50 protein-coding genes, 1 tRNA gene and 7 pseudogenes (2 of these 58 only partly in view) are annotated in these 57,671 nt (G+C 49.9%); 41 read left to right on the top strand and 17 right to left on the bottom strand.

Annotated features, from left to right (window positions below):
* The 10 genes and pseudogenes from HV477_RS14905 to HV477_RS14860 form a co-directional block, all read left to right on the top strand.
* Window positions 1–494: pseudogene (locus HV477_RS14905) on the top strand (integrase core domain-containing protein); its annotated part reaches 77 nt to the left of the window's first position; the annotation flags it as partial.
* A gap of 624 nt (window positions 495–1,118) precedes the next feature.
* The gene (locus tag HV477_RS14900; protein WP_079899331.1) at window positions 1,119–1,613 is read left to right on the top strand and encodes a hypothetical protein; all 495 of its coding nucleotides are present in this window, start codon (window positions 1,119–1,121) and stop codon (window positions 1,611–1,613) included.
* 132 nt (window positions 1,614–1,745) lie between these two features.
* Entirely contained in the window at window positions 1,746–2,243 is a 498-nt protein-coding gene (locus HV477_RS14895) for a Saf-pilin pilus formation protein SafA (RefSeq protein ID WP_175065152.1), read from the top strand.
* Between the two features lie 74 nt (window positions 2,244–2,317).
* On the top strand, window positions 2,318–3,058 hold the full coding sequence (safB, locus tag HV477_RS14890; RefSeq protein WP_175065151.1) for a pili assembly chaperone SafB: 741 nt from the start codon (window positions 2,318–2,320) through the stop codon (window positions 3,056–3,058).
* 23 nt (window positions 3,059–3,081) lie between these two features.
* On the top strand, window positions 3,082–5,592 hold the full coding sequence (locus tag HV477_RS14885; protein ID WP_114063893.1) for a fimbrial biogenesis outer membrane usher protein: 2,511 nt from the start codon (window positions 3,082–3,084) through the stop codon (window positions 5,590–5,592).
* Between the two features lie 21 nt (window positions 5,593–5,613).
* The gene (gene afaD, locus HV477_RS14880; protein ID WP_079899335.1) at window positions 5,614–6,084 is read left to right on the top strand and encodes an AfaD family invasin; all 471 of its coding nucleotides are present in this window, start codon (window positions 5,614–5,616) and stop codon (window positions 6,082–6,084) included.
* Window positions 6,085–6,489: 405 nt separating this feature from the next.
* Window positions 6,490–7,311, top strand: a complete 822-nt coding sequence (locus HV477_RS14875) for a polysaccharide deacetylase family protein (RefSeq protein WP_023209688.1) — start codon at window positions 6,490–6,492, stop codon at window positions 7,309–7,311.
* Window positions 7,312–7,393: 82 nt separating this feature from the next.
* Window positions 7,394–7,631, top strand: a pseudogene (locus tag HV477_RS14870) (PerC family transcriptional regulator); the annotation flags it as partial.
* A gap of 496 nt (window positions 7,632–8,127) precedes the next feature.
* On the top strand, window positions 8,128–9,075 hold the full coding sequence (locus HV477_RS14865; RefSeq protein ID WP_000970302.1) for a LysR family transcriptional regulator: 948 nt from the start codon (window positions 8,128–8,130) through the stop codon (window positions 9,073–9,075).
* A 119-nt stretch (window positions 9,076–9,194) separates the two neighbouring features.
* Window positions 9,195–9,410, top strand: a complete 216-nt coding sequence (locus HV477_RS14860; protein ID WP_001622792.1) for a hypothetical protein — start codon at window positions 9,195–9,197, stop codon at window positions 9,408–9,410.
* Between the two features lie 3 nt (window positions 9,411–9,413).
* On the opposite strand, the gene pagN is transcribed toward HV477_RS14860, so the two are convergent.
* From pagN to fadE, 4 genes are all read right to left on the bottom strand, one after another.
* Entirely contained in the window at window positions 9,414–10,133 is a 720-nt protein-coding gene (pagN, locus tag HV477_RS14855; protein ID WP_000787603.1) for an adhesin/invasin protein PagN, read from the bottom strand.
* A gap of 330 nt (window positions 10,134–10,463) precedes the next feature.
* A complete protein-coding gene (locus HV477_RS14850; protein ID WP_000788200.1) occupies window positions 10,464–10,871 on the bottom strand; it encodes a Spy/CpxP family protein refolding chaperone in 408 nt (135 codons plus the stop codon).
* Between the two features lie 370 nt (window positions 10,872–11,241).
* Window positions 11,242–12,009, bottom strand: a complete 768-nt coding sequence (locus tag HV477_RS14845) for an amidohydrolase (RefSeq protein ID WP_000015789.1) — start codon at window positions 12,007–12,009, stop codon at window positions 11,242–11,244.
* Between the two features lie 108 nt (window positions 12,010–12,117).
* On the bottom strand, window positions 12,118–14,562 hold the full coding sequence (fadE, locus tag HV477_RS14840; RefSeq protein WP_000973041.1) for an acyl-CoA dehydrogenase FadE: 2,445 nt from the start codon (window positions 14,560–14,562) through the stop codon (window positions 12,118–12,120).
* A 239-nt stretch (window positions 14,563–14,801) separates the two neighbouring features.
* Here fadE and lpcA point away from each other — a divergent pair, with 239 nt between their 5' ends.
* Both lpcA and HV477_RS14830 read left to right on the top strand, forming a co-directional pair.
* A complete protein-coding gene (gene lpcA, locus HV477_RS14835; protein WP_000284051.1) occupies window positions 14,802–15,380 on the top strand; it encodes a D-sedoheptulose 7-phosphate isomerase in 579 nt (192 codons plus the stop codon).
* Window positions 15,381–15,592: 212 nt separating this feature from the next.
* The gene (locus tag HV477_RS14830; protein ID WP_000333387.1) at window positions 15,593–16,360 is read left to right on the top strand and encodes a class II glutamine amidotransferase; all 768 of its coding nucleotides are present in this window, start codon (window positions 15,593–15,595) and stop codon (window positions 16,358–16,360) included.
* On the opposite strand, the gene dpaA is transcribed toward HV477_RS14830, so the two are convergent.
* Window positions 16,331–17,071 carry a peptidoglycan meso-diaminopimelic acid protein amidase gene (gene dpaA / locus HV477_RS14825; protein ID WP_001225658.1) on the bottom strand — a complete coding sequence of 247 codons (741 nt, stop codon included), beginning with the start codon at window positions 17,069–17,071 and terminating at the stop codon, window positions 16,331–16,333. The two genes, HV477_RS14830 and dpaA, sit on opposite strands and share 30 nt — an antisense overlap.
* 249 nt (window positions 17,072–17,320) lie before the next feature.
* Here dpaA and dinB point away from each other — a divergent pair, with 249 nt between their 5' ends.
* From dinB to prfH, 3 genes are all read left to right on the top strand, one after another.
* Window positions 17,321–18,376, top strand: coding sequence for a DNA polymerase IV (dinB, locus tag HV477_RS14820; RefSeq protein ID WP_001226204.1), 1,056 nt, complete (start codon window positions 17,321–17,323; stop codon window positions 18,374–18,376).
* 218 nt (window positions 18,377–18,594) lie between these two features.
* Entirely contained in the window at window positions 18,595–19,734 is a 1,140-nt protein-coding gene (locus HV477_RS14815; protein WP_000528886.1) for an RNA ligase RtcB family protein, read from the top strand.
* Window positions 19,731–20,345 (top strand): peptide chain release factor H, encoded by a 615-nt coding sequence (gene prfH, locus HV477_RS14810; RefSeq protein ID WP_000602087.1) that lies wholly within the window; start codon window positions 19,731–19,733, stop codon window positions 20,343–20,345. The genes HV477_RS14815 and prfH overlap by 4 nt, the downstream gene beginning before the upstream one ends.
* A gap of 154 nt (window positions 20,346–20,499) precedes the next feature.
* Here prfH and pepD read toward each other — a convergent pair whose 3' ends face one another.
* Entirely contained in the window at window positions 20,500–21,957 is a 1,458-nt protein-coding gene (gene pepD, locus HV477_RS14805; RefSeq protein ID WP_079899087.1) for a cytosol nonspecific dipeptidase, read from the bottom strand.
* 248 nt (window positions 21,958–22,205) lie between these two features.
* Between pepD and gpt the strand changes: the two genes are divergently transcribed.
* From gpt to crl, 3 genes are all read left to right on the top strand, one after another.
* Window positions 22,206–22,664, top strand: coding sequence for a xanthine phosphoribosyltransferase (gene gpt, locus HV477_RS14800; protein WP_001292018.1), 459 nt, complete (start codon window positions 22,206–22,208; stop codon window positions 22,662–22,664).
* A gap of 88 nt (window positions 22,665–22,752) precedes the next feature.
* Entirely contained in the window at window positions 22,753–23,997 is a 1,245-nt protein-coding gene (gene frsA, locus HV477_RS14795; protein WP_000189586.1) for an esterase FrsA, read from the top strand.
* A gap of 57 nt (window positions 23,998–24,054) precedes the next feature.
* Complete coding sequence (gene crl, locus HV477_RS14790) at window positions 24,055–24,456, top strand: sigma factor-binding protein Crl (RefSeq protein ID WP_000174693.1); 402 nt, start codon at window positions 24,055–24,057, stop codon at window positions 24,454–24,456.
* Between the two features lie 50 nt (window positions 24,457–24,506).
* On the opposite strand, the gene phoE is transcribed toward crl, so the two are convergent.
* Window positions 24,507–25,559 (bottom strand): phosphoporin PhoE, encoded by a 1,053-nt coding sequence (gene phoE / locus HV477_RS14785; protein ID WP_001043667.1) that lies wholly within the window; start codon window positions 25,557–25,559, stop codon window positions 24,507–24,509.
* Between the two features lie 282 nt (window positions 25,560–25,841).
* On the opposite strand from phoE, the gene proB reads away from it, so the two are divergent.
* From proB to HV477_RS14765, 4 genes and pseudogenes are all read left to right on the top strand, one after another.
* Window positions 25,842–26,945 carry a glutamate 5-kinase gene (proB, locus tag HV477_RS14780; protein ID WP_001285275.1) on the top strand — a complete coding sequence of 368 codons (1,104 nt, stop codon included), beginning with the start codon at window positions 25,842–25,844 and terminating at the stop codon, window positions 26,943–26,945.
* A gap of 11 nt (window positions 26,946–26,956) precedes the next feature.
* The gene (gene proA, locus HV477_RS14775) at window positions 26,957–28,204 is read left to right on the top strand and encodes a glutamate-5-semialdehyde dehydrogenase (RefSeq protein WP_031605047.1); all 1,248 of its coding nucleotides are present in this window, start codon (window positions 26,957–26,959) and stop codon (window positions 28,202–28,204) included.
* Window positions 28,205–28,319: 115 nt separating this feature from the next.
* Window positions 28,320–28,395 (top strand) — tRNA-Thr (locus HV477_RS14770).
* Between the two features lie 163 nt (window positions 28,396–28,558).
* Window positions 28,559–28,813: pseudogene (locus HV477_RS14765) on the top strand (Arm DNA-binding domain-containing protein); the annotation flags it as partial.
* 17 nt (window positions 28,814–28,830) lie between these two features.
* Here the strand turns inward: HV477_RS14765 and HV477_RS14760 are convergent.
* A pseudogene (locus HV477_RS14760) lies at window positions 28,831–29,495 on the bottom strand (IS3 family transposase); the annotation flags it as partial.
* Window positions 29,496–29,604: 109 nt separating this feature from the next.
* On the opposite strand from HV477_RS14760, the pseudogene HV477_RS14755 reads away from it, so the two are divergent.
* From HV477_RS14755 to HV477_RS14715, 9 genes and pseudogenes are all read left to right on the top strand, one after another.
* A pseudogene (locus HV477_RS14755) lies at window positions 29,605–29,970 on the top strand (diol dehydratase reactivase ATPase-like domain-containing protein); the annotation flags it as partial.
* Window positions 29,971–30,046, top strand: a pseudogene (locus HV477_RS29040) (diol dehydratase reactivase ATPase-like domain-containing protein); the annotation flags it as partial. It abuts the pseudogene before it with no gap.
* A gap of 109 nt (window positions 30,047–30,155) precedes the next feature.
* Window positions 30,156–30,479: a DUF1889 family protein gene (locus tag HV477_RS14745; RefSeq protein ID WP_001573898.1), complete on the top strand. Its 324-nt coding sequence runs from the start codon at window positions 30,156–30,158 to the stop codon at window positions 30,477–30,479.
* A gap of 341 nt (window positions 30,480–30,820) precedes the next feature.
* A complete protein-coding gene (locus HV477_RS14740) occupies window positions 30,821–32,059 on the top strand; it encodes an MFS transporter (RefSeq protein ID WP_077910630.1) in 1,239 nt (412 codons plus the stop codon).
* 131 nt (window positions 32,060–32,190) lie between these two features.
* Window positions 32,191–33,612: a 3-isopropylmalate dehydratase large subunit gene (gene leuC / locus HV477_RS14735; RefSeq protein WP_001274854.1), complete on the top strand. Its 1,422-nt coding sequence runs from the start codon at window positions 32,191–32,193 to the stop codon at window positions 33,610–33,612.
* A 1-nt stretch (window position 33,613) separates the two neighbouring features.
* The gene (leuD, locus tag HV477_RS14730; RefSeq protein ID WP_000379343.1) at window positions 33,614–34,240 is read left to right on the top strand and encodes a 3-isopropylmalate dehydratase small subunit; all 627 of its coding nucleotides are present in this window, start codon (window positions 33,614–33,616) and stop codon (window positions 34,238–34,240) included.
* 14 nt (window positions 34,241–34,254) lie between these two features.
* Window positions 34,255–35,133, top strand: a complete 879-nt coding sequence (locus HV477_RS14725) for a fumarylacetoacetate hydrolase family protein (RefSeq protein WP_000780210.1) — start codon at window positions 34,255–34,257, stop codon at window positions 35,131–35,133.
* Window positions 35,133–36,047 (top strand): alpha/beta fold hydrolase, encoded by a 915-nt coding sequence (locus tag HV477_RS14720; protein ID WP_000105592.1) that lies wholly within the window; start codon window positions 35,133–35,135, stop codon window positions 36,045–36,047. Before HV477_RS14725 ends, HV477_RS14720 begins: the two co-directional genes overlap by 1 nt.
* A gap of 33 nt (window positions 36,048–36,080) precedes the next feature.
* The gene (locus tag HV477_RS14715) at window positions 36,081–37,046 is read left to right on the top strand and encodes a LysR family transcriptional regulator (protein ID WP_079899089.1); all 966 of its coding nucleotides are present in this window, start codon (window positions 36,081–36,083) and stop codon (window positions 37,044–37,046) included.
* On the opposite strand, the gene HV477_RS14710 is transcribed toward HV477_RS14715, so the two are convergent.
* From HV477_RS14710 to HV477_RS14685, 6 genes are all read right to left on the bottom strand, one after another.
* Window positions 36,991–37,263 (bottom strand): hypothetical protein, encoded by a 273-nt coding sequence (locus HV477_RS14710; protein WP_001675688.1) that lies wholly within the window; start codon window positions 37,261–37,263, stop codon window positions 36,991–36,993. The genes HV477_RS14715 and HV477_RS14710 overlap by 56 nt on opposite strands.
* Before the next feature lie 138 nt (window positions 37,264–37,401).
* Window positions 37,402–38,160: a fimbrial biogenesis chaperone StbE gene (gene stbE, locus HV477_RS14705; RefSeq protein WP_079899090.1), complete on the bottom strand. Its 759-nt coding sequence runs from the start codon at window positions 38,158–38,160 to the stop codon at window positions 37,402–37,404.
* On the bottom strand, window positions 38,126–39,451 hold the full coding sequence (gene stbD, locus HV477_RS14700) for a fimbrial usher protein StbD (protein WP_079899091.1): 1,326 nt from the start codon (window positions 39,449–39,451) through the stop codon (window positions 38,126–38,128). The genes stbE and stbD overlap by 35 nt, the downstream gene beginning before the upstream one ends.
* A 4-nt stretch (window positions 39,452–39,455) precedes the next feature.
* The gene (locus tag HV477_RS14695) at window positions 39,456–42,017 is read right to left on the bottom strand and encodes a fimbrial outer membrane usher protein (RefSeq protein ID WP_079899106.1); all 2,562 of its coding nucleotides are present in this window, start codon (window positions 42,015–42,017) and stop codon (window positions 39,456–39,458) included.
* Window positions 42,001–42,762: a fimbrial biogenesis chaperone StbB gene (gene stbB / locus HV477_RS14690; RefSeq protein WP_023259181.1), complete on the bottom strand. Its 762-nt coding sequence runs from the start codon at window positions 42,760–42,762 to the stop codon at window positions 42,001–42,003. Before stbB ends, HV477_RS14695 begins: the two co-directional genes overlap by 17 nt.
* Window positions 42,763–42,823: 61 nt before the next feature.
* Window positions 42,824–43,360, bottom strand: coding sequence for a fimbrial protein (locus HV477_RS14685; RefSeq protein WP_000062035.1), 537 nt, complete (start codon window positions 43,358–43,360; stop codon window positions 42,824–42,826).
* A 663-nt stretch (window positions 43,361–44,023) separates the two neighbouring features.
* Here HV477_RS14685 and HV477_RS14680 point away from each other — a divergent pair.
* From HV477_RS14680 to HV477_RS14640, 9 genes and pseudogenes are all read left to right on the top strand, one after another.
* Window positions 44,024–44,758 carry a membrane protein gene (locus HV477_RS14680; RefSeq protein ID WP_001005866.1) on the top strand — a complete coding sequence of 245 codons (735 nt, stop codon included), beginning with the start codon at window positions 44,024–44,026 and terminating at the stop codon, window positions 44,756–44,758.
* Window positions 44,731–45,031, top strand: a pseudogene (locus HV477_RS14675) (hypothetical protein). The gene HV477_RS14680 and the pseudogene HV477_RS14675 overlap by 28 nt, the downstream one beginning before the upstream one ends.
* 501 nt (window positions 45,032–45,532) lie before the next feature.
* Complete coding sequence (locus tag HV477_RS14670; protein WP_079899093.1) at window positions 45,533–47,107, top strand: EAL domain-containing protein; 1,575 nt, start codon at window positions 45,533–45,535, stop codon at window positions 47,105–47,107.
* A gap of 99 nt (window positions 47,108–47,206) precedes the next feature.
* On the top strand, window positions 47,207–47,950 hold the full coding sequence (locus tag HV477_RS14665) for a transcriptional regulator (protein ID WP_000081377.1): 744 nt from the start codon (window positions 47,207–47,209) through the stop codon (window positions 47,948–47,950).
* Window positions 47,923–48,411 carry a hypothetical protein gene (locus HV477_RS14660; RefSeq protein ID WP_000545415.1) on the top strand — a complete coding sequence of 163 codons (489 nt, stop codon included), beginning with the start codon at window positions 47,923–47,925 and terminating at the stop codon, window positions 48,409–48,411. The genes HV477_RS14665 and HV477_RS14660 overlap by 28 nt, the downstream gene beginning before the upstream one ends.
* Window positions 48,412–48,810: 399 nt before the next feature.
* Entirely contained in the window at window positions 48,811–49,335 is a 525-nt protein-coding gene (locus tag HV477_RS14655; protein WP_000830239.1) for an Ail/Lom family outer membrane beta-barrel protein, read from the top strand.
* Window positions 49,336–49,478: 143 nt separating this feature from the next.
* Window positions 49,479–50,120, top strand: a complete 642-nt coding sequence (locus tag HV477_RS14650; RefSeq protein WP_000610827.1) for a helix-turn-helix transcriptional regulator — start codon at window positions 49,479–49,481, stop codon at window positions 50,118–50,120.
* Between the two features lie 10 nt (window positions 50,121–50,130).
* Window positions 50,131–50,355 (top strand): membrane protein, encoded by a 225-nt coding sequence (locus HV477_RS14645; protein ID WP_000737127.1) that lies wholly within the window; start codon window positions 50,131–50,133, stop codon window positions 50,353–50,355.
* A 57-nt stretch (window positions 50,356–50,412) separates the two neighbouring features.
* Window positions 50,413–50,772, top strand: coding sequence for a DUF4156 domain-containing protein (locus HV477_RS14640; protein WP_000722975.1), 360 nt, complete (start codon window positions 50,413–50,415; stop codon window positions 50,770–50,772).
* Window positions 50,773–50,841: 69 nt separating this feature from the next.
* On the opposite strand, the gene mdsC is transcribed toward HV477_RS14640, so the two are convergent.
* The 3 genes from mdsC to mdsA are packed head-to-tail and all read right to left on the bottom strand — an operon-like array spanning window position 50,842 to window position 56,706.
* Window positions 50,842–52,299 carry a multidrug efflux transporter outer membrane subunit MdsC gene (mdsC, locus tag HV477_RS14635; protein WP_001575673.1) on the bottom strand — a complete coding sequence of 486 codons (1,458 nt, stop codon included), beginning with the start codon at window positions 52,297–52,299 and terminating at the stop codon, window positions 50,842–50,844.
* A gap of 16 nt (window positions 52,300–52,315) precedes the next feature.
* Entirely contained in the window at window positions 52,316–55,483 is a 3,168-nt protein-coding gene (mdsB, locus tag HV477_RS14630; protein ID WP_058115724.1) for a multidrug efflux RND transporter permease subunit MdsB, read from the bottom strand.
* Window positions 55,480–56,706, bottom strand: coding sequence for a multidrug efflux RND transporter periplasmic adaptor subunit MdsA (gene mdsA / locus HV477_RS14625; RefSeq protein WP_001254850.1), 1,227 nt, complete (start codon window positions 56,704–56,706; stop codon window positions 55,480–55,482). The genes mdsB and mdsA overlap by 4 nt, the downstream gene beginning before the upstream one ends.
* 276 nt (window positions 56,707–56,982) lie before the next feature.
* Here mdsA and golT point away from each other — a divergent pair, with 276 nt between their 5' ends.
* Window positions 56,983–57,671: the 5' portion of a gold/copper-translocating P-type ATPase GolT gene (gene golT / locus HV477_RS14620; protein ID WP_023259303.1), read on the top strand. Its footprint extends 1,600 nt past the window's final position; the window shows 689 of its 2,289 coding nt (coding positions 1–689); it begins with the start codon at window positions 56,983–56,985; its stop codon lies beyond the right edge, outside the window.

The raw sequence follows: 57,671 nt of genomic DNA, 5'->3' as shown, positions 1-57,671 counted from the left end.
TAAGGGTAAACAACGGCTGCCGGTACGCAATCCCTCGCCACTGGTCACGCCGGAAGCGCTGAACCAGAGCTGGTCTGTGGGCGTCGTTTTCGCACGTTCAATGTTGTTGATGACTGTAATCGTGAAGCGTTGTCGATTGAAATCGATCTGAATCTGCCAGCTCTGCGAGTGGTCCGTGTACTCGACAGGATTACAGCAACCGCGGTTATCTGGCCATGCTGCGTATGGATAAGGGACCGGAATTTATCTCGCTGGCACTGGCTGAATGGGCAAAGAAACATGCAGTAAAGCTGGCGTTTATCCAGCCGGGTAAGCCGAAGAAAAACGTTTTCATCGAGCGCTTTAACCGGGCATACCGTACAGAAATACTCAATTCTTATCTGTTCAGAACGCTGAATGAGGTGTGGGAAATTATGGATAAAGGGTTATCAGAATATAACTGCGAACGTCCACATGAATCGCGGAACAATATGATACCGAAGGAATACCGCTAACAACATTATCTGGCCGGAATCTTAAAAATGCATGGAACTAAAACGGGTCTATTTACAGGGGCACCTGCGATGAATTTCGCTGCACTGAAAAGCGATACCGGATGAGAGCTGCTTCAAATTAATGTGCCATGTTCACGGGGAGGTTGTGCGACGTTTGCATAATCCAGCAAGAACTGAAAGGAAGGGGAGAGCTTTTTCATGCCTGTATAATCAGTCTGGCCTGTGTCAGTCAGCTCTTAGTGTTGAGACTCTCGTTGGAGCGTTATAATTGCTTTTCCGTTTCGGAAAACAAGATTTTCCATTAAAGATCTTCCCTGCGAGGAAAAGTTAACTAATAATCTTACCGTCGAGTTAGGAGATGTATGTTTAAATATAAACAATGTTGCAACGATGCCTGATAATTATTCTCTCTTCGAAAATAAGTTTCCCACACCCAGTGTGGTGGGTGTCATTGTAATGTTATCACTTGAATGTAAATGGAGGGTATAATTATTTTTTGACTAGTATTCTATTCCACCCCGACAACACGATATTAACATCGATATTGGTTATGTCGGCAACAACGTTGTTTTTCTTAGATTAGGATATGTTGTAAATCTCGGGTAGTAAAGGGGATTTTTTTAAATGAAAAATGCGAAAAAATTAATTATCGCAAGCGTGTTGAGCATGATAACTGCTAGTTGTTATGCTGGTTCAATCGTGGTGGGCTCAGAGCAACAAAGTTCAGTGGATATTGGCTTTGTCTCTCCCCAGCAGTTGAGCGTAACATTTGCTCCAGTGGCGGGCTTAAAGGCTGGGGTGATTAAGTCTAATACGGAGATTGCGACTATTGCAGTTAGTTCTGTTGCTGCTAAACAATTCGCGATCGCAGCGGATTTTAAGGCAAAGAATGTCATGAATGGCGATACATGGACTTTATATGGTAAAAATACTGGCAAAGGAATCAAAGTGTACTTCTATGGTGAGACAACCTCACCAAAGGGGAATGTAAATTACAATGGGCATCAGTGGATCATATATGATATTAACGACAAACTTGGTGTTAAACTAGCTGGAGATCAGAATGTCCCAGCTGATGTCTTCCCAATGACTGTAAACATAGCGGCATATCAAGCTTAATAGTAAGCAACTTCTATTAAGTATTATTAAGGCTTAAAGCATTCCCAGCCACAGGCTTTTCTGTACGGTGAATTTTGGTATGACATTATTCATTCTTGATGTGCTGGGGGATTTTGAAAAGGTGGATTTCCGATGAAAAACGTAAAAGATTTAATTATCGCAAGCGCATTGAGCATTATGGCTGCTAGTTGTTATGCTGGCTCGCTCGTGCCGAATACAAGCACTGGCGTGTCGGCGGATGTAAACTTCAGCAATCCTGGACAACTACAAGCACAGCTTACTCCAGTGTCTGGCTTGGTGGCAGGGCCTCATAAGGGTGATGAGGCTATTGCTATGCTTTCGGTAAGCGGTTCGAGCAAACAATACGCGGTAACGGGAGATTATTCTAAACCTGAAGTAGTGGGCAACGACAGCGATGTGTGGACGGTAACTGGTAAAAGTGGTAATACCATTAAAGTTACCTTTGGGGGGGTAGCCTGTGCCAATAAAGGTTCATTAGTGGATGGTGCTTCGCATAAGTGGTGGGTATATGACATGACAGATAAAGTCGCTGTGAAATTGTCTGGATCACAAACGGTAAAGGCTGATACTTATCCAGTGACGCTACACATAGCGGAGTATCAAGCTTAATAGTAAACAACTTTTATTGCGCCTTATTAAGGCGCAATAAATATCAAGTCATACATTTTTTTATAACTTGTAATATGAAAATTATTAGTTTTGGTGTAATGGCGGCTGTTTTATTCGTCTCTAATTCTATAACTCCTCCAGTGTATGCCACTGAGCAGAAATTAAGTTTAAACACTAAATCATTCAGCGTGAAGCTGGGGGCTACACGGGTGATTTATCACTCTGGTACAGCTGGAGCCACGCTCTCGGTGAGCAACCCGCAGAATTACCCTATTTTGGTTCAGTCTTCAGTCAAAGCAGCAGACAAAAGTTCGCCTGCTCCCTTTTTGGTGATGCCGCCTCTATTTCGTTTAGAAGCGAACCAGCAGAGTCAACTGCGTATTGTCCGTACTGGTGGTGACATGCCAACGGATCGTGAGACTTTACAGTGGGTCTGTGTAAAGGCGCTACCACCCGAAAATGAACCGTCGGATACACAGGCTAAGGGCGCGACCCTTGACCTCAATTTGTCCATTAACGTCTGTGATAAGCTGATTTTCCGCCCGGATGCCGTGAAGGGGACGCCGGAAGATGTTGCAGGAAATTTAAGATGGGTGGAGACGGGCAACAAACTTAAGGTGGAGAACCCCACCCCGTTTTACATGAATTTAGCCTCCGTCACAGTAGGGGGAAAGCCCATTACAGGGCTTGAGTATATCCCCCCTTTTGCTGACAAAACACTAAATATGCCAGGTAGTGCCCATGGTGATATCGAGTGGAGAGTTATTACAGACTTTGGTGGTGAAAGTCATCCGTTCCACTACGTCCTTAAATAAATCCAGGGGCTTAGCGGCAGAATATGAAGTTCAAACAACCTGCCTTGCTACTGTTTATCGCGGGAGTGGTTCACTGCGCAAATGCGCACGCTTACACATTCGATGCATCAATGTTGGGCGATGCAGCGAAAGGGGTTGATATGTCGCTCTTTAACCAGGGGGTACAACAGCCAGGGACTTATCGAGTGGACGTAATGGTGAATGGTAAACGTGTCGACACCCGTGATGTGGTGTTCAAATTAGAAAAGGATGGGCAAGGAACGCCTTTTCTGGCTCCTTGTTTGACGGTCAGTCAGCTTTCACGCTACGGCATAAAAACGGAAGATTACCCTCAGTTGTGGAAAGCAGCAAAGCCCCCAGATGAGTGTGCGGATCTGACCGCCATTCCACAGGCTAAAGCGGTACTGGATATCAATAATCAGCAACTGCAACTGAGTATTCCGCAGTTGGCGTTGCGTCCGGAATTTAAGGGGATCGCTCCTGAAGATCTCTGGGATGATGGTATTCCGGCGTTTCTGATGAACTACAGTGCGAGGACAACGCAGACGGATTACAAAATGGATATGGAGAGGCGTGACAACTCTTCCTGGGTACAACTGCAACCGGGAATCAATATAGGTGCGTGGCGTGTCCGCAATGCGACCAGCTGGCAGCGGAGTGGTCAACTGTCGGGGAAGTGGCAGGCAGCATATACCTATGCTGAGCGTGGACTGTACTCACTAAAAAGTCGTCTGACTCTGGGGCAAAAGACTTCGCAGGGGGAGATATTTGATAGTGTGCCATTTACCGGTGTGATGTTGGCATCGGATGACAACATGGTGCCCTACAGTGAGCGGCAGTTTGCTCCGGTAGTGCGTGGGATTGCCCGCACGCAGGCTCGGGTGGAGGTCAAACAGAATGGTTACACCATTTACAACACCACTGTGGCGCCCGGACCGTTTGCACTGCGGGATCTGTCGGTAACAGACAGTAGTGGTGATCTGCATGTCACCGTGTGGGAGGCCGATGGCAGTACACAAATGTTTGTGGTGCCGTATCAGACCCCGGCGATAGCACTGCACCAGGGATATTTGAAGTACAGCCTGTTGGCGGGCCGATACCGATCGTCAGACTCTGCAACGGATAAGGCGCAGATGGCGCAGGCTACGTTGATGTATGGTCTGCCGTGGAATCTCACTGCATATGGCGGTATACAGAGTGCAACGCACTATCAAGCTGCATTGCTTGGTTTGGGGGGATCTCTCGGGCGGTGGGGGAGTTTATCTGTCGATGGAAGCGACACACACAGTCAGCGTCAGGGGGAAGCGGTACAGCAAGGAGCCTCCTGGCGACTGCGTTACAGCAACCAGCTGACTGCGACGGGGACAAATTTTTTTCTGACGAGATGGCAGTATGCCTCGCAGGGCTATAACACCCTATCCGATGTGCTCGACAGTTATCGACATGATGGCAACCGTCTATGGTCGTGGCGGGAAAATTTGCAGCCGAGCTCGCGTACCACCCTGATGTTGAGTCAGTCATGGGGGAGGCATTTGGGCAATCTGAGTTTAACCGGTTCCCGTACCGACTGGCGTAATCGCCCCGGTCATGATGACAGCTACGGACTGAGTTGGGGAACCTCTATCGGAGGGGGCTCGCTGTCATTGAACTGGAATCAAAACAGAACGCTGTGGCGCAATGGCGCGCACCGTAAAGAGAACATAACCAGCCTGTGGTTCAGTATGCCATTAAGCCGCTGGACGGGGAATAATGTAAGTGCTAGTTGGCAGATGACTTCACCATCACACGGTGGTCAGACGCAACAAGTGGGGGTCAACGGAGAGGCATTCAGTCAGCAACTGGATTGGGAGGTGCGTCAGAGTTACCGTGCCGATGCCCCGCCAGGTGGTGGTAATAACAGCGCATTGCACTTGGCATGGAATGGGGGTTACGGCCTGTTAGGTGGTGACTATAGCTACAGCCGGGCGATGCGCCAGATGGGAGTCAATATCGCGGGAGGTATAGTTATCCACCATCATGGTGTGACGCTGGGGCAACCTTTGCAAGGCTCAGTGGCGCTGGTTGAAGCGCCAGGGGCCTCGGGGGTGCCAGTTGGCGGCTGGCCTGGCGTTATGACGGATTTTCGTGGCGACACCACAGTGGGCAACCTGAGCGTCTATCAGGAGAATACAGTCAGCCTCGATCCGTCGCGACTACCGGATGACGCAGAGGTCACACAAACCGATGTGCGCGTGGTGCCAACCGAAGGGGCGGTGGTGGAAGCGAAGTTTCACACTCGCATCGGGGCCAGGGCACTGATGACGCTGAAACGGGAAGATGGTAGCGCCATTCCTTTCGGGGCGCAGGTTACAGTCAATGGACAGGATGGCAGTGCTGCTCTGGTGGATACTGATAGCCAGGTTTATCTCACTGGTTTGGCGGATAAGGGCGAACTGACGGTGAAATGGGGAGCACAGCAATGTCGGGTTAACTACCAGCTACCTGCCCACAAGGGAATCGCGGGCTTGTATCAAATGAGCGGTCTCTGCAGATAGCCGATTCTGAAGGAGAGAACAATGTGGATGAAAATACAGCGAATGAAAACGGTTATCTATAGCGTAACCTTACTGGTCGCTGCCAGTAGCTTGATGCTGATAGCGAACGCCGCAGAAAAACTTCAGACAACGCTACGTGTAGGGACTTACTTTCGGGCTGGGCACGTGCCAGATGGGATGGTGCTTGCGCAAGGCTGGGTGACTTATCACGGCAGTCACAGCGGGTTTCGGGTATGGAGCGATGAGCAAAAGGCGGGTAACACGCCTACCGTATTGCTGCTGAGCGGGCAACAGGATCCTCGCCATCACATTCAGGTTCGCCTGGAGGGCGAGGGATGGCAACCAGATACAGTGAATGGTCGTGGCGCCATTTTAAGAACCGCTGCAGATAACGCCAGTTTCAGTGTGGTCGTTGATGGTAATCAGGAAGTGCCAGCGGACACCTGGACGCTGGATTTTAAGGCCTGTGCATTGACACACGAGGAGGCGTAGACATCTGTTCCACTCATACTACCTGTATCAGTGAATAAGGCGAATACTGTATATCAGGTTCGAGGATGTATTGAAAATTTACTCAAGGCAAATATGGTTAGCAATCTTCATTGCAGAAAAATCAATTGCTGATTTATTTTAAAATCTGAAATTCATCTTTTTTGTAGGGAGAGGAATATTATGTTTCGTAAAATAATTTAACGGACACTGATGCCTTTATTATTTCTGTTTTGTGGATTTGTTTGATTCACTCTTTTGTGAGCGGGGCTTTATAAGCCCCTGGTATAAGGTTTATTTATCTGTCAGGTATTCATATGTGATATTTAAGATTTTATGTTTAGGGGGCTTTTTCTTGTCCCCTCAGGCGTAAAAATAATTTATTTTTTACATAAAGGAATAAAGCATATGTCTTATGCACGACATTTACCGGTATTAATGTATCACCATGTCAGTGATAAACCCGGACAGATAACCTTATCTCCCCGTACGTTCCGGGCGCAGATGAAATGGCTGGCTGAATCTGGCTGGAAAACCGTTACCGCTGCAGAGGTGGAAGCTTTTTATCATGGTGCAAGATTGCCTCGTAAAAGCGTCATGCTGACCTTTGATGGCGGCTGGCTGGATAACTGGTTGCAGGTTTTTCCGGTGCTGCAGGAGTTTAATCTGCATGCGCATCTCTTTCTTGTGACCAGTTTGATCAGTGACGGATCGGTCCGTATTCCTGCAGGCGAACCGGTGTACTCTCATGATGAGTGTCAGATGCTGGTTAAACAAGGCCGGGCTGATGAGGTCATGCTGCGCTGGTCAGAGGTTCGGGAGATGCACCTCAGTGGCCTTGTTGAGTTTCACTCGCACACGCACACCCACCGACGCTGGGACCAGAAACCTGTGTCCCGTAATCCGTCGGATTTGCTTCGTGTCGATATTCTTCTTAGTCGTAAGCGGATGAGGGAGATGCTGGGTTATTGCAGTCAGCATCTGTGCTGGCCTGAGGGCTGGTATTGTTCTGATTATATTCATGTGGCTGAAGAGCTGGGGTTCACATACCTGTATACCACAGAAAGGCGTATGAACAATCCAGTCATCGGTTCACAGCGTATTGGTCGTATCAACACAAAGGAGCGAAAGAATGTGGGCTGGCTGAAACGTCGTCTGTTTTATCACACCACGCCCGGATTTTCTTCGCTGCTGGCCCGGCATAAGGGGGCACGTCGGATAGCTGACTGAGCCGGAGACCAGGATGAAAGTGCTGCATACCGAATCCTCCCCCATCATCGGCGGGCAGGGGTTGTAGGCTATATCCCAAATGATGGTGCTGATTTTGAGCAGAAATAAGATAACACCGGAAGCCGTGATAGACCCGGTTGCGCAGAATCTGGAGGCAGCAGGTCACTGGCGCAGGGCTTCTACCCGCTGGCTTTTGGTTATGGGAGATTTTGAATGTACAGAGGCCCAGCGGGAGTGGTTGTTGTTGCGCCGGAATTATTGCCTTGCGCAGATATCTTCCCCTGGCGCCAGTAAAGCTGGATATCAGCGACGTGACGAAATGAGAGGAGCCTGCACATAGGTTTGTGTTTTGAGTAAGTGTCTTATTTAAACCGTCTGTTCTGTTTCCTCCGCTTTCACAAATAATATCGAGCCGGGTGGGGGGTACGCAAGTAAGAATAATCTGGCGATGTTTTGCTTGTTTCCACGGGATACTTTGTTAGGTGAACGATGCAATTAATGTGCTCCAGACTGCGTCACAGAAAAGGAGAATGCCTTTGCAGAACGGGTGCATGACAATGAACCACTTTATTATTGAGATCTGGTTCGGCGACAACCTTGACGATCGCTTCTGAGATAGGGTATTTACACTGAGTGGTAAACAGGTTCAATTAGTAACCGGAGATGGATGCAAAATCATGATCGATTCAGATGCTATTTTGCAGCCAATAGATTTTTTATTAAGATGATATCAAGGACATTGAGGCACACAATGACGCATCAGTAAGTCGTTGATAGCTCATTTGATATAAGAATTTCTTTTATCAACGGAAGATAATGATGGAACTGATCAATAATCGTGGTATGCGAGACTGGATGATATTTATTAAAGTGGCGGAAGTAGGGAATCTTTCCCGGGCTGCACGGGAATTAGATATTAGCATTTCTGCTGTCAGTAAATCGCTTAGCCGCCTTGAGAATTCTATTGAGGTTACTTTACTTCGGCGCGACTCACATCACTTAGAACTGACTGGAGCTGGTCAGACAGCCTATGCAAGCATGAAAAGGATAACATCTTCCTTTCAGTCCTTGCTGGATGAATTGCGAAATCCGGATAAAATTATCAGAGGGAGTATAAAATTTTCGGCTCCGGCTATTGTCTGTGAGTTTCTTGCCAATAAGTGGATATGGGAATTTACAGCTAGCTATCCGGATACAAAAATCTACCTGGATTCACGAGAGCGTAGCGATTTTTTTAGTAAATCCCTGGAGTTTGATGAGCTGGTTTTTAAAAGTGGCATAATCGAAAGTGAGGATCTCGTGTATCGAAAGATAAGCCCTTTAAAGTTGGTTCTTTGTGCGAGTCCGAAATATATCAGAAAATATGGCAGGATCTCACACCCTGGCGATTTGGAAAATCACATTATTGTGGGTCTTCACAACCATGGTCTTTCCGGACCTCTTACTCTTTTCCGTCAGGATGAATCATACACTATTAGTGGCGCTGTTAATGTTCATTTATCTTCCAATAATCTTTTGAGTGTTCTTAATTTGGTTTTAGAAGGAAAGGGTATCAACCTCATGACTCCGGCCTGGCTTGCCACCAAATACTTAAAAAATAATGAACTTGAAATTATACTTCCTGAATGGAGGGTTCCAGATCTCCCCATTTATCTTGTATGGCGTCATCGTCAGTATTATTCTCCTTTATTTCAACGCTTTCTGTCTTTTATTGAAGATAAATGGAATAATCGCCCACAAATTGATTTTCTGAATGATGATTAACCCGTTTGGAATGGTTTTGACACGTTCCTGACTTAAACCCACATGATGATGACTGAATTGAGGCATCGAGATATGCGACTGGTCAGCCAGTCGTCTTTTGACGATGCCCAATACAAAACATGATGCCGACTGACGGAAATGATAATACCCGGAAACAGGACGGGGCTGTTTTTGGGCAGCCGGAAGTTAAGCCCATACCAGAAACGTTGCAGTGTACTGAAAAATGGCGCCAGGTTGCACCTGTTCAACGATTTTCTGAAGGCGCAGGAGTATTCATTACTGATATCCTCCATTGCGCCTTCGGGAACCCACAGGACCAGCTATTTTACCAATAGTGTTTAAAAGGCGTAAGTAATGCCGAGCATGAAGTCATTGGAGGCAGCCTTTGTGTCTGCATCATAAGCGGTATGTTCATCACCAGCATAGTGATTTTTTGAAATGCTTACTTTGCCAGCATTAATGTATTTATAACTGGCGTCAATCATAATATTATCTGTTACAGCATATTTTGCACCGATACCTGCGCCCCAGGCAAAGTTATTTTTTGAAGCAGACAGAGTTTCATTAATACCAAAACCAACAGGAATGGTGTTATTACTTAGCTTCACATGAGCGAGGCCAACGCCTGCGCTGATATAGGGAGTAAATGCCGTACTATTGTGAAAATCATAATAGCCATTAACCATGTAAGTGGTCATTCGGACCTGATTTTTTACATTTATGTGTACTGGATCACCAAATGCAATAATATCCTGCCCGCCTTTAGCATCCGTCTCACCTCTGAAAGTGGTATCCAGTTCTAAACGTACTGGAAGCTGGAATGGATCATAAAAGTCATAACCGATAGCAACCCCGCCGCCAAAAACGCCTTTGGTACGGTCAGGTAACGTTGCATGACCATTAACTATCTCATCCTGGCTGAAGGTTGAGTTGATTCCATAGACATTGACTACGGATGTCCCCGCTTTCCCGGTGATATAGATCCCTTCTTTTGCTGATGCAGTAGCGGACCAGGCTACCACAAGGGGAATGATGCAGACTGCGAAAAAGTTTTTCATTTCAGAACCTGCCTTAATATTGGGCTAAAAGACAAGTTTCACGGTATAGGGTGTGATATAACGATTACATAAACGAAGCCCAAAAAACGGTCTATTGTAACGCTGGGTTTTCTGTAAGCGGGTAAAAAATGAGATGAAGATTTTAAATAACAATACGATAATCGTCGGTATGGAAATCCATCTCCTCGCCAAATTGCCCCACGTACGGTTTCACTTCTACGTTATGTAACGGGTAGTGTGAGATGGAGCGATGCTGTAAGAAAAAGATGAAGATGAATTTGTACCCGACCTGGATAAAGCCCGTTATCCCGGAATAACGGGCAAAAATATTTACTCAAGTGCCTGGGCGAGATCTTGTTGTACCTGTTGACGCTGTTCTGGTGTTAAGACTTTGCTTAAATCAAAATAATATTTAACCCGATAATAGCGAGCCTGTTGTTCTATGTTACTGAAGGCTGCAAGCTGCTGTTTTACGGCGGCGTCATCCCATTTACCGGATTTAATCACCTCTATCAGCGCACCGTCTTTAATTCCCTTCATAGAAATCTGACTGACGTCGGTTTCCAGTTGTTGGTGAAGTTTTTTGATCCGGGTAATCTGATCGTTTGTCAGCTTCAGATGCTGGACAATAGGATCCTGGGCGGGCAGGGGAGGATTGGGGACAGCGGTGGCGAAAGCGCCAAAAGAAACGCCCGCCAGAGTCGCTGCCAGTAAAGTTGTGCGTACAAAGTTTTTCATGAAGATATCCTGATAAGGGAGTGATTAACCGTTTTTATTACCCACGAATGGCGAGCAATTATCTTAGAGCCTATCCCATTAGGGCTATTTTACTTGCCATTTTGGACCTGGGCAGTGCTCGCCAAAACGCGTTAGCGTTTTGAACGCCGCTTGCGGCGGCCCGAAGGGCGAGCGTAGCGAGTCAAACCTCACGTACTACGTGTACGCTCCGGTTTTTGCGCGCTGTCCGTGTCCAAACTGGCTGCGCCAATAACGCCTGGTGGGATAGGCTCTTAGTCAGAATACGTTGCCTGCCACATTACGCCACGCGAATTTGTTTTACGGAGAGTTACGGAGTGAAACAATCCCGCCGCGGTGAGCGGCAGGTTGCTTACAAGGTGAATGGATCGGCATCGCGCCAGGCTGGAAATTTTTCGCGATAGTCCTGCAAGGCGACGAGAGAAAGATCGGCATCGATACGTGTCGCCTGGTGTGGTTCGGCGGTGGCGATAATGTCGCCCTGGGGATTAATGATCCGGCTATCGCCGCGATAATGTAACCCGTTACCATCGGTGCCAACCCGGTTGCAGCCTGCGACATAAGCCTGATTTTCAATAGCGCGCGCCGTCAGTAATGTTTGCCAGTGTAGCGAGCGCGGCGCGGGCCAGTTCGCTACATACAGCGCCAGATCGTAATCATTGCGGTTGCGCGACCATATCGGAAAGCGCAGATCGTAACAGATCAGCGGCAGAATGCGCCAACCGCGCCACTGCACGATGATGCGTTTATCGCCTGCGGCATAATGTTGATGTTCATCCGCCATACGAAACAGATGGCGCTTATCATAGAGATGAACCTTGCCTTCCGGTTCAACCAGTAAGAAGCGATTTACGGCGCCGCGCTCAGTTTGTAGCGCCGCGCTGCCGGCAATCAGAGCGTCAGTTTGTCGGGCTTTGGCCTGCATCCACGTAATCACGCTATCTTGCGAAAGTGAGTTATTAGCGGCCTCCATCGCAAAGCCGGTGGTAAACATTTCAGGCAGAACAATCACATCCCGGCCAGATACGAGCTCTAGCTGTCTGTCAAAATGACGCAGGTTTGCCGGGCCGTCCATCCAGACTAAAGGTTGTTGCAACAGAGTAATTTTCAAACCAGACACGATCGGAGCTCCTCATTGAACAGCGTCTTTACACTGTAGCATGAGCAATAATAAAAAAGCGGCAAGAAAAAGCCCCGCGAAAGCGGGGCAGGAAAGACGCGAGACTGATTATGCGGCTTCGACTTTACGCACTTTCTCCGGCAGCTTTACCGGTTTGGTCGCCAGCGCTTCAGGTTCAAAATCATCAACGTTGATACTGCGTAGGCGGCTCTCTTCCGCTTTCGCCAGAATGGCGGCTTCATCTTTATCTATAAGCCCTTTCGCCAGCGCATTGCGCGCCAGTTCATCCAGACGAGTAAACGGCAGATTTTTACCCAGTTCTTTGCAGATGCGCTGGTGGATAGGGTCGGCAGCGATGACATCACGCAGCGCTTCTTCCAGTAAACCGACCGGATTATGTTCGGCGGGTGTCAGATACTGGCCGCGCCCAATGCGTGAACGTGTGGCGTTCGGCACTTGCAGGATCTTCGCCACGGCGTGATCCAGCTTATCAGACGGCGCCAGATAATGACGGCCAGTCGGGAAGATCATCGCGGTGAGCAATCCGGCCACGACGCGGTTCGGGAAGTTCTGCAGCAGATCGTCCATCGCTTGTTCAGCACGATACAGCGCATCCTGTACGCCCCAGTGTACCAGCGGCAGGTCGGCTTCGTGGCGACCTTCGTCGTCGTAACGCTTCAGTACGGCTGAGGCCAGATAAAGCTGACTCAACACATCGCCCAGACGCGCGGAAATACGCTCGCGGCGTTTCAGGCTGCCGCCCAGTACCGCCATTGACACGTCGGACAGCAGCGCCAGGTTTGCGCTCAGTCGGTTCAGATGCTGGTAATAACGCTTCGTGGCGTCGCCGGTTGGCGTATGGCTCGTTAATCCGCGGGTCAGGCCAAGCCAGAAACTGCGGACGGTATTGCTGCCGACATGGCCGATATGTTTAAACAACAGCTTATCAAAGGCATTCACATCATTATTCTGCGCTGCGGCCATCTCTTCCAGTACATAAGGATGGCAGCGAATGGCGCCCTGACCAAAGATCATCATGCTACGGGTCAGGATATTCGCGCCTTCCACGGTGATCGCGATAGGCGCGCCCTGGTAAGCACGCGCCAGGAAGTTGCTCTCGCCCAGCATAATGCCTTTACCCCCAGTGATATCCATCGCGTCGATAATGGACTGCTGGCCGCGGTGGGTGCAGTGGTACTTCACGATAGCCGACAGTACCGCCGGTTTTTCACCCAGCATAATGCCGTAGGTGATTAACGATGCGGCGGCATCCATCACATAAGCGTTACCTGCAATACGCGCCAGCGGTTCTTCAATACCTTCCATCTTGCCGATAGAAATTTTGAACTGACGACGAATGTGAGCATAGGCGCCGGTTGCCAGCGCGACGGATTTCACCCCGCCAGTGGAGTTGGACGGCAGGGTAATACCGCGTCCTACCGACAAACATTCCACCAGCATACGCCAGCCCTGTCCGGCCATTTTGGGGCCGCCGATAATATAATCAATAGGCACGAAAATATCGTTACCGCGGGTTGGGCCATTCTGGAACGGAACGTTAAGCGGGAAGTGACGACGACCAATTTCCACACCCGGCGTTGAGGTGGGGATCAGGGCGCAGGTAATACCCAGCTCTTCTTCTCCGCCTAACAATCTATCCGGATCGGAAAGCTTAAACGCCAGGCCCAACACGGTAGCTATCGGCGCCAGCGTAATGTAACGCTTGTTCCAGGTCAGGCGCATACCCAGCACCTGCTGGCCCTGCCATTCGCCCATGCAAACCACGCCGGTATCCGGAATGGCGCCTGCATCAGAACCTGCTTCCGGGCTGGTCAGCGCAAAGCAGGGGATCTCCTGGCCGCGCGCCAGTCGCGGCAGATAGTGATTCTTCTGCTCTTCCGTACCATAGTGCTGCAACAACTCGCCAGGGCCGAGTGAGTTTGGAACGCCGACGGTGATAGCCAGAATTCCGGAGACGCCGGACAGTTTTTGCAGTACACGGGACTGCGCATAAGCGGAGAACTCCAGCCCGCCGTACTCTTTTTTAATGATCATCGCAAAAAAACGATGCTCTTTCAGATAAGCCCACAGTTCCGGCGGCAGATCCGCCAGTTCATGGGTAATCTGGAAATCGTTCGCCATCCGGCACGCTTCTTCTACCGGACCGTCGAGAAACGCTTGCTCTTCGGCAGTGAGTTGCGGTTGTGGATAGTTGTGCAGTTTTTTCCAGTCAGGCTTGCCCTGGAACAGATCGCCTTCCCACCAGGTTGTACCGGCATCAATCGCTTCTTTCTCAGTGCGCGACATCGGCGGCATGACCTTACGGAAGCCGCGGAACACCGGTGCGGAAATCATTGATTTTCGCATCGGTGTGAGGTTAAACGGCACGAGGATAATGGCCAGAGGAACCAACAGCCAGATGGACCACAGGCCAGCGACGCCAAGTGCGGCGGTCCAGGCGAGCAGAATCAGGCTGCTGAGAAATAAACTCACGCGGTGATAGAACAATGCGCCGAGCAGAACAACCGTAGCGATAATACTCAAAATCATCATAACGAAAAGCTCCCTTGCTTGTAGGAGGTCTGACCACTTGTGATGATTAGGTTGTAGTGGATGTAAAATCTTTTAGCAATGTGTTTACAAAATAATTACAACAAAGCTCACATTGTTGCCGTTTTTGGGGGCACGAAAAATCAAAAGCGTGAGGCGTTAATTCGGCTTATGCTTCTCGCCTGTACTGCTATCCGGTACACTGCATACTGTCATTTACATTCATGCTGAAGGATATCCTCATGTACCAGGATCTTATTCGTAACGAACTGAACGAAGCGGCGGAAACGCTGGCTAATTTTTTAAAAGATGACGCCAATATTCACGCCATTCAGCGCGCGGCGGTCCTGTTGGCTGACAGTTTTAAAGCGGGTGGTAAGGTACTTTCCTGCGGTAACGGCGGCTCCCATTGCGATGCGATGCACTTTGCTGAAGAGCTGACAGGTCGTTATCGTGAAAATCGTCCGGGCTACCCGGCAATTGCGATTTCTGATGTTAGCCATATATCCTGCGTCAGTAATGATTTTGGCTATGACTATATTTTCTCTCGTTACGTTGAGGCGGTAGGGCGCGAAGGCGATGTCCTGTTAGGGATCTCGACGTCGGGTAACTCTGGTAACGTGATTAAAGCGATTGCCGCGGCCCGTGAAAAAGGCATGAAAGTGATCACGTTGACCGGTAAAGACGGCGGCAAAATGGCGGGAACGGCGGATATTGAAATTCGCGTACCGCACTTCGGTTATGCCGATCGTATTCAGGAAATTCATATCAAAGTGATTCATATCCTGATTCAGTTGATCGAAAAAGAGATGGTTAAATAACTATACCCGTCATACTTCAAGCTGCAGGTGCGTTGGTTGCGCTCAGAAACCCCAGTCACATAGTTATCTATGTTCCTGGGGATTTCCTCCCTTACCGCCTTCCTGCAACTCGAATTATTTAGGGTATAGCATATTGTTTTCTTTGATATTTTGAGATTTGATTGGCTGTAAAAATTACGCCTTCCCGCTTAAGGCGTTTGTGGAGGTGATGTATGTGCGAACTGCTTGGGATGAGCGCCAATGTGCCGACGGATATCTGCTTTAGCTTCACCGGACTGGTGCAGCGTGGCGGCGGAACCGGGCCGCATAAAGACGGCTGGGGAATTACCTTTTACGAAGGAAAGGGCTGTCGCACGTTTAAAGATCCGCAACCGAGCTACCATTCGCCGATTGCGAAACTGGTACAGAATTACCCGATCAAGTCCTGCTCGGTTATCGCCCATATCCGTCAGGCTAATCGCGGTGAAGTGGCGCTGGAAAATACACACCCTTTTACCCGGGAATTATGGGGACGCAACTGGACTTATGCTCATAACGGTCAGCTCAACGGTTATAAGTCGCTGGAAACCGGTAATTTTCGTCCGGTGGGGGAAACCGACAGCGAAAAAGCGTTTTGCTGGCTATTGCATAAATTAACGCAGCGTTATCCCCGCACTCCGGGCAACATGACAGCGGTATTTAAATATATTGCGACACTGGCGACGGTATTACGTGAAAAAGGCGTTTTTAACATGCTGCTGTCAGATGGGCGATATGTGATGGCGTTTTGCTCAACCCATTTGCACTGGATCACTCGCCGGGCGCCGTTTGGCGTAGCCACGCTGGTGGATCAGGATATGGAAATTGATTTCAGCTCACAGACCACGCCAAATGACGTGGTTACCGTGATTGCTACCCAGCCGCTAACGGGGAATGAAACCTGGCAAAAGATTATGCCAGGCGAATGGGCGTTATTTTGCCTCGGAGAGCGTATAATTTGAGGCCAGCTGTGGCTGAACGACTTCGTGACTCAACGGTTTGCTCACGACGTAACGTCCATCAACGATAGAAACAGTTGGCGGCTTATGCGTCTGTTCAAAATAATCGTAGCCGGGTTTTAGCTGCGCCCAGAAATCTTTGTAATATGAATATTTATGACGCTGCATATTGGCGTCGGTCATCCGGAACGGATAAATACTCACCTGCACGCTCGGCTGACCAAAGACCAGCGCGGCGGTGACAAACTGGAAAATCTCATCAATGCCGCTATCGGTCATGGCATAGCAGCCGACGGAAACACAGGCGCCGTGAATCATCAGATATTTACCATCATAGCCATGCGCGCGATCGTAGGCATTGGGAAAACCAATGTTGATGGCCTTATAAAAACGGCTGTCTGGCTTGAGTTGATTACGCTGAACGCTGTAAAACCCTTCCGGACTTTTAAAATCGCCCTGACGGCGTTTCGGGCCTAACCCACCGGAATAGTTGCAAATTTTGTAGCTATCAAGCAACTGGTATTGCTCACCCATTTTGACGTAGAGATCAAGAGTGCGCTCTTCTTTAAAAATCTGAATATAGACCGGTGAGCCCATTAACTGCTGCTTATACTCTTTACTGACCGGCGTGACGGGGCTGCTGCTGCTCAGCAAACCGGCAAATGAGACGCACGGCATCAGAAGCATCGCAAGAAAAAATGCGATTTTACGCATACTGCTTGTTCCTTGATAAAACGGTTACACACGCCAGAACGGCAAAAGAGTCCCCAAATCGGAGTAATCTGGATTTGGAGCGCTCACATTAGCACCACGGCAGTTTTTCGCAAGTCCCCGTGTGTACGTTTACAATTTTCCCGCCGCTTTCGTCGTCATACCTTCGAATATGTCGCATTTTTAACGCGAATGTCTCTTTGCGCGCAATAAAACATACTGTACACTTAAACAGTATTGTGGGGGCGAGCGATGCGCAAAATCATACATGTTGATATGGACTGTTTTTTTGCTGCGGTAGAGATGCGTGATAATCCGGCGTTACGCGATATTCCCATTGCCATTGGCGGGAGTCGTGAGCGAAGAGGCGTTATCAGTACCGCCAACTATCCTGCGCGCCAGTTTGGCGTACGTAGCGCGATGCCGACCGCCATGGCGCTAAAGCTGTGCCCCCATCTCACCTTATTGCCCGGCCGCTTTGACGCCTATAAAGAGGCTTCGCGGCATGTACGTGACATCTTTTCCCGCTACACTTCACTGATTGAACCGCTCTCGCTGGATGAAGCCTGGCTGGATGTGACTGACAGCCCGCACTGTTATGGTTCGGCGACGCTGATCGCCAGGGAGATTCGTCAGACTATTTTCAATGAACTGCAACTCACCGCCTCCGCCGGCGTTGCGCCAGTGAAATTTCTGGCGAAGATTGCCTCCGATCTCAATAAACCGAACGGACAATATGTTATTACGCCAGCCGATGTACCCGGCTTTCTTAAAACGTTGCCGTTAGCCAAAATTCCAGGCGTGGGGAAAGTTTCCGCCGCCAAACTGGAAAATATGGGGTTAAGAACCTGCGGGGATATTCAACAGTGCGATCTGGCGATGCTTCTCAAACGCTTTGGTAAATTTGGCCGGGTATTATGGGAGCGTAGTCAGGGTATTGACGAGCGTGATGTTAACAGCGAAAGGCTGCGTAAATCGGTAGGCGTTGAGCGTACTCTGGCGGAGGATATTCATGAATGGTCGGACTGCGAGGCCATTATTGAACATTTATATCCGGAACTGGAGCGTCGTCTGGCTATAGTAAAGCCCGATTTACTGATTGCCCGACAGGGCGTTAAATTAAAATTTAATGATTTTCAGCAAACCACTCAGGAACATGTCTGGCCGCAATTAAATAAAGAAGACTTAATTACCACCGCCCGTAAAACCTGGGACGAGCGTCGCGGCGAGCGCGGCGTACGGCTGGTGGGGCTACACGTAACGCTGCTCGACCCTCAGTTGGAACGACAGTTGGTGTTAGGGTTATAAGTCAGGCTATTAAGATTTTATCACTATTACGATTGCGCCATCTAAATTTCAGTATTACTATACCCGCGTTTTCTCATTCTCAATAACTGCAAAGGAGGTTCATCATGACACTTTATTCTCTGAACGCACTTTGCAGACCTTTCCAGGATTAATTTTCTTTTATTGCCCTGGATTAGTCTGCCATTTCCTGATTTTTTAATTCATATATGGAATGGTATATGGGCAATTATATTCGTCCTTTATCAGATGTGGTATTTTCTATCGCATCGGATAACCTGTGGATCGAAGATTCCGCGATCCAACAATTATATACGACGGCTAAGTTAACCGGTATGAAACGCGTTATCGGGATGCCAGATCTGCATCCGGGGCGCGGCTATCCTATTGGTGCAGCCTTTTTCTCGCGTGGACGTTTTTATCCGGCGCTGGTCGGCAACGATATCGGCTGCGGCATGGCGTTATGGCAAACGGATATTTTAGGGCGTAAATATAACGCCGATAAACTGGAGAAGCGGCTGGCGTCGCTGCCTGACGTGGCGGACGCGCAGTGGCTGGAGGAGAATGTCCCCGCCGCAATGCAGCATCATTCGTGGCGCTCTGCGCTGGGTTCCATTGGCGGCGGCAATCATTTTGCCGAGCTGCAACAGGTCGATCGCATCGTCGATGCTGATTCGTTCGCTTTGTCGGGGTTGCAAAAAGCGCAGTTATTACTGTTGGTACACAGTGGTTCACGCGGTCTGGGGCAAGCTATCCTGCGTCGTCATGTGGAGGCGTTTTCGCATAACGGTTTGCCGGAAGATAGCGACGATGCGCGCCGCTACCTTGCAGAACATGACGATGCGCTGGCATTTGCCCGCAGTAATCGCGCGCTGATTGCCCGCCGGATACTGCAACAGCTCAAGGCTGAGGGCGAACCACGACTGGATGTGGCGCATAACTTCGTTGAACCCTGTACTGTCGCGGGTGAGGCGGGGTGGCTGCATCGTAAAGGCGCTACGCCAGATGGGCAGGGACTGGTGATTATCCCCGGCTCGCGCGGCGATTATAGCTGGCTGGTGAAACCCGTCGTCAGCGAGGAGAGCCTCTTCTCCCTGGCGCACGGTGCGGGGCGCAAATGGATGCGTACCGAGTGTAAAGACCGGTTATCGGCAAAATTTACCCCGCGACAGCTCTGCCGTACCGGGATGGGTAGCCGGGTGATTTGCCGCGATCGCCAGCTCATTTATGAAGAAGCGCCGCAGGCGTATAAATCCATCGATAGCGTTGTGGATTGTCTGGCAGACGCCGGACTGATTACGCCAGTTGCCTGCCTGCGTCCGGTGCTGACGCTGAAAACCTCAGGGGAGAAAAGCGCATGATCTTACTGCAACTTTCTTCCGCACAGGGACCGGACGAGTGTTGTCTGGCGGTAAAAAAAGCGCTGGATTGTCTGACGAAAGAAGCTGCCAGAGAAAAGGTATCGTTGACACGGCTTGAAACAGAGCCGGGACGATTACCAGACACGCTGCGTTCCGCGCTGGTCTCGCTGGACGGTGAAAAAGCTATGGCTTTCAGTGAACGTTGGTGTGGAACGTTACTGTGGATTTGTACCAGCCCGTATCGCCCGCACCATGGGCGAAAAAACTGGTACGTCGGCATTGGGCGCTTTTCCGCCGACGAACACATACAGTCTGATGAGATTCGTTTCGAGACTCTGCGCTCTTCCGGCCCGGGTGGGCAGCACGTTAATAAAACCGACTCGGCAGTGCGGGCCACGCACCTGGTGAGCGGGATTAGCGTGAAGGTTCAGTCGGAGCGCAGTCAACATGCGAATAAGCGTCTGGCCCGGCTGCTGATTGCCTGGCGGCTGGAACAGCAACGGCAAAATGAGTGTGCGGCGTTGAAGTCTGAAAGGCGTCTGTTCCATCATCAGATTGAGCGCGGCAATCCGCTGCGGATATTTAAAGGAATGGCGTTTACGCCACAATAATTCGGTGTTACTGGCGCTGTTATAGGGCTGTCTGGCTATTCGCGTGTAGCCGCAGCGCTATTCAGCGCATCCAGGAGAGCTTATCTGGCAATGGATACCCGATATTCCATATTGATAGCCCGTCCAGAAATGGGACGGGCATTTTAGCGCTTTCTTACTTCGCAGGAATCGCTTTCAGCAATTCGGTCAGCAGAGTCCAGTAGTGGCCGACGCTTTCGATATGCACCTGCTCATCCGGAGAGTGAGGTCCGGTAATGGTCGGCCCAATAGAAACCATGTCCATATCCGGATAGGGTTTCTTAAACAGACCGCATTCCAGGCCGGCGTGGATAATTTGGATGTTCGGTGTCTTGTTGAACAGACGCTGATAGGTTTCCCGCACCAGGTGCATGACCGGCGAGTTCGCATCGGGCTGCCAGCCAGGATAGCTGCCTTTTGCTTCGGTTTTCGCGCCAGCCAGCTTGCCCAGCGAATCCAGCATACTCACCACATAATCTTTACCGCTGTCGATAAGAGAGCGAATCAGGCAGTGAATTTCGACATTCGCATCAGACATTGTGACCACGCCAACGTTCAGCGATGTTTCCACTACGCCTTTCGCCACGTCTGAATTGCGGATCACGCCGTTCGGCGTTGCGTTCAGCAGGCGCACAAAGGTATCGCGTGACGACGCGGTCAATGCGGCTTTATCACTGGCAACCTCATTGAGTTGCAGCGTCAGGTTTTTCTCTTTTTCCGCCAGTTCGTTTTTCAGAATATCCTGGTAAGCGTTCACTAATGTTTTCAGCGCGCCTACGTTGTCTGCGGCAACGGCGAGGGTAGCGAACGCTTCGCGCGGAATCGCGTTACGCAGCGTGCCGCCGTTGAAATCGATCAGACGCAGATCCAGTTCTTCTGCGTGCCCGGCCAGAAAACGCGCCAGCAATTTGTTGGCATTGCCAAGACCGAGGTGAATTTCACCACCGGAGTGGCCGCCTTTCAGACCTTTCAGGGTTAGCTTAAAGCACGCAAATCCTGCGGGTACAGCTTCACGGGTCAACGGCAGATTAGAGGTAAAATCGATGCCGCCTGCGCAGCCCATATAGATCTCACCTTCTTCTTCAGAGTCGGTGTTGATCAGGATGTCGGCCTGCAACCAGCCGGACTGGAGGCCGAACGCGCCATCCATGCCCGCTTCTTCGGTCATGGTCAGCAGCACTTCCAGCGGGCCGTGGACGACATTATCATCAGCCAGTACCGCTAACGCAGAAGCCATTCCAATACCATTGTCGGCGCCGAGCGTAGTACCGCGCGCTTTAACCCATTCGCCATCAATATAAGGCTGGATAGGATCTGTAGTGAAGTCGTGAACGGTGTCGCTATTTTTTTGCGGCACCATATCCAGATGCGCCTGTAAAACGACCGGCTTGCGATTTTCCATACCTGCAGTGGCGGGCTTACGGATCAGAATATTACCGACCTGGTCGCGATCCACGTAAAGGCCTTTCTCTTTGGCCCAACTCACAATATGTTCCGCGAGTTGCTCTTCGTGATAGGACGGGTGAGGAATAGAACAGATTTTGGCAAAAATATCCCACAAAGGTTGTGGTGATAACTGAGACAGTTCAGACACGATAAGTCTCCTTGGCGGTGGTCTGAAAAACGTTCTTACAGGCCACAGGGTTAGCGGAATTGATAACTCTTACGAGATGCGACTGAGAATACCACTTTCTCCGCCTGCGGGTAGTATAAAGCATACAAAAAGAGGCGTGGATTCCGCTAAACACTGGTTTTTAGCGCGTCAGGTCTCTATAATCTCGCGCAACTATTTCCCCCTCGAACACTTTTTAAGCCGTAGATAAACAGGCTGGGACACTTCACATGAGCGAAAAATACGTCGTCACCTGGGACATGTTGCAGATTCACGCACGCAAACTGGCGAGCCGCCTCATGCCTTCAGAACAATGGAAAGGCATTATTGCCGTAAGTCGTGGCGGCCTTGTACCGGGCGCACTACTGGCGCGTGAATTGGGCATTCGTCATGTCGATACCGTATGCATCTCCAGCTACGATCACGATAACCAGCGCGAACTGAAAGTGCTGAAACGTGCAGAAGGCGACGGCGAAGGCTTTATCGTCATCGACGATCTGGTCGATACCGGCGGCACCGCCGTCGCGATTCGCGAAATGTACCCTAAAGCGCATTTCGTCACGATTTTCGCTAAACCGGCGGGCCGTCCGCTGGTTGATGATTATGTTATTGATATTCCTCAGAACACCTGGATTGAGCAGCCCTGGGATATGGGTGTGGTATTTGTACCGCCGATTTCAGGTCGTTAATCAGCAGCTTTTCAGAGCGCCCGGCAATGCCGGGCGCTGTTTTATTGGTTACAATAAGCCTCTATGAGTATCCAAGGAGGCTGCACGAATGACACAGGCTAACCTCAGCGAAACCCTGTTCAAACCCCGCTTTAAACATACTGAAACGTCTACCCTTGTCCGTCGGTTCAATCGTGGGTCGCAGCCGCCCATGCAATCCGCGCTGGACGGTAAGAACGTCCCGCACTGGTATCGCATGATAAACCGCCTGATGTGGATTTGGCGCGGCGTTGACCCACGAGAAATCCTTGATGTGCAGGCGCGCATTGTGATGAGCGACGCAGAGCGAACGGATGATGATTTATACGATACGGTCATCGGTTACCGCGGCGGCAACTGGATTTATGAGTGGGCAAAGCAGGCGATGGACTGGCAGCAGAAAGCCTGTCAGGAACAGGACGCCATGCGCAGCGGACGCTACTGGCTTCATGCTTCAACGCTCTATAACATTGCCGCCTACCCGCATTTGAAGGGCGATGAGCTGGCGGAGCAGGCGCAGGCGCTGGCGAATCGCGCCTATGAAGAGGCCGCGCAGCGGTTGCCCGGCTCGTTACGTGAAATGGAATTTGCCGTTCCTGGCGGTTCGCCTGTCACCGCGTTTTTACATATGCCGAAAGGGGACGGTCCGTTTCCGACGGTGCTCATGTGCGGCGGCCTGGACGCCATGCAAACCGACTATTACACCCTGTATGAACGCTATTTCGCGCCGCGCGGTATTGCGATGTTAACGCTTGATATGCCTTCGGTTGGATTTTCATCAAAGTGGAAATTAACCCAGGATTCCAGCTTGCTCCATCAGCATGTGTTAAAAGCGCTTCCTAATGTCCCCTGGGTGGATCATACCCGTGTTGCGGCGTTTGGTTTCCGTTTTGGCGCCAATGTTGCGGTGCGTCTGGCCTATCTGGAAGCGCCGCGTTTGAAGGCGGTGGCTTGCCTGGGGCCGGTGGTCCATGCGCTACTTAGCGATCCGCAACGACAGAGCACGGTGCCGGAGATGTATCTGGATGTGCTGGCCAGCCGTCTGGGTATGCATGATGCTTCGGATGAGGCGCTGCGTGTGGAGCTCAACCGCTATTCGTTGAAAGTACAGGGGCTACTGGGCAGACGTTGTCCTACGCCAATGCTTTCCGGCTTCTGGAAAAACGATCCTTTCAGCCCGGAAGAAGAGTCTCGCTTAATTACAACATCATCTTCAGACGGTAAGCTGATAGAGATCCCTTTTAACCCGGTGTACCGCAATTTTGACCACGCGCTGCAAGAAATTACCGACTGGATTAATCATAGATTGTGTTAATAGATTGATAAATTCTATTGATTTGGTAAAACAGTTGCTTCATTAAAGGAGATCGCAATGACGTTACCGAGTGGACACCCGAAAAGTAGATTGATCAAGAAATTTACCGCGCTTGGCCCCTATATCCGGGAAGGGCAGTGCGAAGACAATCGTTTTTTTTTCGATTGCCTGGCAGTTTGCGTCAACGTGAAGCCCGCGCCAGAGAAGCGTGAATTTTGGGGCTGGTGGATGGAGCTGGAAGCACAAGAGAAACGCTTCACTTATCGTTATCAGTTTGGTTTGTTTGATAAAGAGGGCAACTGGACCGCAGTGCCGATTAACGAAACCGAAGTGGTGGAGCGACTGGAATACACGCTACGCGAGTTTCATGAAAAGCTACGCGACCTGCTGATTTCTATGGAGCTGGCGCTGGAGCCGTCTGACGATTTCAACGACGAGCCGGTAAAACTGTCGGCATAACCCTGCTGTCATGCCTGATGGCGTAGCGCCATCAGGCACAATGCGACTTATCAGAACTGGTAGGTCAACCCTATTGCCACAATATCATCGTCATTAATGCCTAACGTGTTATCGCTATCAAGCTGATTGATTTTGTAATCTACAAACGCGGACATATTTTTGTTGAAATAATAGGTTGCGCCAACGTCAATGTAATTCACCAAATCCTCACTGCCGACGCCCTCAATATCTTTGCCTTTTGACAGCACATAGCCTAATGACGGACGCAGACCAAAATCAAACTGATACTGGATAACCGCTTCGAAGTTTTGGGTTTTATTGGCAAATCCGCCGGAAACTGGCGTCATGTTGCGGGTTTCTGAATAGAAGGTCGCAATATAAATATCATTCGCGTCATACTTTACACCCGTAGCCCAGGCTTCGGCTTTATCGCCCGTACCGCGGCGCTGCAGATTTTGCTCCCTGGTGCGATCGGAGAGAGTATAAGCGCCGCTGACGGCAAAATCGCTGCCGCCGAAATCATAGCTCACGGAAGTGCCGAAGCCGTCGCCGTTTTGCTTTTTCACATCGCGATCTTCGTTTTTCCCCTGATACTGTAAGGTAAGATCCAGTCCATCAACGATGCCGAAGAAATCGGTATTGCGGTAAGTCGCCAGCCCGCTGGCGCGTTTAGTCATAAAATTATCGGTCTGGGCGGAAGAGTCGCCGCCGAATTCGGGAAACATATCCGTCCAGGCCTCAACATCGTACAGCGCGCCCAGGTTACGTCCATAGTCAAAAGAACCGATATCTTTTAATTTCAGGCCTGCAAAGGCCAGGCGGGTTTTTTGCTGGGACGAATCACTTTCGGCTTTATTACCGGCAAACTCAGCTTCCCAGCGCCCGTAGCCGGTCAATTGATCGTTAATTTGCGTTTCGCCTTTAAAACCAAAACGAACGTAGCTTTGATCGCCATCTTTGCTGTCATAATCGCTCATATAGTGCATGGCTTTAACTTTTCCATACACATCAAGCTTATTACCGTTTTTATTGTAAACCTCGGCGGCGTGAACAGAGGCTGATGCGATGATACTCACCACTATTGCCAGAGTGCTCTTATTCATTTCCATTCCTGTTTTAATTACGCGCTATGATTTGTCGGGAAACCCGGTAAAAAACAGGAAGGTTTTTAACGTTCGGTAATGAAAGATTTATGACAAAGTGAGAATTTTTTTTAAAAAATATGTTTAATTGTTGCGGTAATAAAATGGTCAAATTCTGCCGCTACGCTTGCTGATCCTGCGCAACAAAATTTCACGCTACGCGTACAGGTTGTTGGCAACCGGAGCCAGTCCTGCTAAAACGTTCATTTGGTCTTTATTTCTTATTTTGAACGGCAGAGAATCATGAGTGACAGCCAGACGCTGGTCGTAAAACTCGGCACCAGCGTGCTAACAGGCGGATCGCGCCGCCTGAACCGTGCCCATATCGTAGAACTTGTCCGCCAGTGCGCGCAGCTACACGCCGCAGGACATCGTATTGTTATTGTTACCTCTGGCGCGATTGCCGCCGGGCGTGAACATCTCGGCTACCCGGAACTGCCGGCAACGATCGCCTCTAAACAGCTTCTGGCGGCGGTAGGGCAAAGCCGCCTGATTCAACTGTGGGAGCAGTTGTTTTCAATTTACGGTATCCATATCGGGCAGATGCTGTTGACGCGTGCGGATATGGAAGACAGAGAGCGCTTTCTGAACGCCCGCGATACGCTACGTGCATTACTGGATAACCATATTGTGCCGGTTATCAATGAAAATGATGCCGTTGCGACAGCGGAAATTAAAGTGGGCGATAACGATAACCTCTCCGCGCTGGCGGCGATCCTGGCAGGCGCGGATAAACTGCTGCTGCTGACCGATCAGCAAGGATTATTTACCGCCGATCCGCGTAGCAATCCGCAGGCGGAGCTTATCAAAGATGTGTATGGCGTTGACGATGCGCTGCGCTCTATCGCGGGAGACAGCGTTTCCGGGCTGGGAACCGGTGGTATGAGCACTAAGCTTCAGGCGGCAGACGTAGCCTGTCGCGCGGGTATTGATACGATTATTGCCTCAGGCAGTAAACCGGGCGTGATCGGCGATGTGATGGAGGGGATTTCCGTCGGCACCCGTTTTCATGCGCAAGCCTCGCCGCTGGAGAACCGCAAACGCTGGATCTTCGGCGCTCCGCCGGCAGGCGAAATTACGGTTGATGAAGGCGCGACCGCGGCAATGCTGGAACGTGGCAGTTCACTTCTGCCAAAAGGCATCAAAAGCGTGACGGGCAATTTCTCGCGGGGGGAGGTCATCAGAATTTGTAACCTGCAAGGGCGTGATATCGCTCATGGCGTCAGCCGTTATAACAGTGATGCTCTGCGGCGGATAGCCGGTCACCACTCTCAACAAATCGATGCGATTCTGGGCTATGAATATGGCCCGGTCGCTGTTCATCGTGATGACATGATTACTCGATAAGGAACAGGCATATGCTGGAACAAATGGGCATTGCTGCTAAAGCGGCGTCGTATAAGCTGGCGCTGCTCTCCAGCGGCGAAAAAAATCGCGTGCTGGAAAAAATAGCCGATGAACTGGAAGCGCAAATGGAAAGTATCCTCAGCGCGAACGTACAAGATGTTGAGCAGGCGCGAGCCAACGGCCTGAGCGAAGCGATGCTGGACCGCCTGGCGCTGACCCCTGCGCGTCTGAAAGCGATTGCTGACGATGTGCGCCAGGTCTGTAATCTCGCCGACCCGGTCGGGCAGGTGATCGACGGCGGTCTGCTGGACAGCGGGCTACGTCTGGAGCGCCGCCGCGTGCCGTTGGGCGTGGTTGGCGTTATCTATGAGGCGCGTCCGAATGTTACCGTTGATGTGGCTTCTTTGTGTCTGAAAACCGGTAATGCGGTGATTCTACGCGGTGGGAAAGAGACGCATCGCACGAATGCCGCAACCGTTCGTGTCATTCAGAAGGCGCTGAAAGCTTGCGGTTTACCGGAAGCGGCGGTTCAGGCGATTGATAATCCGGACCGTTCGCTGGTCAATGAAATGCTGCGTATGGATAAGTACATCGATATGCTGATCCCGCGCGGCGGCGCAGGCTTGCATAAACTGTGCCGCGAGCAATCCACCATTCCGGTGATTACCGGCGGGATTGGCGTGTGCCATATTTTTGTTGATAGCAGCGCAGACATCGCCCCGGCTCTGAAGATTATCGTCAACGCCAAAACCCAGCGCCCGAGCACCTGTAACACGGTGGAAACCTTGCTGGTGCATCAGGACATCGCAGAACGCTTTTTGCCTGCGCTGAGCAAGCAGATGGCGGAGAGCGGCGTGACGTTGCATGGGGATGAAACCGTCATGCAACTGCATGGCCCTGCCAAACTGGTGCCGCTGAAACCGGAAGAGCTGGATAACGAGTTTCTGTCTCTGGATCTGAACGTTGTGGTGGTCGAAAATATGGATGGCGCTATCGCTCACATTCGCGAACATGGTACTCAGCACTCCGATGCGATTTTGACGAGTGATATGCATAATGCTGCGCGTTTCGTGAACGAAGTGGATTCCGCTGCGGTTTATGTCAACGCCTCTACCCGTTTTACCGATGGCGGGCAGTTTGGGCTTGGCGCAGAAGTGGCGGTCAGCACGCAGAAATTACATGCCCGCGGTCCGATGGGGCTTGAAGCGCTTACCACCTATAAGTGGATCGGCTTTGGCGATGGTACGATTCGTGCGTAATTAATGACGAGCGGTGCAAAAATAGCCGGTTGAGTAGCAAGGCTATTGACGCACCGCCCGGTTAGTTTTAACCTTCTACCCCGTGATTCACCCATGTGAACACACCCTTCTCAGGGCCGATATAGCTCAGTTGGTAGAGCAGCGCATTCGTAATGCGAAGGTCGTAGGTTCGACTCCTATTATCGGCACCATTTCAAGTTCCTCAAACGTCCGTATTCATCCATAAATACACTGATTTATAACGACTTTATTGCTTTTTTGTCCATCACCGTCCGTAACCATCCAGTAGAATCCGACACTGAATGTGTATAGGATTGTGTATATGTTCCTGTTCGGTCTTGGATTCCTATACACATGCCTTTAAACGATATGCAGATTCGCCGCGCTAAGCCTGAAACTAAAGCCTATACACTCGGAGATGGACAAGGGTTGTCATTGCTAATTGAACCTAATGGAAGCAAGAGCTGGCTGTTCCGTTATCGTTTTGCCGGTAAGCCAAAAATGATCTCGCTGGGTGTGTATCCGACGATCACACTTGCAGATGCCAGTTCTCGTCGTGATGATGCCCGAAAACTTGTGGCAGAAGGAAAGAGCTGTGATCCTACCCGCGTAATATGGGCACAACCCTAAGCGAGGTTCTGGTTTTCAAATTGTTCCGGACTGAGACCGCCACAGGCACTGTGACGACGCCACCGATTGTAATCACACTCACTATAATTAAACACTGCTGTCCGCATTATTTCCCGGCTGACAAAGTCCTCTCCGTGGATACATTCCACCTTCAGCGTATGCAAGAAGCTTTCCGCACAGGCATTGTCGTAACAACAACCTCTGGCGCTCATACTTCCCCGCAGATTATGGCGTTTCAGTAAGCTCTGGTAATCCGTTGAACAGTACTGACCGCCTCTGTCTGCACGATGACATTTTCCGGACATTTACGCCGCCACAGCGCCATCTGTAACGCATCGCAGGCAAGCTGTGCTGTCATCCGCGAGGACATCGACCAGCCAATGACTGACCGCGACCACAGATCGATAACCACGGCCAGATAAAGCCAGCCTTCACCAGTGCGAAGATACGTGATGTCACCCACCCACTTCTGATTCGGGCCGCTGGCGTAAAAGTCCTGCTTCAGCAGATTCTCTGAGACTGGCAGACCATGTTTGCGGTAACTGACCGGACGGAACCGGCGCGAGGCTTTCGCCCGCAGCCCCTGCCGACGCAGGCTGGCCGCCACGGTTTTCACGTTGAACTGGTAACCCTGAGCACGAAGCTCATCCGTCAGGCGTGTGCTGCTTGCGTGGCTTTTTGGTGGTTGATGCTGGTTTTGTCATGTGAGTCACCTCTTACTTGTGAGTTTACTCACTTAGTCGCGTGTCCACTATTGCTGGGTAAGATCAATGGCCTCGCTGACCAGTCATGACATGAACGCCGTGCATATCCAGGATCTTCTTGCGGTGGATACGTTTATTCCCCGCGCGGTACAGGGTGGCATTGCCGGGGAATGTTCAATGGAAAACGCCGTTGGCATTGCGGCGATGGTGAAATCCGATCGCTTACAGATGCAGGCTATCGCCAGCGAGCTAAGCGCCCGGTTAAATACCCCAGTTGAAGTCGGTGGTGTGGAAGCCAACATGGCTGTGGCTGGCGCGTTAACGACGCCTGGATGCGCCGCGCCGCTGGCGATCCTCGATTTAGGCGCAGGATCCACCGATGCCGCCATTATCAATAACGATGGCGTAGTACGGCGTTGTCGCCGGGCAGGGTAATATCTGTGGTACTGAAGGCCCGCGCAATGCGGTAGCGACCGGGCTGGTTTTAGCCGGAGAAGCCAAAAAATAGTGCAGAAAACAGCCGCGCAAGCGTTTAGCTGCGGGGTAAGTCAAAGAAAGGCGATGTTCTCTTTGATATCCCGGCGGAGTTGGGTACATAGTATCAAGGTGTCTCTCACGTGGTTAATTTTAAGGATAAGAGCATGCCAACAGCAATTGAAAAAGCCTTGGATTTTATTGGTGGTATGAACACTTCGGCGTCAGTGCCCCATTCAATGGATGAAAGCACCGCTAAGGGAATTCTAAAGTATTTGCATGACTTAGGTGTGCCAGCGAGTCCGGAAGTTGTGATGGCACGGGGTGAGCAGGAGGGATGGAATCCTGAGTTCACGAAAAAAGTGGCCGGATGGGCAGAAAAAGTCGCCTCCGGTAACCGCATCCTTATCAAAAACCCAGAGTATTTTTCGACCTATATGCAGGAGCAGCTCAAAGAACTCGTGTGAGCTGACTATCGAATAAAACGCTAACGGACGTTTCCATCTAAGGATGGCGGCGTCCAGAAGGGGTTGCCAGTGACAGTTTTGGACTGCCGATTCATTTCTTTTCGTCAAATTAATGTCTATATATTTATTGAATAAATATATAGTTCATAACTTACTACGTTGCCATTACCGCGTCATTCTTAGATGATCTACATTTCATAAAACACTTGATTCCGTTTTGTCTCTATTAAGAAAAATAAAATGTGAACGCTGTCAATTCTGTAAACGTAAAAGATAAATATTGTATACACGGATGCTTGTTGGCAAACAGGCAGATGGCACTCAGGATCTTTTACGGAACATTGTGTATGAAAAATAATATTGAAGAGACAATAGGTAAGTACTTGCCTATTTTAATGATATTACCTCTGGCGGGTTTGGCAGAGTTAGCTTCTTTATATTCAATCCAGGCTTTATTACCAAAGTTAAGTGAGGTTTATAATATCCCATTGAATCAGGTAGGGATGATTTTGTCTGCTGAGGTGGGGTTTCTGGCATTAGCCATGTTATTTAGCGGCACGTTATCTGACCGTTTTGGGCGAAAGCCAATCATTTTTTATTCGTTGCTGGCAGGAGGTATTTTAACTCTATTGTGCGCAACTGCATCATCATGGCCGATGCTGGTGGTATACCGCGCTTTGCTCGGCATTGCAGTAAGTGGTATTACGGCGGCCGTTACAGTCTATATCAGTGAAGAAGTCTCTCCTGCTTTGGCAGGGATTGTTACTGGATATTTTATTTTTGGCAATTCGCTAGGGAGTATGTCTGGTCGTGTGTTTGCAACTTTGATGATGGAGCATGTATCTATAGATACGATTTTCTTTATCTTCGGTGGTGTTCTGATTGCTATGGCACTCGCGGTGAAGTTGTTTCTCCCGACATCCCGACAGTTTGTTCCTACACCTTCACTACAGCTTGGTGCAGTGTTGAAAGGCGGGTTGGAACATTTTAAGAATATCCGCGTATCATTATGTTTTGTCATTGGATTTATTCTTTTCGGCTCTTTTACATCCATCTTTAATTTTCTGGCGTTTTACCTGCATCGACCGCCTTATGAGCTGAGCTACACCTGGATAGGTTTGATTCCAGTTAGCTTCTCATTAACTTTTTTTCTTGCGCCATATGCTGCCCGTGTCGCGTTGAATATTGGGTCGATGAATGCGCTCAGTATGCTGATCATCTGTATGATGGTCGGTGCATTTCTCACGCTAATCGCCCCTTCTCTGTGGGTTTTCATTTCAGGTATCGTTTTACTGTCAGTCGCATTTTTCTCTGCTCATTCCACCGTATTAGCCTGGGTCAGTTCACGGAGTCCAAACGCAAAAGGACAGGCGACATCGTTTTATCTGCTTTGCTACTACGCTGGCGGTGCAGTAATGGGGTATTTAAACGGGTATCTTTTCTCCTGGCAGGGATGGAATGCTATTGCGGCATCATGTCTGATGATGCTGGGGATAGGATTATTTATCTGCCGGTTTATTTTCGCAAAATATGAGAAACAACCGCAAATCAAAAAACAGTCAGTTCAGGAGAGTTTCTGATTATAGACACGAAGTGTGTTTTTATACTTTCCATAATGGAATCATCATTTTTTCATTAATGTGTCACTATAGCTAAAAGCTTAAATTGTGAATATTTGGCTACCCGGATATTCGTTGCTCCAGGAATATATATGTCTGCTAAAACGCTGTATGAAAAATTAGTTGAGTCACATACCATTCGTGAACTTGATAACGAAGGACATGTTTTACTTTATATTGATCGTTCAATACTGAATGAATATACCAGCCCGCAGGCATTTAGCGGGTTAAGAGAACGCGGCCGCACCGTTCGGCACCCCGACACGTTTTTATTGAATATTGACCATGTTAATCCTACGCGGTCGCAACGGGATGACTTAATGACCGATCCGGGAGGACAGCTACAGGTTGATTACTTTCGGGAAAATGCCGCTGACTTTGGCATCACATTATTTGATGTGCTGGATCCGCGTCAGGGGATTGAACACGTGGTTGCTCATGAACAAGGGCTAGTGATGCCTGGCATGGTGATCGCCGCCGGGGATAGTCACACGACAACCTACGGTGCATTTGGCGCGCTGGGCTTTGGTATCGGGACGTCGGAAATTGAACATCTGCTGGCCACGCAGACGCTGGTTTACCGCAAGCTCAAAACCATGCGCGTAAGTGTTCAGGGAGAGCTACCTTTCGCCTGTTCCGCAAAAGATATTGTTCTTGAATTGCTTGAACGTATTGGCGCTGATGGCGCGACGGGATATGCCATTGAATTTGTGGGTGAGGCCATCAGCGCGTTGAGCGTTGAAGGACGAATGACGCTCTGCAACATGGCGGTAGAAGCGGGGGCGCGTGGTGCCATTATTGCGCCGGATAAAAAGGTTTTTGACTATATCTACGGTAAACCGCAAATGCCTGTAGGTGAACTCTGGCAGCAGGCATTGCTGGAATGGTCACAGTTGAGCAGCGATGCTGATGCGGTATTTGATAAGACGGTGGCGATCAACTGCCATGATCTTGAGCCTAAAGTCACCTGGGGAATCAGTCCGGATCAAACAGGTTCCATCACCGGACGTGTCCCTTTCCCGGAACAGGAAACCAATCCGCTTAAGCGCCTGGCGCTTGAGAAGGCCCTTCATTACATGGGATTAACGGCTGGCATGTTGCTGAAAGATATTCGTATCTCTCACGCTTTTATTGGTTCATGCACAAATGGTCGCATTGAGGATTTGCGTGCCGTTGCGAAGGTGCTTGAAGGGCGCAAAATCGCCAGCCATGTTCGCGGGATCATTGTGCCTGGTTCAACAATGGTAAGACGCCAGGCGGAAGAAGAAGGACTGGCGAAAATCTTTATTGCTGCCGGTTTTGAATGGCGGCAGTCGGGTTGCTCAATGTGCCTTGCGATGAATGAAGATGTGTTGTCGCCCGGCGATCGCTGTGCATCAGGTACGAACCGTAATTTCCCTGGACGACAGGGCGCTGGAGCAAGAACGCATTTGATGAGCCCGGCGATGGTTGCGGCGGCGGCGGTAGCGGGGCATCTGGTCGATGTTCGGTCATTACTTCAGGCAGGGGAATAAGATGGATACGTTTAAGCAAATCAGCGGGCGAATTGCGCCGATGCTGGAACCGAATATCGACACTGATGTGATTATGCCAAAACAGTTCCTGAAAGGGATCGATCGCCAGGGGCTGGATAAAGGGGTGTTTTTCGATCGTCGCTTTATGGCTGGCGGCCAACCAAATCCTGATTTTATTCTGAACATGCCGGGTTGGCAGAGCGCGACATTCCTGCTGGTTGGCCCCAATTTTGGCTGTGGATCGAGTCGTGAACACGCCGTATGGGGATTAAAACAACTGGGAGTACGGGGGCTGATAGGTAGCACATTTGCAGGCATTTTCGATGATAACTGCCAACGCAACGGGATCCTCACGGTCTCATTAGATGAACCTGCTTTGGCGCGCCTGGCGCAGCTTGCCGCGAGTGCTGATACCAATTCTATCACTGTTTCACTCGATCGCTGCGAAATTACGACGGCAGAGGAAACGATCTCCTTTGTGATCAGTGAACTCAAACGGGCGATGCTGGCCGCAGGCGAAGATGCGATAGCCTGGACATTGCAATACTTGCCGGAGATTGAAAATTTTGAGGTTGCGCATTATTCACGGCGGCCGTGGTTAAAACGCCCTGCATCCCCGCGCGGTTAAGGAAGAAGACTGCAATGAAACTGGTTCAATATCTTGTGAACGGTGGCAAACGCTACGGCATTATGCAGGAAACCGGAATAATTGATCTCTCGCAGCGGCTTGGCGACAAATATCCCACTTTGAAATCTCTACTGTGCGCTAATGCGCTGACGGATGCGGCGTTATGGTGTGATGAGCCGGCGGATTATTACTACCAGGAAGTCACTTTTCTGCCGGTGATTGACGATCCGCAGAAGATCATCTGTGTCGGAATGAATTATGCCGATAAGCGTATTGAGTTTAATGAAACCAACCCGGCCCCAACCCTTTTTGTCCGCTTTGCGGATTCTCAGACCGGGCATAATGGCCTGCTGCTGAAGCCTGAAAATACCAATGAGTTCGACTACGAAGGTGAATTAGCCGTAGTGATTGGGCGGCGATGCTCCCGGGTCAGCGCTGAGGATGCTTTAGATTATGTCGCCGGATACAGCTGCTATATGGATGGTTCAGTGAGGGACTGGCAGCATAGCTGGTTTACGGCTGGAAAAAACTGGCCTTCGACAGGATCATTCGGTCCGTGTCTGGTGACCACAGACGACATTCCCGATCCCCAGATGCTACGTTTACTGACACGACTAAACGGGCGGGAGGTGCAGAACGAATCTACGGCAAATATGATCCATCCTATCGCTTCACTCATTGCTTATATAAGCACCTTTACTCTGCTTTCCCCTGGCGACACGATCCTCACAGGGTCGCCTGGTGGAGTGGGCAAAAAACGCGTTCCACCGCTGTTTTTACACGATGGTGATGTTATTGAAGTTGAGATTGAACATATTGGAACCCTGCGCAATGTCGTCCGGGATAGCCGTTATTTAACATCATCTGTTAGCTGGCATGACGGGAGAAAGTGATGAGTACACTGATTGAATGCGGCGCCTCTCCGTTTATTCCGGGGTTTGCGCTCAAGGATGTTCGTCTGGAAAATGGTCTGACGGTAAGAGTGGCTATCGGAGGCAGCGGTTCACCTTTGGTACTGCTACATGGGCATCCGCAGAATCATACAACATGGCGGAAAGTCGCACCGACATTGGCGCAAAATCATACAGTCATTTTGCCGGATTTGCGTGGCTATGGCGACAGCGATAAACCAACGAGCGATCCGGCGCACCGTACCTATTCAAAGCGCACCATGGCGCAGGATATCGTCATGTTAATGGATGCGCTCGGCTTTTCCCGTTTTGCCTTTGTAGGGCATGATCGTGGCGGACGCGTAGGACACAGGCTCGCGCTGGATTATCCGGATCGTGTGACCTGTTGTACTTTTATCGACATTGCTCCAACCGCGACGATGTACGCCTTGACCGATAAATCCTTTGCTACGCGTTACTTTTGGTGGTTTTTCCTGATTCAACCTTTCCCGTTACCCGAAACGATGATTGCGCACGATCCGGCATTTTTTCTGCGTAAGCATATTTCTGGCCAGCTAAAAATAGAGGGCGCGACCTCGCAGGAAGCATTCAATGAATACCTGCGCTGTTACCAGAACCCTGAGATGATCCACGCGATCTGTGAGGACTACCGGGCTGCTGCGACGATTGATTTGGACGATGATGCCGCAGATACGTCGGCGCGTATCCGGTGTCCGTTACAGTTGCTGTGGGGAGGGCTGGGAACGGTAGGGCAACTATATGATGTGGTTGGTACCTGGAAAGAAAAGGCGCTAAACGTTCAGGGGGAAGCATTGCCTTGCGGACACTCCCCGCAGGAAGAGTGTCCTGAGTACTTTATCCAGAAACTTCAGTCCTTTTTACATTCAGTGTTATAACTCGGTCATCCTTTGCAACTTCGCACTGATGCTATGAAAACGACACCTGTAGGAAAAAAACATCGCCAGCCCCTTGAGGGCTGGCCTTCTGTTGAAGATCTTTTCGTTTTTGTCACCGTTGCTCGCAACGGTGGATTTGCCCGGGCAGCGCTGGAGCTGGGGTTATCTCCCTCCTATATCAGCAAACGTATCGCTATCCTTGAAAAATGTCTCAACGCCCGGCTTTTTTTTCGAAATAACAGAGTGATGCGTCTCACACCGGAAGGCGAAAATGCGCTGGGTGGGGCTATGCAGGTCGTCAGTGAAATGGATGGCTTTGTCAGTCGTTTGGATAATCAACGTGGTGTGTTGGCTGGTAATATCACCATCAACTGCTCATTTGGTTTTGGGCATAAATATGTCGCAGAGGCGCTGTCGTCATTTATGATCGCCTATCCTGATATTACGGTAAAACTCACGCTAACGGATCGTGAAGTGGATCTTGTAGAAGAGGGAGTCGATATTGAAATTCGTGTTGGGGATGACATCAACGAATTGTATATCGCACGGCAGTTAGCCACTAATCGACGGATCCTGTGTGCTTCCCCTGAATACCTCGAACGCCACGGCAAGCCAGAGTCTGTTAGTGCGCTTGTGCAGCACGATTGCCTAATGATTCAGGAAAAAAACTCGGCATTTGGCAATTGGATATTAACGGACGGTAAGCAGCAGACACATTGCCGACTAAACGGTTTTCATTCTTCCAACAGCGGCAGTGTGGTGCTTATTTGGGCCCTGAAAGGCCATGGCATTACATTGCGGTCGGAATGGGATGTTGCGCAGTATATGGAACGAGGTGAGCTGGTTCGCGTGTTGCCTCAGTGGTATCAGGAAGCGAATATCTGGGCTGTATATACCCGGCGTTCATCAAGTTCTGATCGTATCAAAATCTGCATCGATTTCCTCACGGAGCATCTTGCACAATGCTTGCCAGGCGGTAAAGCACCGGGCGTACTGTGATCAGTCGGCGCCAACTGTCGTGGCGCCAGATGCTCTGACTTACGTTTACTGTTAGGTGTTCTTTTTGCCAGCACCCAGTAGCTTTTAGGGCGTTGCGTTGGTGGCGCGGTTTTGTTTCCGCTATCGTGGCGAAGTTATCTTTTATCCCACCACGCGGCCCAACCTCCACATAGATACCTCCATTATTACCGGATTTCTCACCTGGTTTTAACGTCATATTTTATCACCTGATTTTTGGGTGACGATTATCGGAGGTTGAGAATTCTATTGGTATCGGCTGGATGGCATTGTAAGTATCACACACTCACTCCATAACAATCCTCAGGGATACGATCGTATCCCTGAATATTTCCCATCAAAACTCAGGAGTAAAATCACTCTCACTAATATATTTTTCCAGTATGGCGGTATATTGTCGCCAGTTCCCGGAGTCGTTGATTACTGCATAATTTATCGATGCTCCCGGCGTTAGCGAGTGTGTTAGCGGCACATCAAATGCTGTTTTCGGCGCAACCATGATATCGCCGATACTTTTCTTGTTATCCATCGTTAACGTTAAACTCATATACCACGAGGTGGGGTTAACTATCCGTATAGTATTCTCTTTAGCAATAAAGCGTAATTTTTTCTCCTCCGCTTCCGTGGGCGCTTTTAATCCGGTCGGGCGAATTAAAATTTTTAGTCGCAAACGAAGCGGTAATACCAGTTTTCGCGGGTGGTTTTTAATGTCATGGGGGAGTGGCGGTATCTGATAAATGTTTAGCCAGAAGAGACTCTCCCGGTCCGTTGCCAGCTGCTGGCGGGAACTCAGGAGCAGGCGAAGCGTTCTCAGTTCTCCTGGCTGCATTTTAAATACCGGCGGCAGCGCCACCAGCGGCGTTTTGCTATTATCCGGAGAGGCGTCAATGTTTCCGGCGTCGGTCCATACCTGTAACAGCATCGGCGTTGTATTATCGTTGGATAATGTCAACGATTGAGCGACATCATCTGAAGCAAAAATAATTCGGGTTCTGTCAATATTAACGGCGGCTTGAGCCGGGCCATACCATCCCGTCAACCCAAGTAGCGTTAATATGACTTTACTGAAAACTAACCACTGCCTGTAATTGCGCATTCACGCTTCCTGCCGTTACTGTTTGTCCGCCGATCGCCTCAAGCGAGGCAGTAAAATCACCGCTATAGGTTTCTACTGAACCGGATGATACCCGTGTGGTTAAATCTTTATAGCCATACCAGCCTCGGGCGTTGCCGGTGCCTGTCTTGATCCGATCGGGTAACAGGTTAATTGGCGTACCGGCATCGTTATAGATGCGGATACCCACTCCGGAAGCTACGCCAGGTTCGCCATAATGGGTGTCCAGTAGCCACGACAGGCCGCCTGCGGATGTGGTTAGCCCCAGGCGACGCGCCGCCGCCACGGCGGTGGGTTGATTAACGACAAACCCCATTGCGACATTAGCGGCGCTGGTGGACGGGAAGGCACTGGACACGGCGCCGGACTCACATTCCAGACTGACGTGGAAAGGCGCCTGGCTATTGCCTCCGGCGGCTAATATGCCGACGGCGACAGGGGGAATTTTCACGATCGCAGGATAATCTGTGATTTTACATAACGCGCCGCGAACATAGGTGACGCTATTATATGTACTCCATGCCCCGGGCCAATAGCTGGGCCAGCCATAATAATCGCTGGCATGATCCAGTCCCGCTTTGATCCGCTCGGTAATCAAGCCTGGGCCTTTAAACGCGATATAACCCCGAGGCTGCGTCCAGGTATCTCGGTCCATTGGATTCTGGTAGGCAAAATATTTTCTTGAGTCAATTTTAAACATCTCATATAGCACGTTGCTAAACGCGCTGGCAGGAATATAAATATATTTGTCATCCTGAAACCAACTGTCTGCGGTAAGTTGGCGTTCTTTCCAGAAACGGCTGTAATATTCGCCGGTACTGAGGTTTGTCATACGGACAGCAACATTACGCTCCACATCATAATAAGCGCCTTCTACTTCGGGAGTAAAAAATGCCCCCGCAAAAGCGCTATCGCCATTTGTCGAATACATCTCATAGAGCTTCCCGGCATCGGCGGAATCGCAGCGGTAAAGTACCTGTTTACTGGAATAGGGCGTGCCGGTGGCAGCCGTCAGGAAGTTACCGATCCCACTGGCCAATAGTGTGCCGGAGGGTTGAAATGTTTCACTATTACTGATGCTAATCACCGTTGGCAAACCGATATTACCGGTATTCGTGTCAGTTGCGCCGATCCAGTTTTGCGCCGTGTAGCCCGCTTTTATCGCCGCGTCAGAGAGCGCGCTCTTATCGGTGACTTTGATACATGACGACCATGTTCCGGCGCTGACGAACAGGCTGGTGATAAACAATAGCGTTCGGAAACTAAAAAGCATTGTGCTATTCCTTCTCGCAGATTTTGTTCAGATAGAGAAACGGTTCTTTGGTGTGAAGATCGAGTTGGTAGGCAACCCGGCAACGCTGGTTTGCCCCTGTTCCCCAGCGCACCAGTAGAGAACCCGACGGATGGGCGATACGGGCATAAATCTGCCCACTCTGGCCGACCATGCCGATGTTTGTGCCTTCACCGTTGAAAACATCAGCGCCCATTGGCGGTATGCCGCCATCCGGCATCTTCACGGAGATCAGCACTGCTTTGCCGCTGATAGTGGCGAAATTGACACGCGCGATGGCGCCGGCATAGGGCACAATCTGCTGACTTCCTCCCGTCAGTTCGGCATCGCTGCGCATCTTACGGGTATCGAGCGTAACGTTATTGACGCGGTAAGGAGATAACGAAGGCAGAATGGCGTAACCAAAGCGATCAACCACAGCGCCCTGGCCATTTTGTACGATCGCGCCCTGCGCGCCATCGGCATGAATAAGCGCAAAGGTATCGCTGGTATAGGGGCCAGCCGTCAGACCGCCAGGGTGAAGAACCAGGGTGCCGGACGCGCCCAGCCCTTCCTGACGATAGTTATCACCCTGGTCATAGTTGGCGCGAAGTGCGCCAAACCGGGTGTTCTGTTGTAGATTACCGCCAAACGTCGTTGGCGCGCTGCTATCGCTATTACTATTGCGATAACGCTCGTAGCCGCCATAAACCGACCATGACAGGTCGCTGTTTTCACCGCTACTGCCGGTCATAGATACGGTTGAGGAACGGCTTTGACTGGACTGGTTATAATTCATGGCGACAGACGTTCTGTTTTCGCCCCAATCCAGCGGTATAGAGACATTAAACGACATTGTGGTTTCGGTATATTTTTGTCGGCTACTCACGTCCAGTGGTTCGTTAACGCCGTGATAAAAGCGATCGTAATCCCAGGTGGTGCGCTGTCGTGCGATATTCACCCCGTAGCTTATATTCCGCCACTGGTTGCTATATCCCATTTGTAGCTGTGTTATACGCGATTGGTTATTGTAGTAGTCTGCGGTGCTGGCGCTGAGGTTAAGCGTGCCAAGCTGTCCTAACGGCTGGCTTACCGTCGCGGACAGGCGATTGCGCTGATGCAGCGTGTCGGAGTAGTAATCAATCCCCGTTTTTGCTTCCCGGCGTACGCCGAGCACGTCCTGAAGATCGCGAAAGCCGTTGGTTGAATAGCGATAAGCCGCCAGTACCAGGTTAGTGCCGGTGGTAAACGTTTTGCTGTAACTGAGTTCCGCGCGCCAGCCTTGTTGGCGCTCGTTATGCTCTGCGCGCGCATTCGACCAGGTGGTGTTGAGGCCGAACGCGCCCATACCGGTGGCCCAGACGCCGCCCGCCAGCCATGCCTGGTAACGCTGCGCAATTCGTGAACCGAGGTTGAGGGTAATGGTGTTATTAACGCCGTGCTGGAACGTTCCCTCAAAGAAACGATTTTCAATATCGTAGTACTGACGAACCCTGCCGAAGGCCAGCGAATAGTGCCAGTTACCGGGACGTACCGAATCCGGCACGGAAGAATAAGGCACGGTGAAACGTGAGGTTTTACCGCTGGCCTCGATAACCTCTACCTCCAGATCGCCTTGATAACGGGTGTTGTACAGATCGTCAATATAAAATGGGCCCGGCGGAACGTTGGTTTCATAAATCACTTTCCCCAGTTGTTTTACTACCACGTGCGCGCTACTGGCCGCTACGCCCCGAACTTCCGGCGCATAACCGCGTTTGCCCTGAGGGCGCATCCGCTCGTCGGTGACAAGCTTAACTCCGTTAAAGGACAGACTGCCGAATAAGCTGGAGTCCGTATAGCTATCGCCCAGCGACAGGATACTGTTAATAGATGCGACAGGTCTTTGCACCCAGGTTCGAACGGTATTATAGCGCCAGGCGCTTCCGCTCTGGCTGCTATTGGCATAGCGCAGATTACTTTGATGACGGACCTGCCAAAGTCCGAGGTTAACGCCCATGTTTAAACCGCTCCATAAGTATTGGTAGCGATAATGGCTGTCGGTATTTTCGGTGTGGGTCCAGTTTGTGTTATGGCGTAAAAACAGCGCCAGCGCGCCGCTATCCCACTCTGAAGGGGAGATATAACCGCGCGGTTTGTGCGTAAGTTCGGTCATTGGAATCGTCAGCAACAGGCGAAGCGTGGCGCTATCAAATTGCCAACCGGCATGAGGCACCCACTCCCTGAGCGGGCGACACTCGGTCGCAGCGTCGGTCGCGGGGAGTGATTTTATCTGTGCCGCTTTCATCACCGATAAGGGCAGACAGGGTTCAGTCTGTTGACCCTCTTTTACAGCATTAAATCGAATATTAGTGCTCGCTGTTACCAGCGTGCCATTAACGTAAACGTCGGCAAGATAGTCTCCGGAAGGCGTTTGCTGTTCATTAAAACGGGCAATATTTTGTCCGTAAGTGGCCCCCTGAAGTAGCGCAGGATCAAAATAATACTCTTCACCTTGCGCGGAGCCTGAGCAAACTATGGCGATCAATAGCGCAAGGCTTTTGCGGTTCAAATTAATGGTGGGGGACATCATAGCTCTCGCTTATCCTTGCGCCCAGGTCGTTAACCAAAGTAACGGTGACTGTTCCGGAGAAGGATTTGAGTGACCGTTTGCCCGGCAGCCACCAGGTTTGACTGGAGAAAGGGGCAATCATGTCAGCATCCAGGTTATACGAAGCGCCGTTCACTTTTACATTCAGGTTACTTAAAGAGGCAAACCAGGGCTGCGGATTAACAATAACAATACCGCTTTTTCCGGAACCCTTATTTACCGTTTTAATCTGTAATTTTTTCGCCAGATTATCAGGTTTGCCTAGCCCGTCAGGACGATAGAAAAGTTTTATTCTTGAGCGCAGCATCACCAACATTTTATTTTGCCCACTGTCGCTGCCAATATTCGTTGGTGGTACCTGTAATACGTTAAACCAGAATACTGACTCACGATCCTGCGGCAATTTTTTCGTGTTGTTATAAATTACACGTACCACCTGGCCTGCTTTGGGTTGAATACGAAATACTGGCGGCGTGGCAATAAACGGCATCGCGCTGCTATTTTCCGGGCTGGTATTCATATCGCCATCGTCAAACCAGGTTTGTACGATATAAGGTATTGCATCATTATTTTTTAACTGCACATCTACGGAGGAGGCTGTTGATGGGTAAATTATTCGGCTACCCAAAATAGTAACGCTCGCCCACGATGTTGTGGCGGGTAGGGCCAGCAATAGAAAAACTATTAAGTAATATAATGCGGAATGTCGGGTATCCATTTTCATCTCAACAACTCCCTGGCGATTGAAAATGGTCTGGCGTTTCAACGCCAGACCGTAGCGACAATTATTTATACGAAACGGCGTATTGAAGGGTGGCAGCGACTGTCCCAGCCTCTGCTTTCCCGGTAGAGTAATACCGCGCGGTATAAGTCGCGCTCGCTTCAGAAGCATTTGGTTCCAGCTGTAGGTCGCCGTCGCCAGTAAAGCCGCCGGTCAGATTGATTGGCTCCCCTGAAGTGTCGAGTAATTGGACTTCAACATTTTTCGCGCTGCCAGTATTACCCAGGTTACCGTTACTGGTGACCTGATTACCGACAAAGACAGTGGAAATTTTTGTTGTTTTGTCCTGAGAGCCGGTACACCCGGACAGCCCAATATCAAACGTTATTGGCCCCGCGGTTTTCCCTTGTTCTGATAAATCTTTAGTACTTACTGTTGGTAATAACACGACGGGTTTAGCCTGATTACCATTAATCACGACAGAGCATGTTTCATCAGAGACTTCCCCTTGAAAGGTGATGGTGTTATCAGAAACAGCCATCGCGCTGCTGGAGACAAGAAGCGAGCCTGTGATCATTGCTAAATACTTTTTCATAGACATATGATAATGTTCCTGTATTAATCTTTACTTTTTCAGGACGAGTGCAACTCGCCCGAATGTTTCGTGCTTATGGAGGAGTGGTAAAAATAACGATCATTAACTCTATTTTTGGATGTGAGCTATACCCTCCTGACTATTGATAATGCGATATAAAACAAACAGACTTATTTCTCTTATCATGAAATAGAGCGATAAGCGCTTTCGTCCATACATCTCATTAGTACAACTGATAGTGTTATCATTTGATTGAGTGTAATCCGATAACAATTCTCTCCGCGTCTGAATAGATAGACTATGTTGCAATACAAACCTGCACATTTTTGCTATGTAAAATCCGTATCAGTTAAACCTCCCGATGGATAATACGATGGTGAGATTAAGGTAAATTTTCTGAAATGTGCTTCTGAAACAGTATAATTAGTCTTACTTTTTTCTTACTTTTGGCCTTTCAGAAGTTTCCTGAGTTTGCGTTAAGGTAAAGAAAAGTGTTCAGATTTACCTATAACTGTTTGATTTGTAATGTGCAGGTAATACTTGTGTCAATTATTGTTTACTATAAGTGAGACTTATAAGTTAAACTCAGGTTAATTAGGGGGCTGAATTCTTTTTTGAGCATGATAATATGTCGTCTGAATGATGGATGCAGTTACCTTTAGGATTGTCATGAATGAAAGCATATTTTTACTTGATAAGCGTGTTGTATTTGATAGTACGAAGATGACCTTATCGCATGGTAATGAGATAATCAGAATATCAGAAGCTGAGACCCATCTGCTTCTTGCTTTTTGGCATGGTCTTTACAAAAAAGAAGATATTATTCATTTTGTTTGGGAAAATCGTGGAGGCTGCGTCTCAGAATCAAGTTACTATAAACTCATTAATCAAATGAGAAATGATTTTAGTAGCATCGGTCTACAGTCATCTGACATCGTAACTCGCCCTCGGGTGGGGGTGTCGCTGTCTGTTGCCATTGAACCTATAAAAAAAATCACCTCCCTAAAGGTGAGTGATGAAAACGTTAAAGGCACCCCGACTCGGGAGAATATATTTTACAAAATTAAACGTCACAGCGTATTTGTGGTATTAACAGGAGCCATTCTTCTGGCATTGCTCTATGGTGTATTTACTATATATAAAGCGCCTGTTCGTAACAGCCCTGATAGTTTTTTTACATATCTTGGCGAATATAACGATTATGCAATCTATAAAACAAAAGAGGATAAGGTCACATTAAGTGAAGTAGTTTTTGCTTTTAACTCTCTAAAAATTAAAATTTACCGGCAAAATGGACGCCATCTTTATTATATCAGGGAGCCAAATATGAATATTTTTCTGCAATGCTTAAATCCTGTTGAAATGGCGGTGCCAAAATGTATTACAGTAAAAGAACGTTACTGATTATATTTGTAATATTTATCGCCATTGTCGCAATCGGATCGGTAATAGCGCTTGAGTGGGTGAATCGTGACTCTTATAGAACCAATAATCTTATATGCACGACAAAATCAGAAGCGTATATTGAACCACGAAAATTGTACATGGATGGTGGACTTGTGCTGGATCTTAAATCCGGCAGGATTACCCTACACTACGATGTTACTACCGATACGAAAGAGAAGCGGCTTTTTTTTCGTGACATCTGCATCAGCAAACTGCGCAGAACGGGTATGAAAACATTTACTTTTAAAGTCAATTCAGTTAAGACCTTTGAGTCTGATACTGCTGGCGATTTGTTTTCCTGGTTGAGACTGTTACAGCCTGGTACGATTAATGAGTTAAAGATGGACAAAATTGGGAAAAATACCTACATGTTTTCGCTTAATCGACATTTGTATAATGTGTGTACCACCAGTAGTAACGTTGAGTTGTAGCCAATAATCCCTGTATTGATGGGAATTCGTTCCGTGATTGTTATGCCTCATCAGGCAGCGAACCTGGCATCTGGCTAACATATTGAATTTAGATATCTGCTATCGCTTATTTTAACGATAGTATCCTGCACCTGTTGGGTATTGATATTTTCTTGTCTATTTTCGGCACAGGGAGTGCCATCTTGCTATCATTAAGAACGTATAACCTATCTCTCAATATTGCTTTTCTATATTAATGTTACTTTAGTTATCCTATAAAAGCGTACAGTGGCAAAAGGAAGGCCGGTAAGAGGGCAATGATTTGAAAGTAAGAAAGCTATTTCTGATGTTGTTTATTGCCGTTCCACTGATCGTAATGATATTGGTGGGGTTACTCGCGGGTATCTTCCAGCTAAAACGAGATATCGCCGTCAGCGCCAATACGCTGCTGCGGTTTAGCGCGGATATATCTGCCGCCTCCTGGCAAGTCGCCGGAAAAGCCGCCAGACTGGCTGAGAGTTCCTGCACTGATACGCTGAAAGAACTGTCCAGAACGCGGGCCTTCACTCCTTATGTACGTGACATTGGGTTTCTGGAAAATGGTGATATCACTTGCTCCTTTGTCACAGGAACCGAACGCTATCATTTTTCCCGGCTGGCAGGGCTTTCTTTACCTGCTTCTTATCCGGAACGGTGGTTGCGATCTATCGGTAGTATGGCCGAAGGACCCGATCGCCTTGTTGTGGTTTATGTGAAAAAAGTAGCAGCGAATAAAGCGGCCTTCGTCATTGTGGATTCGCAGTATGTCCAGGAGCTCATGGAGATATTGGCTGCAGAGAGAGCATCAGCCTTTAGCCTGACATTCGGCACAGGGGAGGCGATTACCAGCGCTACGACGTTGCGCGGTAAGGCGTTTTTAACGCAGCGCTTCACCTCAACCGATCACACTCTCCAGCTGATGGTGCGAACCCCTTTCTCAACGTTATCGGCATACTGGTTACAAAACCTTTTTATTTTTGTTCCGCTGTCATTGTGTCTTTCTGTAGGGATGATGTTGTTCTACAGGCGCTGGTATTTAAAACGCTTATCTCTGGCCCGGGAGATTGCCAGGGGGATAACGCACAATGAGTTTACGGTACATTATCAGCCTGTTTTTAATGTTAAACACGGTAGTTGCGGCGGCGTGGAGGCGCTAATGCGCTGGCCGCAACCGGATGGCCGTTTTATAACCCCGGATATTTTTATTACCGCCGCAGAAAATGAAGGCATGATTATTCCACTCTCTCGTCATCTGTTCGAACTGATTGCTCATGACGTGATAAATTGGACTGTACCGGATGATTTCTATATCAGCGTAAATATATCGCCTGCGCATCTTATGGATGACGGTTTTATACAAGATATAGAGGCGCTCAGGACTCGTTTGGGAACGATAACGCTTATGTTGGAGCTCACCGAACGTAGCCTGATTGTAGAACCTTCACAGGTCGCAGAAAAACTTTCAACGCTCCGTGAAAAAGGCGTGTTAATAGCGATTGATGATTTTGGGACCGGCTATTGCTCCCTCTCCTATCTCCAGCAATTACCTGTAGACTCTCTTAAAATAGACAGAACGTTTATCGATACCATTGATACCAGCAGCGATGATGTTCCTGTCCTGGATACTATCATTACGCTGAGTCAGCGACTGGGACTCAATGTGGTTGCCGAAGGGGTCAGTACCCAGCACCAATTGCGTTACATCTTAAGCCACGGGGTAGGATTCGTTCAGGGATTTCTTTATGCCAGGCCGATGGGGACTAATGACTTTATGAGTTGGCTTGGCAAGTCAGCCCAGCGGCAAAATGGTTTGCTCAAGGGGGAAAGCGGATCCGCGAGCGATCTGGTGGCTGAATAATGCAGGAACTCGCTACGGAAAAAAATTCAATAGCACGATATATCCTGGTAATATGTTTATGCCGTGAAGAAACGTGATAGCACTGGGGCGGATATTTTTATGAGTCAGAACAATTATCTGATTGACAAAAGGGTTATTCTTGATTGTGAACGAATGACGCTTTCCTGCGCCGGTGAGTCGATAACGATATCTGAATCGGAACGCAGTTTGCTTATCGCTTTTTATGAAGGCCTTTTTAAAAAAGATGATTTAATTAACTATGTCTGGGGGCGCAAAGGTGTCGTAGTCTCTGATGCCAGTTATTATAAATTGATTAACCAGCTACGAGGGTCATTTGATAAAATTGGTCTTAAGGGGGCGTCTGTTGTGACTCGCCCTCGCGTGGGTGTTTTACTCTCAGTTTCCATTGAACCGTTGAGTGATGAGGCGCAAAATACGCCGTTGCCTGCTGTTGCTGAAACAGAAGTATCGACGGTTGAAGTGCGGCACGATGACACTATTATTACCCCAATACCGGGCGCTGTGAATAAAAAAGATTGGCTCTACTTTTGCCTGGCCGCGCTTCTGATGTTTTTTATGATGTATAAAGTTAAGGGTGAAAATATTGATTACTTTACCCTCCAGGGTTCGTATGATGGATACACTTTTTATAGTGTCGGGCATGATAAAACCCATCTGACGGATATCGTTGAAGCGTACTCTGAGATGAGTAATGAAATACATAAACAAAACGGAAAAATCATTTATTACATTCGCGTTCCTAATACAAATATTTTTGTCCAGTGTCTTAACCAACTTGATATAGCGGAGCCGAAATGCATTTCCATAAAAGAACGTTATTAAGCGTGGCGACGCTTGGTATGCTGGCTGTTTCAGTCGTACTGATGGTAGTTTGGGTACGAAACAGTAACCATAGTTCTATTAATACTAATGAATTTTTATGTACGACAAGAACGGTAACGACGATACAACCTAAAGATATTCATGCCGATGGCAATCTTGTTCTTGATTTTAAGATGAAGAGAATTACGCTTCAATATGAAATAAAAACAAAAGATAACGGTGTAAAAATATTATACCGGGACGTATATATGAAAAATTTACATCGAACAGCGCCTGGTGTTTATACGTTCGAAGTATCCCAGGTAAAAGTCTTTGCCACGGACACGGCTGGCGATCTGTTATCATATTTACGGGTTCTGCATCCGGAAGCGGCTAATGAGATTCGAATATCTAAAGTGGGTGAGAAAACCTTTTTTTATTCTCTTAATCGGCAGCTTTATAACGTTTGTACCGCGCAGTAGATCTGAATGTTGTCTGAATGCGTCAGAAAGCGAGTTGCGAAATTGCCCTCCGCAAGGGTAAAGGTTAACTCAATAATCAATAAAATACATGAAAAACAATTGTTTATGAGTTTTGACTCTTCAAGGAGGTGACTGATACTCGCTGATAACCTCTCGCTGTCCGCCTGACGGATGCGATGCCAGGATCGGGTCTGAAGCAACTATGAATCCGCCATTAATAAAAAAGTAAGAACTCTGTAAGACTGATTTCATATCCATTATCGAATATATCAGGTTATATTACCTCCGCAGTTGGCATGACTGGTAATAAGCGCATTAGGTGCTCTTAATCTAAATGCTATTTGTGTGCCATAAGTTCCGGTACCGCCTTAATTATATATCAAAAATGGAGTGGTTTTAATGAAAAGACGGTCTTCGTTCCTTGTTTTTTTAGGTTTATTATTAGCGTCACCTTTAGCTTTGGCTAACGATCAGCACACCGTATCGTTTGGTTATGCACAAACTCATCTCAGTTCATTGAAAAATAGCGATAGCAAAGATCTGCGAGGCTTTAATTTTAAATATCGTTACGAGTTTAATGAGACCTGGGGGATGTTAGGCTCATTCACCGCGACGCGCAATGAAATGGAGAATTACACCTGGAAAGAGGGGAAATTGCATAAAAATGGTTCCGATTCTGTGGACTATGGTTCTTTGATGTTTGGACCAACATATCGTTTTAATGACTATGTGAGCCTGTACGGCAATGCGGGTATAGCGACGATGAAATTTAATAAACACTCAAAAGAAGAGTCCTTTGCCTACGGCGCTGGCGTAATATTTAATCCAGTTAAGAGTATATCTATCGATGCATCATGGGAAGCCAGTCGTTTCTTCGCTGTGGATACCAATACATTTGGTGTCAGCGTAGGTTATCGCTTCTGACATTAAAAGTATAAGCGTTACGTTTATGGCAAGGAATTAAAAATAATATGGCGCTGCTACAGAATAGGGATGGTTATGAGCGCTCAGGTAATCTTAAGAGGAAGATAAAACACTCACCGTAGCGTTATTCTATTGATGAAATTATGATAAATTCACTATCGGAACAACTTCCGTTAAAAACGATAGGTATAGTTTTAACGGATGATTATTATACTTATTTAGGCATCGCTTCACTCTTTGAGGATGGGAAGTGCTTTATGTTCCCACTCAATGGAGAATATAATTCGTGTCAGATATCAGCTAGCGAAGATATCATAATTATTATTGATGGACGAGTTTTGATTCAGGGGGTCTGGAAAGGTTTTAAGGCGCTCATGCAGCATTATCCACATGCTCGTCGAATCTGGCTCACGCGCAGAGATATTGGAAAACTTTATCCACATGGCTGCGATAGAGATCCTGATATCGATCCCGATTTGGCAAAGCCTGTTTTTATTGAGCATTTCATTAAATACGCTTGTGCAAACGAAGTAGCGGTCGGTGAACTTGCGCCGTTGACAAAAAAGGAGGAGGAGTTGTTATGGCACTTTTTATATAAAAAGTCGATGAGTCAGATCGCCAGTAGCTATGGCATGAGTCGTAAGACTTTGTACATTCATAGATTGCGTATCTGTCGTAAATATGGCTTCAAACGCTTTTTCCATTTGCTATTTATTTACCAAAGAAGTCGCCATATCTTCGCATCTAAAATTTGCCGTGTAGACAAAAACGCCGATCAGGCTTGAAGCAAACAAGATGAAAAAGTTAACGATGAGAGAGTGTGAAAGCATCAATCCTACTATGCTGCTTGCCATTAAGATACTTATCTCGGCGCTTGACGAAAAAACAAAAATAAGACTCAGAGAGCATATTGAAAAAACTGAACAAGAAATAGCCTCAAGCATACATGATAGCATCATGACAGAGACTTTTCTTCAGCAAATGAAAGACATTCGTTACATCTTAAATATAGTTCCTTGACGGCGTTCAGAAGCAAGAACGCGTTATTATTTAATGATTAATAGACCAGGTATTAGTATGAAAAAGATCTTAGTATGTTTCGCCGGCTTGGCTTTAACCGCATGTAGCGCTAATTCGTTGAATTATGGCGCTGAACAGGTACGGGTGATGACCAGCGAGCCAGGTAAGGAATGCAGCTACTTAGGGGATATCACGGGCAGCCAGGGGAATTTCTTTACCGGTGGCTGGACTTCCAACAGTAACCTGGAAACGGGTGCCCGTAACGATCTGAAAAACAAAGCTTATAAAATGGGCGGCAATACGGTAGTCCTGTTAACCCAGCGTGCAGGCCAGACAGGAAGTTCATGGCACGGTTCGGGCTCAAGCAAACAAACGAATGTCACGTTAAGCGGGAACGTTTATCGTTGCCCTCGTTAACCTTATTTTGCAGGCAATATATGCCTGTTTAGCGCGCGCGCCGCACTGGCGACGCGGGCGCTATTTGGGCTAACCTTGCTTTTTCTCGCTGTATTCCCGCCAACCGCCGCCTAATGCTTTATACAGATTAATGATATTCAGCTGTTGCATGAGCCGTGTGCGTACCAGGCGCTGTTGCGCGCCATAAAGCATACGATGGGTATCAAGCAGCGTAAGGTAGTCATCGACGCCTTCCTGAAAACGGAGTCCGGCCAGCTCATAGGCGATTTGGCTGGCTTCAACCGCGCGTTGTTCTGATTGCACCTGGTCATTCAGCGTACGCTGTCCCGCCAGACCATCCGCCACGTCGCGAAAGGCTTGCTGAATAACGTTTTCATACCTGGCGATTTCAATCTGTTTTTGGACATGTGCCCTATCCAGGTCAGCGCGTAATGCGCCGCCGTGAAAGAGAGGCAAGGTGATTTGCGGTAGAAAACGCCAGCTTCCCGATCCCGGTTCAAAGAGTCCGCTAAGAGACGCGCTGGCCGTTCCCGCCGTGCCTGTCAGGCTGATTGTCGGGAAGAAGGCGGCGCGCGCTGCGCCTATTCGGGCGTTTGCGCCACGCAGCCTGTACTCGGCGGCGCGAATATCCGGGCGGCGTACCAGCAGATCTGACGGTAATCCGCCTGGCAATGTGGTCGGGATCGCGACTTCCGTAAGCGTGACCGCCTCGTTTAGTCGACGCGACAGTTCAGGCGTGAGCGGCTGGCCCAACAGCAATTCCAGCGCGTTACGATCCCGCGCCAACTGTCGCGTATACGCCGCGCGATTGATTTCGGCAGAACGCAGCGCGATCTCCGCCATACGCAGATCGAGCTGTGTGGCGTTGCCTGTCCGGGCAAGCTGGGTTGTCAATGTGTATGAACTTTTTTGCGCGGCCAGCGTATCTTCGGTTAAGCGCAGCAGCTCCCGGTCAGCCCGTAGCGTCAGCCAGGCGCTGGCGACTTCGGAAACCAGGCTCATTCGCGCCGCAATGTACGTCTCATCAAGCGCCATATAGGCGGCTAATGCCTGGTCGCTAAGGCTTCGCACTCGCCCCCAGAGATCCAGTTCCCAGGCCGTCGTCGCCCCAGCCATCTCGTAGCGTCGGTTAATCTCAGGCTCGTCCGTGACGCTGAGATCGGCGGGAGTGCGACCGGCGTCCATGGCGGTGGCGATGCCGAGCGTCGGCAGCATCTCCGCGCGCTGAATACGGTATAACGCCCGGGCGGCTTCAACATTGAGCCCTGCCTTGCGTAAATCCCGATTATTGCGTAACGCGATCGCGATCAGTTCCTGTAGAAGCGGATCGTGGAAGAAATCACGCCAGCCAATGTCAGCGGCATCCGGCGCGCCAGAAACGGTTGACGTTGCGTAGGGATAGACCATCGCAGTCGGCGATGCGGGGCGTTCGTGCTTCGGCGCCATCGTACAGCCAGCAAGCGTGGTGACGAAAGCAAGCGTCGCCAGCGTGGCGGTCTGCCGATAGCCTGTAAAAGTGATCTTCATTATGCCATTCCCATCATTATGCTTGCTGATCATGTGAATCAACGCGGTTCTCACGCTTTAATGCCATCCTGCGAACCACCACGTAAAACACAGGCGTCAATAACAGGCCGAAGAGCGTGACGCCCAACATGCCGGCAAACACGGCGATGCCCATCGCATGTCGCATTTCCGCGCCGGCACCCGTCGCGAGTACCAGCGGTACTACGCCTGCGATAAAGGCGAATGAGGTCATCAGGATAGGACGCAGACGCAGGCGGGACGCTTCCAGTACGGCGGTCAGCGGGTCTGCGCCGTCGTGTTCTTTGGCGCGGGCAAACTCGACAATCAAAATGGCGTTCTTGGCCGCCAGGCCGACCAGCACCACGAAACCAATCTGCGTAAAGATATTGTTATCTCCGCCAGATACCCACACGCCGACAATGGCTGAGAGTAATGACATAGGCGCAATAAGCAGGACGGCGAAGGGCAGCGACCAACTGTTGTACTGCGCCGCCAGGATCAGGAAGGCCAACAGCACCGCCAGCGCAAAGATAGCAAGCGCAGAATTGCCGGCCTGTTTTTCCTGATAAACCAGATCGGTCCATTCGAAGACCATCCCTTCCGGTAACGTTTCACGCACGATCTTTTCAATCGCGTCCGTCGCCTGTCCGGAGGAGAAGCCCGGAGCCGGTCCACCGCTAATATCTACCGAGGGGAAGCCGTTGTAATGGATGATTCTGTCCGGCCCCGACTGGCGCATAATCGTGACGAAAGCGCTAAGCGGGATCATCTCGCCCTTCGCATTGCGGACTTTAAGCAGGCCGATATCCTCTTGTTGCATACGGAATGGCGCATCGGCCTGCGCCATCACCCGCCAGGTACGGCCAAATCGGTTGAAATCGTTGACGTAAAGCGAGCCGAGGTTAATTTGCAACGTTTCAAAGATGTCGGTGAGCGATACCCCCATTGATTTCGCCTTTACCCGGTCGATATCCACCTGTAATTGCGGGGCGTTTGTCTGGAAACTGGCCAGCATATTGGCCAGTTCGGGCGTCTGCATCGCCTTAGACATAATCTCGCTTTGCACCTTTGTCATCGCTTCAAATCCCAGTTCCGCACGATCTTCAATCTGCAATTTAAAGCCGCCCGTCGCGCCAAGCCCTGGAACCGGCGGTGGCGGGAAGATGCCAATAAATCCGTCGGGAATGTGGCTAAATTTGTGCATTAGCTTTCCGGCGATAGCGTTAGCGGAAAGCGAAGGATCTTCACGCTCGTCAAAGGGTTTCAGCATGGCGAACATCAGCGCCGAATTTGGCACATTTACCGGGCCGTTAACCGACAGACCGGGGAAGACGACGACGCTTTCAACGCCGGGTTCCGCCAGCGCGATAGCGGACATCTGTTTCACGACCGCCTCTGTGCGATCCAACGATGCGCCGCTTGGGAGCTGGGCGATGCCGACGAGATAGTATTTATCCTGCGCAGGCACAAACCCGTTCGGCACCTGATGGAAGCCAAGCCAGGTCAGCCCCACAAAGCCAGCATAGAGCACCATCACAATGACGCTGCCGCGCACGGCCCGACGGACGGCGCTAACATAGCGGTTCGACGCGCTGTCGAAGAAACGGTTAAAGCGATGGAAAAAACCGCCAGTGACCGTGCCCATCAACCGCGTTAGCCAGTCAGCCTTCGCAGTATCGTGGTGCGGTCTTAGCAAAATGGCGGCCAGCGCAGGGGAGAGCGTCAGCGAGTTAATGGCCGAAAGGATGGTCGAAATAGCGATGGTCAACGCGAACTGGCGATAAAACTCACCCTGCAGGCCCGCCAGGAATGCGGAAGGGATAAAGACCGCCGTTAGCACCGAGGTAATAGAAAGAATGGGACCAGTGACTTCATCCATCGCCTTCTTTGCCGCCTCTCCGGGACTTTTGCCCTGCGAGATATGCCGTTCCACGTTTTCGACCACAACGATGGCGTCATCGACAACGATACCTATCGACAGGACCAAACCAAACAGCGAAAGCGTATTCAGCGAAAAGCCAAACAGGTGCATCAAGGCAAAGGTGCCGACCAGCGAAACGGGAACCGCCACCAGAGGAATAATGGACGCCCGCCAGGTTTGCAGGAACAGCACCACGACAAGGACGACCAGCACGAGGGCTTCCAGCAACGTAATCGCCACCGATTGTAGCGATGCGCGCACGAAGACCGTAGGATCATAGGCAATCCGGTATTCGATATCCTGCGGGAAGTTTCGCTGCAACTCATCCATTTTGCCGCGAATCGCGTTAGAAACGTCAATCGCATTGGCGCCCGGACTTTGAATAATCTGTAACGCTGGCGCCGCTTCGCCATTCAGTAAACTGCGCAGCGTATAGGCATCTGCGCCCAGCGTGACGCGGGCGACATCACGCAGACGCGTCACCTCGCCGTCAGCGCCGATTTTTACCACAATCTCGCCGAACTGTTCTTCGCTGGTCAGGCGGCCCAGCGTGTTTACCGTCATCTGAAAAGCGGCGGAGGCCTCCGGCTGTTGCCCGACGGAACCGGCGGCGACCTGTACGTTTTGTTCCCGCAACGCCGTAACGATATCACTGGCGGTAAGACCGCGGTTGGCGATTTTCGTCGGGTCCAGCCAGACGCGCATGGCGTACTCGCCCGCGCCCCAGACGAGAACATCGCCGACGCCGGGTAAACGGGCCAGTTCGTCGCGAACCTGCCGGATGGCGAAGTTAGACAGGTAAAGTGAGTCATAGCGTTTTTGCGGCGAGACAAGATGGACCACCATCAACATATCGGGGGACGTTTTCTCCGTTACAACGCCAATTCGTTGGACTTCTTCGGGCAGGCGAGGCAGCGCGCGGGATACCCGGTTTTGCACCTGAATTTGCGCCATATCAGGATCGGTTCCCTGTTCGAAGGCGATAGAGATAACCATGCGACCATCAATGGCCATCTGGGTATTCATATACAACATGCCGTCAACGCCGTTGATCACCTGTTCCAGCGGCGCGGCTACCGTATCGGCAATCACTTGCGGGTTAGCGCCGGGGTAGCTGGCGCTAACCTGTACCGTGGGCGGCGTAACGGCCGGATATTCACTCAGCGGCAGTTTTAAAAAGGCGATAGCGCCAGCCAGCAGCATTAACAGCGACAGGACGATGGCGAAGATGGGCCGTGCGATGAAAAAGTGGGTGAATTTCATTGGCGCACCGCCTTCGACGCGCTGTCGCCGTCCGCTTTAGTCAATGTCGCGGTCTGTTTCTCGGGCATATTCTGCCGCATCGGCACCAGACGCGGCGCAACGGTCATGCCAGGACGCACCAGCCCCTTGAGGATGATTTTTTCTCCCGGCTGTACTCCCTGTGTAACGACGCGGAGTCCATCGACCATTTGTCCCAGCTCAACCGGACGATACTCCACCTGATTCTCCTTGCCGACGATCAGCACATAGTTTTTGCCCTGATCGGCGCTCACCGCCAGATCGTCAATCAGCACGGTTTCCCGCGGCTCGCCGATGGGCAAACTGATTCGGGCAAACAGGCCGGGAGAAAGCATTCCGTCGGGGTCAGGAATCACGGCGCGCGCCCGGATAGTGCCGGTGCTGCGGTTCATCTGATTGCCCATAAAGTCGAGTACGCCCTGATAAGGCAGCCCGTTATCGGTGGTTAACCCCATGTTGACTACCGGTGGATTTTTGTCGGAGCGGGTATGCCGTAACGCCTTCAGCCAGGTGGCTTCGTCAATATCGAAATACACATACATGGGATTGTGAGACACGATAGTCGTCAGAAGCGTGGCGTTACCCGCTACGCCGCCGCTGACCAGATTGCCCCGGGTCACCAGTATGCGGTCAACGCGTCCGGCAATGGGCGCGGTAATACGGGTCCAGGAGAGTTCAAGGCGCGCTGCGGCGACGGCGGCTTTGGCCGATTGCATCTGCGCCTGTCGCGCATTACGCGTGGCGGTGACATCGTCAGCGTTTTTACGTGATACGGCGCCGCTGGCGACCAGTCGTTGAATGCGATCGAAATCCGCCTGCGCCTGGCGGGCCAGTACTTCAGCCTGACGTAATTGCGCGACGGCGGTGTCGAGGGCGACCTCGAACGGGCGCGGATCGATCTGGAACAGCAGTTGTCCGCGGCTTACCAGACGTCCTTCCGGAACGCTGACGGCGTCAAGGGTTCCTCCCACGCGCGAACGCAGCTCCACGGTCTCCGGCGCGGCCAGAAAACCGGTGAATTCCGCCGTAGGCGCGAGTGTGCGGCTAAGGGCTTTAGCAACCGGTACCGACGGTGGAGGCGGCGCGCTGGCCGGTGGTCCGACGGCGTTGTCTTTATCCCATAGTGCTTCGCCGGCCATGTAAATCACGCCCCCGATGGCGGCGATGACGCCGGCTATCAACATAATTTTGAATGTTCTACGCATGTCGTTTCCCTCTTTACCGCAGCGTGTCGGCCATTCCGCAACGCTGCCGCAGAATTTTTGGCAAAGGCTAGGCGTTACAACGAAGGAAAGGTCAAGCGTTCCTGACGGGTTTTTACGGGGCGTGGGTCGGCATCGTGGCGTAAATGTCTCGCATCATCCTCTTTTATGAGCCATCTCACATTCTCGCCGAACCGTGCAGCCTGAATACGCTTGACCTTCCCACAATGGCAAGCTTTAGGCTTTCTGATACCGAATAGTCAGGATGGGGAACTCGTCATGAGTCAGTCAGAAAATCGTCACGACACGATAAGCTTGCTTATTGAAGGTATGACCTGCGCGTCGTGCGTCGCTCGCGTTGAAAAAGGTATTAAGGCTGTGCCTGGCGTAACGGACGCTACGGTGAATCTGGCGACGGAGCGCGCCACCGTTCGCGGGACGGCGTCGGCGGAGGAGGTGATCGCGGCGATTGAAAAAACGGGGTATGAGGCGCGACCGATAGAGACGGCGGGGCAGGGCGAAGACGACTCTGAAGAGAAAAAAGAGGCCGAGCGCGTCAGGCTGAAGCGCGATCTGATTCTCGCCAGCGTGCTGGCGCTCCCCGTTTTTGTGCTTGAAATGGGCTCGCACCTTATTCCTGGTATGCACGAGTGGGTGATAAAAACGATTGGCCTGCAACAAAGCTGGTACTGGCAATTTGCACTGACCCTGTTGGTGCTGACGATCCCCGGTCGCCGTTTTTACCTTAAAGGGTTCCCGGCGCTGGCGCGTCTGGCGCCGGACATGAACTCGCTGGTCGCCGTGGGAACCGCAGCGGCATTCGGCTACTCGCTGGTGGCGACCTTTACGCCCGACCTGTTGCCTGAAGGGACGGTAAACGTCTATTACGAGGCCGCCGCAGTGATTGTCGCGCTTATTCTGCTGGGGCGCTTTCTGGAGGCAAGGGCGAAGGGGCGGACTTCCGAAGC

The sequence above is a fragment of the Salmonella sp. SG203 genome, from assembly GCF_013350575.1.
Classification (GTDB): Bacteria; Pseudomonadota; Gammaproteobacteria; order Enterobacterales; family Enterobacteriaceae; genus Salmonella; species Salmonella enterica.
This window is presented reverse-complemented; position numbering and strand designations above follow the sequence as displayed.

Excerpts from the sequence above, each read along its gene's own strand:
- HV477_RS14900 (WP_079899331.1), top strand. The coding sequence starts at position 1,119 with ATGAAAAATGCGAAAAAATTAATTATCGCAAGCGTGTTGAGCATGATA.
- HV477_RS14895 (WP_175065152.1), top strand. The coding sequence starts at position 1,746 with ATGAAAAACGTAAAAGATTTAATTATCGCAAGCGCATTGAGCATTATG.
- safB (WP_175065151.1), top strand. The coding sequence starts at position 2,318 with ATGAAAATTATTAGTTTTGGTGTAATGGCGGCTGTTTTATTCGTCTCT.
- HV477_RS14885 (WP_114063893.1), top strand. The coding sequence starts at position 3,082 with ATGAAGTTCAAACAACCTGCCTTGCTACTGTTTATCGCGGGAGTGGTT.
- afaD (WP_079899335.1), top strand. The coding sequence starts at position 5,614 with ATGTGGATGAAAATACAGCGAATGAAAACGGTTATCTATAGCGTAACC.
- HV477_RS14875 (WP_023209688.1), top strand. The coding sequence starts at position 6,490 with ATGTCTTATGCACGACATTTACCGGTATTAATGTATCACCATGTCAGT.
- HV477_RS14865 (WP_000970302.1), top strand. The coding sequence starts at position 8,128 with ATGATGGAACTGATCAATAATCGTGGTATGCGAGACTGGATGATATTT.
- HV477_RS14860 (WP_001622792.1), top strand. The coding sequence starts at position 9,195 with ATGATGCCGACTGACGGAAATGATAATACCCGGAAACAGGACGGGGCT.
- pagN (WP_000787603.1), bottom strand. The coding sequence starts at position 10,133 with ATGAAAAACTTTTTCGCAGTCTGCATCATTCCCCTTGTGGTAGCCTGG.
- HV477_RS14850 (WP_000788200.1), bottom strand. The coding sequence starts at position 10,871 with ATGAAAAACTTTGTACGCACAACTTTACTGGCAGCGACTCTGGCGGGC.
- fadE (WP_000973041.1), bottom strand. The coding sequence starts at position 14,562 with ATGATGATTTTGAGTATTATCGCTACGGTTGTTCTGCTCGGCGCATTG.
- lpcA (WP_000284051.1), top strand. The coding sequence starts at position 14,802 with ATGTACCAGGATCTTATTCGTAACGAACTGAACGAAGCGGCGGAAACG.
- HV477_RS14830 (WP_000333387.1), top strand. The coding sequence starts at position 15,593 with ATGTGCGAACTGCTTGGGATGAGCGCCAATGTGCCGACGGATATCTGC.
- dpaA (WP_001225658.1), bottom strand. The coding sequence starts at position 17,071 with ATGCGTAAAATCGCATTTTTTCTTGCGATGCTTCTGATGCCGTGCGTC.
- dinB (WP_001226204.1), top strand. The coding sequence starts at position 17,321 with ATGCGCAAAATCATACATGTTGATATGGACTGTTTTTTTGCTGCGGTA.
- HV477_RS14815 (WP_000528886.1), top strand. The coding sequence starts at position 18,595 with ATGGGCAATTATATTCGTCCTTTATCAGATGTGGTATTTTCTATCGCA.
- prfH (WP_000602087.1), top strand. The coding sequence starts at position 19,731 with ATGATCTTACTGCAACTTTCTTCCGCACAGGGACCGGACGAGTGTTGT.
- gpt (WP_001292018.1), top strand. The coding sequence starts at position 22,206 with ATGAGCGAAAAATACGTCGTCACCTGGGACATGTTGCAGATTCACGCA.
- frsA (WP_000189586.1), top strand. The coding sequence starts at position 22,753 with ATGACACAGGCTAACCTCAGCGAAACCCTGTTCAAACCCCGCTTTAAA.
- crl (WP_000174693.1), top strand. The coding sequence starts at position 24,055 with ATGACGTTACCGAGTGGACACCCGAAAAGTAGATTGATCAAGAAATTT.
- phoE (WP_001043667.1), bottom strand. The coding sequence starts at position 25,559 with ATGAATAAGAGCACTCTGGCAATAGTGGTGAGTATCATCGCATCAGCC.
- proB (WP_001285275.1), top strand. The coding sequence starts at position 25,842 with ATGAGTGACAGCCAGACGCTGGTCGTAAAACTCGGCACCAGCGTGCTA.
- proA (WP_031605047.1), top strand. The coding sequence starts at position 26,957 with ATGCTGGAACAAATGGGCATTGCTGCTAAAGCGGCGTCGTATAAGCTG.
- leuC (WP_001274854.1), top strand. The coding sequence starts at position 32,191 with ATGTCTGCTAAAACGCTGTATGAAAAATTAGTTGAGTCACATACCATT.
- leuD (WP_000379343.1), top strand. The coding sequence starts at position 33,614 with ATGGATACGTTTAAGCAAATCAGCGGGCGAATTGCGCCGATGCTGGAA.
- HV477_RS14725 (WP_000780210.1), top strand. The coding sequence starts at position 34,255 with ATGAAACTGGTTCAATATCTTGTGAACGGTGGCAAACGCTACGGCATT.
- HV477_RS14720 (WP_000105592.1), top strand. The coding sequence starts at position 35,133 with ATGAGTACACTGATTGAATGCGGCGCCTCTCCGTTTATTCCGGGGTTT.
- HV477_RS14715 (WP_079899089.1), top strand. The coding sequence starts at position 36,081 with ATGAAAACGACACCTGTAGGAAAAAAACATCGCCAGCCCCTTGAGGGC.
- HV477_RS14710 (WP_001675688.1), bottom strand. The coding sequence starts at position 37,263 with ATGACGTTAAAACCAGGTGAGAAATCCGGTAATAATGGAGGTATCTAT.
- stbE (WP_079899090.1), bottom strand. The coding sequence starts at position 38,160 with ATGCGCAATTACAGGCAGTGGTTAGTTTTCAGTAAAGTCATATTAACG.
- stbD (WP_079899091.1), bottom strand. The coding sequence starts at position 39,451 with ATGCTTTTTAGTTTCCGAACGCTATTGTTTATCACCAGCCTGTTCGTC.
- HV477_RS14695 (WP_079899106.1), bottom strand. The coding sequence starts at position 42,017 with ATGTCCCCCACCATTAATTTGAACCGCAAAAGCCTTGCGCTATTGATC.
- stbB (WP_023259181.1), bottom strand. The coding sequence starts at position 42,762 with ATGAAAATGGATACCCGACATTCCGCATTATATTACTTAATAGTTTTT.
- HV477_RS14685 (WP_000062035.1), bottom strand. The coding sequence starts at position 43,360 with ATGTCTATGAAAAAGTATTTAGCAATGATCACAGGCTCGCTTCTTGTC.
- HV477_RS14680 (WP_001005866.1), top strand. The coding sequence starts at position 44,024 with ATGAATGAAAGCATATTTTTACTTGATAAGCGTGTTGTATTTGATAGT.
- HV477_RS14665 (WP_000081377.1), top strand. The coding sequence starts at position 47,207 with ATGAGTCAGAACAATTATCTGATTGACAAAAGGGTTATTCTTGATTGT.
- HV477_RS14660 (WP_000545415.1), top strand. The coding sequence starts at position 47,923 with ATGCATTTCCATAAAAGAACGTTATTAAGCGTGGCGACGCTTGGTATG.
- HV477_RS14655 (WP_000830239.1), top strand. The coding sequence starts at position 48,811 with ATGAAAAGACGGTCTTCGTTCCTTGTTTTTTTAGGTTTATTATTAGCG.
- HV477_RS14650 (WP_000610827.1), top strand. The coding sequence starts at position 49,479 with ATGATAAATTCACTATCGGAACAACTTCCGTTAAAAACGATAGGTATA.
- HV477_RS14645 (WP_000737127.1), top strand. The coding sequence starts at position 50,131 with ATGAAAAAGTTAACGATGAGAGAGTGTGAAAGCATCAATCCTACTATG.
- HV477_RS14640 (WP_000722975.1), top strand. The coding sequence starts at position 50,413 with ATGAAAAAGATCTTAGTATGTTTCGCCGGCTTGGCTTTAACCGCATGT.
- mdsC (WP_001575673.1), bottom strand. The coding sequence starts at position 52,299 with ATGAAGATCACTTTTACAGGCTATCGGCAGACCGCCACGCTGGCGACG.
- mdsB (WP_058115724.1), bottom strand. The coding sequence starts at position 55,483 with ATGAAATTCACCCACTTTTTCATCGCACGGCCCATCTTCGCCATCGTC.
- mdsA (WP_001254850.1), bottom strand. The coding sequence starts at position 56,706 with ATGCGTAGAACATTCAAAATTATGTTGATAGCCGGCGTCATCGCCGCC.